Genomic DNA, 56,864 nt, shown 5'->3' on the forward strand with positions numbered 1-56,864 from the left:
GGATACTACCTCTCATACAAAGGACACTACCTTAAGGTTGACGGCAAGTTCCAAAGCTGCACTGAAAGATCCGTCAAGGAGTTCCAGCATGACAAAGGATTGAAAGTGACCGGTAAGGTTGATGAAAAGACTGCCAAAAAACTTGGAATAATTTAAATAAGGATTTTAATTCCTTATATTTATTTTTTTTTAAAACTAGTCTGTTGATTGTTATCTGTTAACCTCTTATTTTTAATTAATTTGATTAATTATTTAAACAATAATTTAATTAAATATTAACATAATAATTTTGGAGTTTTATTTTTATGAAAATCGCTATGGTAGGTCAGTTTCCACCGCATTTCGGAGGAGTGGGGGTTCATATTCACACCCTGTCAAAAAAATTAGTTGAAGAGGGTCATGAAGTCTATGTAATAACATATCCCCACAAGGAACTCAAGGATATTGACGGAATACATGTAATTGGAACCCGAGGGATTAATGTTCCCGGCGTAAGGGGACTGATGTTTAAAAAGAATGCAAAAAAGGCATTGGAAAATCTCCTGGAAAAGGAAGACATTGACATCATTCACGGACATTATCTCTTTCCTGCAGGAGCCGCTGCGGTAGAGGTTGGAAATAAGCATAACATAAAAACCTATGTGACCGCCCACGGTTCCGACATGTTTGAGCTATACAAGTCACAGCCTTTGATCCGTTCAACAATCAGGGACGTATTGAAGAATGCTGACGGGGTTTTTGCAGTAAGCAATGCGCTGATGCATGAAATCGTTGCAACAGGTGTTGTGGGTATTGCGGATAAAATCAAGCTTTCATGGAATTCCGTTGACATCGATAAGTTTTCTCCAAAAAATGACAGTTCCTTTAAAGAGGAATATGGCCTGCTGGACAAGCCGATTGTAATGTTTGTCGGCAACCTGATTAAAAGGAAAAATGTGGATTCCCTTTTGGAAGCCAAAAAAGCTACAAAAAGCGATTATTATCTTGTTGTTGTCGGGGACGGACCTTTATACAAGAAACTTACAAAAAAGGTTGAGGAGGAAAACATTCCTGATGTGATATTTACAGGCTCAAGAACCGATGTCGAAAAAATCATTCCGAGCTGTGACGTTCTGGTTCTTCCGTCATTTTCAGAAAGTTTCGGACTGGTTTTGATAGAGGCATTGGCCTGCGGAAAGCCTGTCATCGGAAGTGATGTCGGAGGAATAACAGAAATCATCAATGATGATGTGGGTTTGCTTGTAGATCCGAATAACGTAACTTCCATTGCCAATGCGATTGACAAAATGATTCTTGATGAGAATTTCAGAGTGGTCCTGTCCATGAATGCAAGAAACAGGGCTTTGGACTTTTCAACAGTCGATATTCCATATGATGAGGTTAAACAATGAAAAAAAGTGTAAGGTCACCGGGTTCTGCAACCATAATCAATGCAATCGCAACAGGCTTCGGATCCGCTTTCGGCATAGGTTTGGATATTGAATGTGATGCCAAAACCATTTCTGAAGGCATTGAATGCAGCAATGACGTTGGTGCAGATACCGGATTGATGGAACTGTGTGTTAAGAAGGTTTTCAGCTATTATGATATTAATCAGGATGATTTTGGAGTCAGTTTGAAGACAACATCAAGTCTGCCTATGGCTTCAGGCCTTTCAAGCAGCAGCGCTTCATCCAATGCAATCGTTAAGGTAGTCTCTGAAATGTTTGCCGAGGAATTTGATTTGGAAAGGCTAAGTGATTTGGAAGTTGTGAATTTGGCGATTGATGCATCACTTGAAGCGGGCGTTACAATAACCGGATCATTTGATGATGCAACTGCATCCTATTTCGGAGGGGTTGTCGTAACAGATAACGGGAACCGGGAATTTGTCATAAAGGAAAGGATGGATGATTATGACCTCTTGATTTACATGCCGGATTTCCATTCAAAATCCGGGGATTCGGATGTTGGGCGCATGAAGGTAATGGCGCCCTTGGTTGAAACCGCATATGAGTTTGCATGCAAAAAGGATTATTTCAGGGCAATCAATTTAAACGGTCTTATTTATTCATCAGCTCTGGGCTTCAATACATCCATTGCCATTGATGCTCTCTCCTGTGGGGCATTGGCTTCAGGATTGTCCGGAACAGGCTCCGCATTTTTTGCGGTTGTTGATGAAAATTCAATTGATGAGGTTAAGGACGCCTGGATGAAATATGAAGGTCGTGTAATTAAAACAGAAGTGGATAATGTGGGATGCAGGATACTATAATTCTGGTCTTGTTTCACTCGACATTTTTCAAAGATTATCTTGTTAAAAAATTTTCTAAAAAACCATTCATGTAATTATATCTTGATTAAGCAATAGTTTATATACTATGATTTTAATAAATTATATTATTATCAATTTGGTGATTTTTTGAAAAGTAATGACAAAATAATATCTTTTAATAATAAAGAAGAGGCGGAAATACTTCTCGAAGAATCTAGAAAACGTATTGATGAAATTGATAACGCATTGTTTGATTTGATTTCCGAGAGAACTTCTCTTGCAATGGGCATTGTACTTTCTAAAGATTATCTTGGAAAACCAGTTTATGATAAAAGCAGGGAAGATGCAATCCACGAAAAAATAAGGAGAATGGCTGAGGAAAACAATCTTGACGTTGATATTATTGATCAAATAGTAAGTATGCTGACTATTTTAAGTAAAAATGCGCAAAAAGAAATTTTAAGGAGGAATGATGATGGGCAATATTAGAACTTCATTTGTTAAACGTTTAGCAAAAGAACTTATTGAAACTCACAAAGGTGTTTTCACTACTGATTTTGAAGAAAACAAAAAATTAGTATGTAAGTACTAAACATTTAAGAAATAAAATTGCTGGATATGTTACAAGGCTTGTAAGGTTAGAACAAACCCAAGACTAAGCTTTCTACATATTTTTTTTACTCTTTTTTTATAACTTTTTTTTTTGATTTAATATTTTTTTGAAAATACTATAGATTTTTTAATTAAAGTATATTAATACGGTTAAATAAAAATATATATGAATATTTTGTTTAGTTAATACTTAAAACAAAATTTCAATTAATACTTTATAGAAATAGGTGAACTTAATGGATTTGATAGTAGCAAAATTTGGTGGAACCTCGGTAGGTAATGGTTCCAGGATTAAAAAAGCGGCGCAGGCCGTTGTAAATGAGTATATGAAAGGTAATCAGGTTGTAGTTGTTGTTTCAGCTGTAAACAAGACTACTGATGAACTTATTGGATTATCTGATGAAGCTATTGGCTCTAGTTTAACTGACAAACAGAAGGCAGAGATTATGGCTATGGGTGAGTTAACTAGTGTTAGATTATTCTCAGCAACTATTGAAGCATTAGGTGTTAAGTCTGAATATATCGACCCTTATAATGAATTGTGGCCAATAGTGACCGATTCCCATTCCCTTGAAGCGAACATTGATTTCAACACAACCAAAAAGAAAGTCGATGGAATCAGAAATTTAGTTAACCAGGGCATCATACCTGTTGTTTGCGGATTTTTAGGACAGGGTCCAAGCGGGGAGGTCACCACTCTTGGAAGAGGTGGAAGTGATATCACCGCATTCCTTTTAGGTCATTGTCTCGATGCAAATGAGGTTGTAATAGTTACAGATGTGGAAGGTGTAATGTCAACTGATCCAAATAAAATTGAAGAGGCCGAATTGCTGGAACAGATATCAGTTGAGGAAATGAGGGATTTGGCCACTCATGGAGCACAGGTTCTGCACCCTCATGCATTAAAATATAAAGATCCATCCATTTCTGCAAAGATTATCAATTTCGCTCACGGAGACTTGTCCGTAAATGGTACTCGTATTGTAGGTCCATTTGAGGGAGATATGATGAAATGCGTAACAAAGTATAAGAATCCTATTTCACTTATAGCAATCGTTGGAGAAGCAATGCTTAAAAAAACCGGTTTGATAGCTAACCTGTCCGGAAAACTTGCAGATTCAGATATCAATATCTTCGGTATTTCTGCAGGTCAGAATTCAATCACAGCATTCGTTGAAAAATCCGACTCCAACAAGGCATATCACTTATTGCATCAAGTAGTAATTGAAACTGATGTATTAAGCTCTCTATCCTTAGGTAGAGACACAGCAATGATTACATTTGTAAGCCCTGATATTATTGACACTCCAGGTATAATTTCAGATATTACAGAACCACTCAGAAAAAATGAAATCAATATTGTCGAAATTATTTCATCACAAACAGCAGTTGTATTATTCGTTAACTGGGAAGATGGTGAAAAAGCACGTGAATTAATTAAAGAGGTTTTAGAATGAATTTTGAAGGAACTTACGTTGCAATGGTAACTCCATTCACTAAAGATTTGGAGATTGATGAGGAAGGATTTAGATCAAACATTAATTATTTGATCGACAAAGGCGTTACCGGACTGGTCGGTGCGGGCACAACTGGTGAATCAGCCACCGTTTCCCATGAGGAACACCAAAGAATAATTGATATTTTGGTTGATGAGGTTGACGGCAGGGTTGAAACCGTTGCCGGAACAGGAAGTAACGCTACCTCTGAAGCTTTATCATTAACAAAGTATGCAGATGATGCAGGTGCAGATTCAGCATTATTAATCACTCCTTACTATAATAAACCGCAACAGCATGCGGTAATTGAACATTACAGAACTATTGCAGATGAAACCGACATTCCGCTCATAGCTTATAACGTGCCTTCCCGTACAGGACTCAACATGGATGTTGACACAATTGTGGAATTGGCTAAAATTGACGGTATTGACGCTGTAAAAGAAGCCAGCGGTAGTGTTGATAAAGTATCAGACATCTACAGAGCATTGACTCATGAAGGACTTGAAGATGATTTCAATATCCTTTCCGGTGAAGATTCCCTTACTTTACCTCTCATGGCAGTCGGTGCGACAGGTGTTATTTCAGCTTCAGCTAATGTTGACGCCAAAAGAATGGTTTTAATGGTTGACAGTATTTTGAATGATGATTATACAAGGGCAATGGAACTTCACTATGAAATGGTTGAATTGATCAGAGCATTATTCATTGAAACCAATCCGGTCCCTGTTAAAACTGCAATGAGATTAATGGGACTGCCTTCAGGACCATTCAGACAACCTTTGGCTGACATGAAAGAGGAAAATTTGGAAGTGCTTAAAAAAGCTTTAAAAGATTCAGGATTAATTTAAAGTTGGTATTATAATGATTAGAGTAGCAGTAACCGGAGCTGCAGGAAGAATGGGCTCCGGCATTATTAGAAAAGTCACAGAACAAGAGGACATGGAAGTTGTTGCAGCTATTGAAATGCCAAACACTCCATTGGCAGGTAAAGATGCAGGACTTCAAGCAGGTATTGATGAATTGGGTGTTGAAATCACCGGTTCTGAAAAACTGGAAGAAACCCTCAAGGCTTCCAAACCTGATGTGCTGGTTGATTTTACCATTGCACATGCTGCAGTTGAAACTATTAAAACAGCTACCTCCTGTGGTGTTGGAGTTGTAGTTGGAACTACAGGATTCAGTGAAGAACAAATGGAATCCAACATTCAGAATGTTAAGGAAAATAACGTTCCGGCAGTCATCTCTTCAAACATGGCTATTGGGGTAAACGTTTTCTTCAACACATTGAAGAAATTGGCTCCATTATTATATGATTTTGACATTGAAATTATTGAAGCTCACCACAATCAGAAAAAGGACGCTCCATCCGGAACAGCAATGACCGCTTTTGAAGTTATTGCCAAAGAATTGGAACGTGACCCTGAAGAAGTTGGAGTCTATGGAAGACAAGGTCTTGTTGGAAAAAGAACTCCTGAAGAAATAGGTATTCATGCAATTCGTGGTGGAGACATTGTTGGAGACCACACCGTAATGTTTGTGGGTGACGGTGAAAGAATAGAGCTTAAACACCAGGCTCATACTAGAGAAGTATTTATTGCAGGTGTAATTAGAGCTATCAGATACATTCCAAATGCTGAAAAAGGAATCGTCAGCAGTATGAATGATGTTTTAGGATTAGAATAGGTGTTTAATATGGTAAATGTAGGTGTATTGGGCGCAACCGGAATGGTTGGTCAGAGATTTATTCAATTGCTTGAAAATCATCCGGATTTCGAGGTTACTGCTTTAGCGGCTTCTTCAAGATCTGCAGGAAAAAGATATGAGGATGCAACAACCTGGTATATGGATACTGACATGCCTGAATCAGTTAAGGACATTGAAGTTATTGAAACCAATCCTGAAGCAATGGACAATGATGTTGATATTGTATTTTCATCTCTTCCGGCTGATTTTGCATTGACTGTTGAAAAGGAATTTGCAAAGGATTATGTTGTTGCAAGTAATGCCAGTGCACACAGGATGAAGAAAAATATTCCATTAGTCATTCCGGAAGTCAATCCAGAATGTTTAGACATGATTGATGCCCAGCAAAAGGAAAATGACTGGGACGGATTCATTGTAACCAATCCTAACTGTTCAACTATCGCATTGGCTTTAACATTAAAGCCTGTTGTTGATAACTTTGATGTAAAATCCGTTAGGGTGTCAACCATGCAGGCAGTGTCCGGTGCAGGTTATAATGGGGTTCCATCAATGGCTATTGTCGATAATCTTGTTCCTTACATTGGTGGGGAAGAGGAAAAAATGGAAAGTGAATCATTATATCTGCTGGGTAAATTCGATGGAACCGATGTGGTAAATGCAGATTTCAAATTGAGTGCATCATGTCATAGGGTAGCTGTTATTGATGGTCATACCGAAGCCGTATTTATTGAGTTGGCGGATAATTTTGACATTGCTGATGTAAGTGAAAAAATGTCAAACTTTAAGGGTTTGCCACAAAAATTAAATTTATTCTCCGCTCCTGAAAATCCGGTAATCGTCAAAGAGGAATCCGACAGGCCACAACCTAGAATGGACAGAAATGCCGGTAATGGTATGGCAGTTTCTGTTGGAAGACTTAGGAAAGATGCAGTATTTGATAATAGTTTTAAATATGTATTAGTTGGACATAACACTATTCGTGGTGCAGCTGGTGCTTCTATATTGAATGCTGAATTGATTAATGATAAAATACTCTAATTTTATCCTTTTATTTTTTCTATTTTTTTTAATTTTTTCTAATTTTTCTTATTGTTTTCTGTATGTTTTTAGTTTTATTTTTTGGTTAGTTTAAGGGTTTAATTTAAATAGTATAAAATTAATATTTTATATCAAGGAATTATATTGTACAATATATCGGAGTTTCCAAATTCATAAAAATTTAAGAATTTGAATTCGATATTGGGATAAAATGTTAACTAAGGGATAAAATGGAAATAGGAATTGATGCTGAAAAAGATACACTACAATCTTTAATTCGGTCTTGCCTATTAGAGCTCAATCAGTTAAAATTTGAACTAACTGAGCTTGAAGTTGCACGTGCTAATGATACCACTCCTCAACGGATTAAAGAGCTCGAGCAAGACATTATTGACAAGGAAAAAGAAGTTTCTGTTATTAAATTCAAAGCTGAAGACGAAATTAATCTTTTGAAAAAACAGATGGAAGAAAAGGATATTTTAATCAAGAATCAGGAAGATAGGATCTATGAACTTGATTATGTAAACAACTCTCTCGATGAAATTAAGGAATATTTCGCTGAACAATTGAGGGATTATAAGAAAAAAGAACTTTCTGAAGTTAATGAAAGATTAAACGAATCTTATAAAAGCATTGCAGAAAAAGAAGCTCAAATTAATACTCTTTCTAGAACAATCGACGATTATAAAATCAAAGTTATCAAGCTGGAGAACAATGTTGAATCTCAGGCTCAAATTTTGGAACTTGAAAAACAAATCGAGCTTAAGGACAATGAAATCCGCATTAAAGAAAGTGAAATCGAGCAGATTAAAAGTGAGTTAAACATTTTAAAACAGCAAACAATTCCTAAAGATGAATATATATCCCTTCAAACTCAATTCGAATCTGAAATTAATGCAATGAATAATGAGATTTCCACATTAAAACAAGACACTATCCCAAAACAAGATTATGATGACCTTCAATCAAGATTTGATTCTGAAATCAAGACTTTGGATGGTCAAATTGCAAATCTTCAGCAAAGTACTGTTCCTAAAGATGATTATGTTTCCCTTAAAACTCGTTTCGACACTGAACTTGATGCAAGGGACAGTGAAATTAAATATCTAAAAGAAAGGACAATTCCTAAAGAGGATTATGTAAACCTCGAAAACCAATTGCAAAATGAAATCAATGCCCGTGAAAATGAACTTCGCTATATCAAGGAGCAAACAGTTTCACGTGAGGATTATTTAAGACTTCAAAGTGAGCTTCAAAGAAAAGAGGATAAAATCAAAAGATTGGAAGAAATCAATGCATTCTTCAATGAATTGCAGGAAGAACAGGAAGCTTACGAAACTCAAGAGGTCACTCCTCCTTTCAGGCTTGAGAAAAAACAGGGTAGATAGATTCTACCTCAACTTCTTATTTTTTTTACAGCACAATCTATCTGTCAGTTTAGTTATGCTATTTTTTCAAGACACTTTTTCATTTAATTAGTTTTAGAATTAATAATATTGGTAGTTGATAGGATACTATTAAAATTATTCATCGCTCCTTCAATATTTATGCATGGAATTTTCAGGTGAATTGTTGCTTTTTTCTTTTTCTTACTTTTATTTACTTTATACCATAAAGTATTTATATAACCTTAAACTCATTAATTATGTAGAAAGGTTTTGTCAACACTATAACTTATTTTCTCATGTTGATTATTAAACTGATCTAAATTATTTAAAAATTAAAAAAAGGTGATTATTAATGGCACAAGGACAACCAATTTTTATTTTACCTGAAGGTACTAACAGGTCTGTCGGCAGAGATGCTCAAAGAAATAACATTTTAGCTGGTAAAGTATTAGCTGAAACTGTAAGAACCACATTAGGTCCAAAAGGAATGGACAAAATGTTAGTTGACGGACTTGGTGATATTGTAGTTACCAATGATGGTGTAACTATCTTAAAAGAAATGGATATTGAACATCCAGCAGCAAAAATGCTCGTAGAAGTAGCAAAAACCCAAGAAGATGAAGTTGGAGACGGAACTACTACTGCAGTTATCATTGCTGGTGAATTACTCAAAAAATCCGAAAACTTACTTGACTCTGACATTCACCCAACTATCATAGCTATGGGATACAGAAAAGCAGCTGAAAAAGCACAAGAAATCTTAGATGAAATCGCAATTGAAGATGTTGATTCTGAAACCTTAATGAAAGTAGCTATGACTGCTATGACTGGTAAAGGAACCGAAGCAGCACGTGAACCATTAGCAAAATTAATCGTAGAAGCTGTAGAAGCTGTTGCAGAAGACGGTAATGTTGACATTGACAATATTAAAATCGAGAAAAAAGATGGTGCTGTTGTCGAAGAATCCAACTTAGTTGAAGGTGTAATTGTAGACAAAGAAAGAGTACACCCAGGTATGCCATCTGAAATCAAAGATGCAAAAATCGCATTAGTAAACACTCCATTAGAAGTTAAAGAAACTGAAATGGACGCTGAAATCAAAATCACTGACCCTGCTCAAATGCAAGCTTTCATCGAACAAGAAGAAAAAATGGTTAAAGACATGGTTGATAAAGTTGTTGCAGCAGGAGCTAATGTATTATTCGCACAAAAAGGTATCGATGACTTAGCACAACACTACTTATCCAAAGCTGGTGTATTAGCTGTAAGAAGGGTTAAAAAATCCGACATCGAAAAATTATCCAGAGCAACCGGTGCAAGCGTCATCACCAACTTAGATGACTTAACCGAAGACGACTTAGGTATTGCTGGAACCGTAGAAGAAAGAAAAATCTCCGGTGACGACATGATCTTCGTAGAAGAATGCTCAGGTGCAAAATCCGTAACCTTATTCGTAAGAGGATCCACCAAACACATCGTAGATGAAATCGTAAGAGCAATCGAAGACGCAATCGGTGTAGTAGCAGCAACCGTAGAAGACGACAAAGTAGTTGCTGGTGGAGGAGCTCCAGAAATCGCAATGGCTAAAAAGCTCAAAGACTATGCTGAATCCATTTCCGGAAGAGAACAATTAGCTGTAAACGCATTTGCTGAAGCTTTAGAAATCGTACCAAAAACCTTAGCTGAAAACGCAGGTTTAGACAGCATCGACTCCTTAGTAGACTTAAGAGCAGCACAAGAAGACTCCTACTACATGGGATTAGATGTATTCACTGGTGAAGTAGCAGACATGAAAGAAGCTGGCGTAATCGAACCTAAACGTGTTAAAAAACAAGCTATTCAATCTGCATCCGAAGCAGCTGAAATGATTTTAAGAATCGACGATGTAATTGCATCAACAAAAGGCCCTGAAGATATGGGTATGGATCCTTCCGCAATGGGCGGAATGCCTCCAATGATGTAAATTCTTACATCTTCTTTTTTTTCTTTTTTTATGTATTCAAACAGACTTATTTTTAAAACATCACTTGATGATGAAATATTTTACCTTAAAGATACCATTCTAATTAATTTTACCCTAAACCGTAATGGGGTTTCCACTTCACAATTGAACAGCGGAACAAACGGCCTGTACAAATCAGTTTTTAACCAGCATCTTTCACAGGAAAAGATTGATTATCTTGTCGACCATGATGTATGCGAATATCTAATCAATGAATGTAACAATCTAGACATTGATTCTGAATTTGCCACCGGCCTGGTCACTTTGGCGGAGATGAAAAATGTAAGCATTGTCACAAAAGCTTTCAAGGGTACTGAAGTCACTGCCGTTGTCACAGCAGGTGTCAGGACAAATGCCACAAGGGCAGGCGATCCCTCATCCTACTGGGAGGAAAACGGCGAGTTTCATTTCGGTACAATAAACATCATTTTACTCACTAATGTCTGTCTTGACAAATCAACATTGCTTGAGGCATTCATGACCGCTACCGAAGCCAAAACCGTTGCATTGAATAACTTAAGAATTCCTTCTCAGTATTCCAATGGATTTGCTACAGGCACCGGAACTGACGGATTGGCCATTTTTTCAAATACTGATTCTGAAAATAAGCTTACAAATGCCGGAAAACACTCAAAGTTGGGTGAGCTGATTGCCGCCACAATCATTGAAGCGATACCGAAAGCTATTTCAAAACAGGTTTGGATTACAAAAAAATCACAATCAAATGCTTTAGTCCGATTAAATAGGTTTAAATTAGATATTAATGAGTTTTATAAAGAGTTGGATTGTGACAAGTTTGAATTTATTAAGCAGTTAAGGATTGATGCACGCAAACAGGATAATGTCGCAATAACAACATCCATCCTGAATTTAATAGATGAATATGAAAACGGTTTGATTCAAAAGCATGAAGCTTATGAATTGGCCTTAAAAATAAAAGAAGAGAGTAATAGCAATCCAATAAAGAAAATATTGGAATATTGGATTAACTATTTCATTCGTTAGTGTTGAATTCGATGAGTTCTCCATTGTCTTGGACAATTTTGGCAATTGCCTCTTCGGCGGAATTCAATTTTTCATTGCAGACTTTCACCAAATCCATTGCATTTTTGAATTCTTCAATTGCATCGTCCAATGGCACTTCACCGGTTTCTAATTTTTTCACGATTTCCTCTAATTTTTCAAGACTTTCTTCAAAACTTAAATCCTGCATTATATCACCTTTGTATTAATTGTTCCATCATCTAGTTCAATATCAACTTTATCTCCAACTTTCACATCTTTAACGGAAGATATTACTTTTCCTTCACTTTTTGCTATTGAATATCCTCTTTTCAATGTTAAAAGTGGATTTAAAACTTCAAGTTTATTTAAATTTTTATTGTATTTTTCCTTTTTACTTTTCAACATTTCACTAGGATTTTTTAAAATAGGGGCATTTTCCACTCTGAATAGCTTATTTCTGTTTTCCGCAATCAGACTGTTTGATGCATAGTTTAGTTTGTTTATCAGATTGTCCAATTGCATGGCTTTTATTTCATAAACCTCTTCAGGATTTTTCAGCACCTGCTTTTCTGAAATGTTGTTTAATATGCTTCTGTTTTCTTCTATCTTATTTCGAATGTTTTTATGTAATTTTTCTTCAAGAGTATTTACCCTGAATTTCACTTCACTTAATTGGGGAACTGCCAGTTCCGCTGCGGCTGTTGGAGTGGGGGCCCGTTTATCGGCAACAAAGTCGGATATTGTGAAATCTATTTCATGGCCCACTGCACTGATTACAGGTATTTTACAGTCAAATATTTCACGTGCAACAATCTCTTCATTGAATGGCCATAAATCCTCAATGCTTCCTCCACCACGACCAACAATCAATGTGTCGATATCATAGTTTTGAGCAGTTTTAATCTGTCTTACAATCTGTTCTTTTGCATGGTTTCCCTGAACAAGTGTTGGAAAAACCAGTATCTTACATACGGGATATCTTCTTTTGACTGTTGTGATGATGTCTTTTACTGCCGCTCCTGTTGAAGCTGTAACAACACCAATGCGTTTGGGATATACAGGGATTTGCTTTTTATGTTTATCGTCAAACAATCCTTCTTTTTCAAGTTTCTTTTTGAGCTGTTCAAAGGCTATATATAAATTTCCGATTCCGTCTTCAGTCATTTTGTTGGCAACCAATTGATATTTTCCATGAGGGGCATAAACATCAATTTTGCCCTTAACAATTACTTGCATACCGTCTTTCGGTTCGAATTTCAGGAATCTGTCTTTCATGCCCTTAAACATCACTGCATCAATTTGAGACCCGTCGTCCTTCAGTGTAAAGTAGCTGTGTCCACTAAATCGGTTTGTTGAAAAGTTGGAGATTTCACCCTTTACAAGAATGTTTTTCAGTTTCGGATCCATCTTCAATTTCTTTTCGATTAATCCATTAATCTCTGAAACAGTGAAAGTTTTCTTTTCCATACATTCACCTTGATTTAATTGTTACTATGTTGTTTATATTTAATGTTATAGTATTTAAAATCTACAAAACTGTCAATTTAAAAAATTAGTTGGGAGTTTTATATTTAATATTGTCTTGAACTATCTGACCTTGAAGAAGTCGATGTATTCTTGCACCATTTAGATAAAAAAATATTTAACTTAACACAAAAAAACATATTAAAAAAGAATAATTAAAAATTAAAACTTATTTAAACGGTGTTTTTTATGAGAGTAAAAGATGAATTATTTGGTAAGGAAGTCCTTGATGCTGATGTTCAAATTGTCGGAAGAGTTTCTGATGTTGTTATGGATAAGGACACCTATGAAATCACTGATTTGGTACTTAAGAAAACTGGATTTTCAGAACAGATCAAAGCTAGTGAAAACATGGTTCCAATGGAACTTGTAAAGGTTATCGGGGATAAAATTCTACTTAAAGGCGAAGATGATTTATAATGGCTTCAAAAGAATATTTGATTGAGTTATTAAAGGAAAACGAAGTTTTTCTTGAAGGGGATTTCACCCTATCTTCCGGTAAAAAGAGTAATTATTACATCAACATGAAAAAGGCAATAACCGAACCTAAGATATTGTCAACAATCTCAAAGCTGATCACTGAAAAGATTGGGGATGATGATGTCGATAAGGTTGCGGGCCCTGCTTTAGGCGCTGTTCCTATTGCCACAGCCGTTTCTCTGGAATCAGGATTGCCGTTGTTGATGATCCGTAAGGAAAAGAAAGGTTACGGTACTTCAAAACTCATTGAAGGGGAACTCAACGATGATGATAATGTTATTGTGGTTGAGGATGTTTCCACTACAGGAGGCTCACTTCTAAAGGCTATTAAAGCTATTCAGGACAACGGGGGTAATGTTGTAAGGGCATTTGTTGTTGTGGATAGACAGGAAGGTGCCATCGAAGAGTTTGAAAAAGAAGGTATAATTCTGGAACCTCTAATTACAGTCAATGAATTTTTCGATTAAAAAAATAAAAAAAGAAAAAAAATAATTTTATCTTTTAACGTGATGGACGAAATGCGGAAGTTCATCAATTATTAAATTGAGAGCTGTTTTTACAGCATTTGGAGATCCGGGCATGGAAAATATAATTGTTTTTTTATATATTCCGGCGGTTGCTCTTGAAAGAAGGGCTGCAGAACCAATTTCCTCATAGGATTTGGCTCTGAAAAGTTCTCCAAATCCATCAATTCTTTTTTCAAAAAGTGATTCAACCGCTTCAACAGTGATGTCACGGGTATCAAGACCGGTTCCACCATTTGTTAATATAACATCAATGTCATCGTCAATCATGTTTTCAATTGCATTGAACAAATCTTCTTTTTCATCAGGGATTAAAACCTTTGATTTTAATTCATATCTTGATTTAATTTCATCAGCAATATATTTTCCAGATAAATCTAGTTTTTCAGACTTTCTACTGTCACTTAAGGTGATTAAACCACAGGTTATGTCAGTAGATGACTCTTTTTGATGTTTTTTTGCAGTTTCACTTTTCATGTTTATTCATTCCTTTCTGTGTTCATGATTTTGCACATTTCTTTAGTTATTTTATATTCTTTTAAAGCATTAAATAATTTTTGAGTTGGAAATATATAGGTGACATTTTCGAATCTTTCTGACTTGGTGTATTTATGGACTTCTAATAGATTGATGTGATATTGAACGGTTTTGTAATCAAGATTTAATGTTTTTGCAATCTGATTTTTGTTCAGAGGCTTTTGCAGTATTAAATCTATAATTCTAGATGTTGTTATTCCGCCACTTCTTCCCAATATAAGGCTTACAAGTTCCTTGTCTTGTATATTCCACAAATTCCAGTTTTCCAATGTTCCTTGAAATGTACTCATATAATCCTCCTCTTTTTTAATAGTATTTTTTTAAATTTTTTGCCCATTTCAGGGCGTTTTGATCTTTTGCAATCAAAATTTGAGAATCGTCGTAATGACCATCCTTAAAAAACAGCGTCAGTGACATAAATTCTTCACTTTGTGTCAAAAAGATTTTCAGTCTTCCTTTCACGCTGTGAATTTTGACCTTTTTGTTGTTTAGCAGTTCCCTGTTAAACAGTTCATTTTCAGCCATTGAATTTATGATTTCTTCACTAACTATTAACTCCAAACTTTTCAGTTTATCGCCATTTAAAAGTTTTATCAGATGCTTAAAATGGTTTTCTGAATAGATAGGGAGTATAATCTTTAATCTTTTCGCTTTTGAAATTAATCGGATATATGTATTGAATGCGTTTGACAAATCGCTGGTTGTTGAAGTGATGTATTCGGCATTTTTCAAAAGATAAATGTCTTTTAATATCTCATCGGGGATTCCGGATAAGTCATGGCTGTTCCAGAATAGCTTGCCACGGTTAATTGAATACCAGTTTTCAATCAATTTGACCATATTTGTGGTTAACAGAAATCCGTTTGATGTAAGTTCATAATATTTCTGGACCTTTTTTATCAGATTGATTGTTTCAAGTTCTTTCAGCCCATGCAATATTGTTGCTGAAGGTTTTTTCAGTTCTGTTCGCAACTCATCAAGGTTTTTTGGGTTTTCATACATTGCCAGAAGCAGTTTTGATCTCATGCCTGAAGTTAGGATGTACTTCACTCCGCCGAATTCTTTGGCTATGTCCTTTTTTGTTTCGACGCCAGTCATTCTTTCACCTGCTTTTTAACATGTTCAAACAATTCTTCAGCCCAGGTGTGGGATTTCAAATCATCTGAAATCAGGATCCTATTTTGATCAAAACTTCCGTCATTTTTAAACAGTCCCAAACTCATTGTTTCATCACAGATTGACAGATACAGGTTCAGGTCTTTTTTAAATGAGTAGATTTTTAGCTTGCCATTTTTAATGGCTTTCTTTCTGACTTTCTCATTTATGCGAAATACAAGTTCTTTAAATATGCTTTTTGGAAGAATCAGTTCCACAGTTCCTTCATTGCTTAAAATTTTTCCAATCAATTCAGGATATTCCGGGTGCAGGTAAGGGAATATTGCTTTGACATTTATAGAGTTTAACATATGCCTTTTGATGGTGTTGTGTGTTTTGAAAATGTCGACAGGTGTTGTCTCAACCAGTCTTGAATTTTTCAAATCGGTAATCCTTTTGATTGATGTGAGGCTTAACTGGTTTAGGTTGTGCTTGTACCAGAATGCCTCATACTCATTTACCAAATCAACACTCACCTTAAAGTCCATCAGTGTTTTGAAGTAAACTTCGGTCATTGGATTTACATGGTATTTGTTTTCAACCTTGGAAATGTAGTTGTTCTTCTCTAACTTGCCTATATTATTTGATATGGAACTATAAGCCATATTGGTTTTTTTAACAAGCCCACGCACGTTATTTGGTTCGTCATTCAGCTCACTTAGAATTTTCAATCTTATTTCGGATTTAGCAAGAAATTGTATATCATTGTTGATGTCATTGTTGATATTCATTTTTAATCCTCCATATTATGCAAAGATTTATTAAAATCTTCACGAATTGTTGTATAATTTAAGTTTGCTTAATTGAATTTAAATATATTTTCACAAAACCGTCCCAAATCTCTCCCATACCTATTCCAAAGGTTTCCCAAAGTTATCCCAAATCTTTCCCAAACTTATCCCAAATCTATCCCAAATGTTTTTGGTTAAGTTTAATAAATTTGTAAATCTAAATATTATAACATGGAAATTTCTTATGTTTTAGATGCATCAGCATTCATAAATGGATTTAAACTTAATTCAGATAAAAATTTCACAGTTCCTGAAATTTCTGCTGAAATCAAGGATTTCAAATCCAAATTGACATTTGATATGGCTATTGAAGAAGGCAAGTTGCATATACAAGATGTGCCTTCAGAGTATTTATCAAGTATCAATGATATTATATCTGTTTCAGGGGATATTTTAAGGTTATCATTTGCTGATAAAAAATTAATCTCACTTGCGTATATGTTGCATGAAAACGGGCATAATGTAAAGGTGATTACCGATGACTATACTATTCAGAACACTTTGAAAATTATTGACATTCCCTATGAGAGTGTAATGACCGAGGGAATAAAAGGAGTATACAATTGGAAAAAGGTTTGTGAAGGCTGTAAAAAGGAATATGATGAGGATTATCCTTTTGAGGATTGTGAAATATGCGGATCTAGAATATTTAAAAAAAGAATTAAGGTGGATAAATGAGAATTGGGGTTGTTGTTCATGGTCCGAACATAATAGATTCAGGCTATGCTTTAAAGTTGATTGAACTGCTTGAAAATTATGGTGATGTTTCAGCAAGACTTGGAGGAACTATGGGAAGAACTGCAGTCATCGATGCGAGTTTGGAGCGGATAATTGACATTTCCCGTAAATTGGTACCAAGTGATTCCCTGAAGATATTTCATGACGATAATGTTGATGTGATATTCTTGCTTAACTATGGAAAATCGGATGTGACTGGTCAGGTTTTCGGATATAAAGTGTATAACCATTATGCAGATAAGATTTCTGAAAACAATATTCCTGTTGTTCAGATAGAACGTCCAGGTGAGGCTGACGGCAGCATTATTGCCTGGAATAATGATTTGGATATTGTCGAGGAGTTGTCTGAGAAACTGGAACTGGATATTGTAACTCCCGAGCAGGTTTATGAAAGCCATATTAGACAGGATGATGCAGGATTTAATCAGAGAATAGTTCACGGTGTCAGTCCCGGTGAAAACATTATGGTCAACAGTGTTGTAATCGGAAGGACAAACTCCGATAAGCTGACACTGATTGCAAAGGACAATCATATTGTCGATATAATCGGAGGGGAACTCAAAAGCCATGGCCTTGAAAAGTTAGGCGAGGTGGATTTGGATTCGGCCATTATCAAAACCGGACTTTTAAGACATGCCAAGGTTACTCCAAGAATCATTTCAAATGACAAGCCTGATGAGTTTATCGTAACATTTCTGGATCATGCAGGTGAGGATGTCTATAAGTTTAGGGATTCAAGCCTTGTTATAACTGTTGGTGACGATACAACTTTGATATCTTCAGACATTCTGTACAGATTTGATATACCTGTAATCGGAATAACTGATGGGGATTTGGATAAGGTTGTGGAAGATGGATTCAAGGTTAAAAATTCTATAATCTTTGAGGTTGAAAGTGGTTTTGATGACATCATTGGTCAAGATATTCAAAGCAAAATCTTTTGCGGTAAACAGAAATCACATGATTTTACAGATATCGAAGAAGTTAAGCTAAAAATTGAAGAAATAATAAAAGATATTAACTGTAAATATAAAATTAATTATATAAATTAAACTGGATGTGAAATTTTGGATTTTAAAAATCTTGTAAGGGAAATTCAGGAATTCAAGGGAGTGTCACGTAAAAGCTCAATAGATAATGTAATATCTCTTTTAAAGGAATCATATAATGTTTCCGGAGATGTTGTAATAGACATTGGTGATGATGCTTCAGCTATTGACATTGGAAACGGTCAGGTGATGCTTATTGCGGCCGATGGAATATGGGGCGACATAATGAACGTTAACCCATATTGGGCAGGATACTGCTCTGTACTTGTAAATGTTAATGACATTGCGGCAATGGGTGGAAAACCTCTTGCAATGGTTAACATAATGTCAATAAGCAATGATGAAATCTATGAGGATTTATTGAATGGAATAAAGGACGGATGTTTAAAATTCAAAGTTCCTATGGTTGGAGGACACCTCCATCCTGACGGGGAGGTTGACTCCCTTGGAGTTGCCATTGTGGGAATCGCCCAAAAGGATAAGATTATCACAAGTTTCGGTGCAGAGGCAGGAGATAAGGTAATTGTTGCAATCGACCTTGACGGAAAGCCTCATGAAATGTTTAGTCTGAACTGGGACACCACATACGATAAGGATGCGCAGCTCGTTCAGGACCAGATTACCGCAGTTCAGTACCTTGCTGAACATGACTATATCAAGTCCGGAAAGGACATTTCCAATCCGGGAATTTTGGGAACCCTGGAAATGCTTTTGGAAACTTCCAAAAAGGGTGCAACAGTTAATCTTGAAGACATTCCTAGAAATGAAAGTGTCGAATGGGTTGATTGGCTCAGGTCGTATCCCGGTTCCGGTTTTGTATTCACAGCCACTGAGGACAAGTGCGATTATATCAAGGAGTATCTGGCTAAATATTCAATTGAAGCCAATGTTGTTGGTGAGGTCAATGATTCAAACTCCCTTATATTGCATTACGGCAATGAGGAAGCGGAAGTTTTCAATCAGGAAAAAAATCCGGTTTTCATATTTAGATGAGGTAGAGTATGGATCTATCAAAAATTGTTGTTAATTCGGTTAAGTATCCCTTCAAAAATCTTATCAAATTGCCGATTATTTTCATTCTTTTCATTTTAATCGCTATTGTTCCTTTCGGATGGATATTTAACAACCGATATGTTGTAGCGATTGGAGTAATCTCATTCTTTTTGTTTATTCTGATTGTTCCGGGGTACATGCTGGGAATAGTTAGAAAGGGTTCGATAGAGTCTTCTGTTTTTCCATCGTTTAATGTGGTGAATACGATTTATGATGCTATAAGAGTCCTTGTTTTAAGGATTGTGTATATGATTGTGCCTGCAGTAATGTTTTTCATTGCTTTGTCCACTTTGGGCGTTTCAGGCATTGATTCATTGTCTCATTTTCAGGTTTCCGGTTTAGCATCTATAGGTTTGGCTTTAATTCTGATTTTGGTTACTTATCTCATATTTGAGTTTTTATTCGTCTTTGCAAAGGCCAGATTGGCATACCTGAACAGTTTGTCTGAATCATTAAAGGTTCATAAGGTGATTGTTGACATTAAAAACATCGGTTTTGTGAATATAGTTAAATGGCTTGTTGTCATGGTGCTATTGATGATTGCCGCTTCAGTAATTTCTTCAATCGTGACATTGATTCCTTATGTTGGCTTTTTAATATATGTATGTATCATAATTCCAATTCTTGAAAGTATAGGCAATTATTCACTGGGACTGCTGTATTCAAATATTATAAAAAATGATGATGATTTGGGTAAGCTTCAAAGGGAAATAGAATTGATAAAATATTCCAATTAGGGATTGCATATCTTGCAGGGCACATATCCCTGACTTACGGCATCGTCCCTGCTTGAGAAGAATATCTTGTTTCCCTCAGCCATCTTGCTGACGCTGTTGCATGAGGCAACATGGAATTTTCCGGTGTTTGCATTGCCGACATAATTCGCTGAATCAGAGGAACTTGTTGACTCGGCACTTGTCGGTTGGGAGTTAGAGGAAGATGAACTGTGTGAACTTGCAACATGTGTGTCTCCATCTGCCCAATCATAGGGATAAAATTCGCTTGGAGGCATATACATGATTTCTGCAAGACCTTCCTTTAAAAGCATTTCATTGACATTTTTTCCATCAACAATGACGACTCCCAGTGTTCTGCCGTACCTGTCGGAGTGTTTTGAATCGTCAACGTCAATTCCCACTTTTTTGTTCAGGCATAATTTCTGGACAAAGTTTTTGGAAGTGATGTATCCCTCAACACCACGTTCGGGAGTATTGACTCCTACAAAACGGATCTTTTCGCCATTGTCAAGATATATTGTATCTCCGTCAACCACCTGTGTACAGACTCCGCTTTCCTCAACATGGCAGTCTGTTTTTGAATACTTGCTTAAGATATCTGATGCGGACATATCATGATATTTTGAGGTAGGAACGTTATGTGAAAATCCTGTTCCGGTATATGCGCTTGCAACGGATATCGCTCCGGCAAAAATGATTAAGATTATCAGTAAAGAAATTATGTGTTTTCTAGTGACGTTCATAAATTTCCCTCCATAATATACTTGTTATAATTTTGTGTTATTATAATTTTCCAATATCAAATAAATAATTATTTTATACTATAACATCAAATATATATAATATTAAAAATTCTTATTGGAGATTGTATGTTAATTAAAATTAATGGAGAAGAGGTAAATGTTGATGATGGCTCAACTATTCAAGATGTCATCTCTCAAACAAATGCACCTTATACTCCGGGAAGTATTATTTGCTTAATAAAAGGTAAAAAAGAACTGGAAAAGAATATTAGCAAGTATAAAATTAAAACAAACAAGGGTTCAATAATTATTCAATTAGACGAGTCAGACGAAGCAAAGCCTCTCGTTGACTTGTGGAAAGACCAATACGATGACTTTGTTGATTTGAACATTCGCTGGTCAACATCAACAGAAGTGGCTATTGGTCCGATTGTTACTGATTTGGAACCTACTCACGATGAATTCAAGTATTTTGAGGGAGATGTTGTTTTAAGTTTATCTGGTTTTAGTAATGAGTCCACTCATTTAATCATGCTTAAGGAAAATACTACAAATGTATATGGTGTGCCTAATCACAATAAAGGTATCTTTGCCCGTGTCATTGGTGGTAAAAAGACTTTGGAAAGTCTCACAGATGATGATGTTGTAACCGGAATAGAACCTATTGTTGAAAGGAGTACCACAACTGATACTGCATCAGTATCAGATTTAAGCACTGTATTGGAAGAGGGAAATGAATTATTCACATATATTTCATTCGACATTGATGAGGATTCCCCAATATGTGTTGAACACTTGTTTTCACTTATTAAGGATGGCAGAATCAAGGTTTCATATGACAGCGAATCATTCATTGGATTTTATGATTTGGCAGGCATTATCAAACCTAAAGAAGACACTACTCTGAGAAACAGGGGAACAATCACCGTTAGGAATAATGGTGTAGGTGTTGGAAAGTTATACATCTATCGTGAAAACAGGGTATTGACTCCAAACCACACCACAGTAGGTCATATCGTCAATGGTATGGAAATCATCGACATTGCAAAGGAAAACGATTTCATTACAGTCAAATCTGAAAAACAAAGGTTGATGCTATTGAATAAGACACAAAGTGAGGCTACAGAGATATTGTCTGAAGCCGGTGTTGAACATATGATCGACGGTTTGATTGATGATGATGCAATAATTGTCGAGCAAACTCCAAAGCATACAATCGATATATTGAAAGAGGGTAGGGTAATAACCAAAGCGATTAATAAGGAAGATTTATGTTCAATTAAATTTGTTGACAATGCACCAAGATCTGTCAAATACTTCAAGTTCCTCTCCGGACTTTTAGAAAACCCTATAGGTAAGATTAAGGTTCATTTTGCAGTTCCTGGAATGCACATTGTCATGTTTGAAGGAGATAAAAAACTTGCAAAAGGATTGGTTCCTGAAAACACTCCTGTCGATAAGGTAATCAGGGGTCAAATCGGTATAACAAACATGGCATCAAAAAGTGCCGGTTTGATAGGTATCAGATTTGAGGATAACGTTGAGTTCGGTCCTACTGCTGAAAGTTTTGAAGCAACAAATATAATTGGAGATATCACCTCTGATTATGATCAACTTGAAAAATTAAAAGAAGGAGTTGAAGTTTATGTCACAGAATCTAACCATGAGTCCTGATTTGGGAACAGAAGATTGGGATCCTGATGTAATTACTCGTATGATTTTTATCGGGCCAGGAGCTCACGTGAGTGAACAGGAAATAGTTACAGCATTTCACATGCTTGATTTGCCGCTCACTATTAAAAATACCTGTTATGGGTCTATGATTAGTGGAAAAAGTGAAGATGTGTATGAGGCTATTAAAGAGATAAGAAAACTTGATCCAAATCATATTTTCACAAAGGAAAGAGGATTTGCTCCAGGTGACCCTAGACGTTGCAGAGGTCATAGATTCGGTCCTAGGGAAGGTTTCCACCAAATGGAAAAAGAGTACAGAATACTTGGTTTTGTTGCCAATGCTTTAGAAGAGCGTAAAGATGTTAAAATTGAGCCTAAAAAACCAGTTGATGTTGATGAATTTGAAAAAATCATGAATGAATGTTTAGATAAAAAAGAATAGGTGAAAATATGGTTAAAGTAGCTATTTATCCTCCAAACTCATTAATCTTAGCAGATTTAATTGAAAGGAAAGGTCACACTCCTTTAGTTTTACAAAAACAAATTAGACAAAAAATTAAAGATCCGGAGATTGATTCTCCGCCAATGAATATTACAGAAGAAGATCCAATTCAAGGACTTAAATACGCAGCTATTGAAGTTCCTTCAGGTGTTCGTGGAAGAATGTCAATTATAGGACCTCTTATAGATGAGGCTGAAGCTGCAATTATTGTTGACAATGCCCCATATGGATTCGGTTGTATAGGCTGTGCCAGAACCAATGAACTGTCCATATTTTTACTTAGAAACAAGGACATTCCTGTTTTGGAAGTAACTTATCCTACAGACCAGGATGAAACATATGTCATGGTAAACGACATTAACGACTTTATTGACTCACTTGAAGAAAATGTTAAGGAGGAAGAATAATGGTTAAAATTGCATTAGTTTCATGCGGAACAGAATACAGTGGAATTCAAAAAGAAATTGAAAAGGCAGCAAACAAGTTTGGTGCTGAAATAATTCTTCCTGAAATTGATTTGGATTATATTGATGAATCTTATGAAAAATTCGGATTTTCCGCTCAAAGTTCAAGTTTAAAATTAATGATTGCAAGAGCAATGGCTATTGTTGAAGGCAGATGCAGGCCTGATGCTGTATTTATTGCAACATGTTTCAGATGTGCTGAAGCGGCCTTGGTGAGAAACGAAGTAAGAAGATTTATACAGAACAATACCCGTATCCCTGTAGTTACCTACTCATTCACTGAAAGGACAAAAGCGGATGAACTCTTTATCCGTATGGAAGCATTGGCCACTACCGTAACACGCAGAAACATTCTTGCTCGTGAAAAGCAAGAAGGACTTACCCTTGGTCTTGACTCCGGTTCAACAACTACAAAAGCAGTATTGATGGAAAACAACAAGGTTATCGGAACCGGTTGGACATCCACAAAGGACATTATTGAATCAGCTAAAACCGCTGCTGCAGAAGCATTCGGCGAAACTGATTACGGATGGGATGACCTTGACGGTATCGGAACCACAGGTTATGGTAGGTTTACAATGGGTCAGGAATTTGGAGCTGAACTTATCCAGGAAGAACTTTCAGTTAATGCAAAAGGTGCAGTATACCTTGCAGATTGTCAGAAAGGTGAAGCTACCGTACTGGATATCGGTGGTATGGACAACAAGGTTATTACCGTAAACAACGGTATTCCTGACAACTTCACTATGGGTGGTATCTGTGCAGGTGCATCCGGAAGATTTTTGGATATGACTTCCCGTAGGTTGGATGTGGACATCACCGAACTCGGTCCATTGGCTGTACAGGGAGACTGGAGAAAAGCAATGTTGAACTCTTACTGTATCGTATTCGGTATTCAGGACCTTGTTACTACACTTGCTGCAGGCGGTTCAAAGGCTGATGTTGCAGCCGCTGCATGTCACTCTGTTTCCGAACAAGTTTACGAACAGCAACTTCAGGAAATTGATATTCGTGAACCTTTAATTCAGGTAGGTGGAACCAGTTTGATTTCAGGTCTTGTTGAAGCAGTAAGTGAAACATTAGGTGGAATCAATGTTATCGTTCCTGAATATTCACAACATATCGGTGCTGTAGGAGCAGCTCTATTGGTTTCTGGAATGGGACACAGACAAGATAATAAATAATATTTAAAGGGTTGATTCGATGTTAGTTGAATGCTATGATGAACGTGGTGCAGAAGTTTATGATATCATCATTAAACAGGTCTTCCAGGATTTGGTTTTGGGAGCATCTGTTGATGATTTAAAGGCTTATGTCAATCCTGATGATCCGGTATTTGTTTTAGCTATCAAAATGAGAAAAACTTCAAATGTTATTTTATTTGAGGATGTCGCTAACTTAACTTATGATAAACCGAATGATATCACTAGAATACTAATCGACAATGAAAACTATCTTCCGCATATTTTAAAACAGCTTTGGAAGCAGTTTTCCAGAGATGAGATTTATCAGCCAAACAGGTATCAGCTGGAAATTGAAGGTGATTACACAGAATTGAAATCTATTGTTGTTGACGACCCTCATTCCAATTTACAAAGACGTATTTACGATGCAATCTTTAGGATATTGCCTGAAGGTTTTAAAAACATTAAAGATTTGTCTTCTGGAGATATTGTTGCAGTTGTAGCTACTGATGAGTTAATTAAGGATGCATGGATTGAAAAATGTCATGAATATATTGATGAATTAAACAAAGGCATGTAGAAAGCTTTATATATTTGTTCGTATTAATACAAATTAACAGTAGTTATATGAGGAGGGAGTAGTATATGAACGAACATAACGGTTCAAGATTTGCACACATAACAAAAGCACATCCATGCTTTAATGAAAAAATGCATGATAAAGTCGGAAGAGCACATGTACCCGTGGCACCAAAATGTAATATATTCTGTAACTTCTGTACAAGGGACATTAACAATGAAGAAGACAGGCCTGGTGTTGCAGGATGCATTATGAAACCAGATGATGCGATTACTCACATTAATGATGTAACTTCAGAAGGCCCAATATCAGTGGTTGGTGTTGCTGGACCTGGGGATTCACTTGCAAATGAAGAGACATTTGAATTCTTTGAGAAATTGGCAACTGAACAGTCTGACTTGATTAAATGTATGAGTACTAATGGGCTTTTGCTTCCAAAATATGCTGATAAATTGGCAGAACTTGGAGTAAACTCCGTTACAGTCACAATTAATGCAATCGATCCTGACATTGCAGTGGACATTTATTCATTCATCAAATACGAAGGAAAAATCTATAAAGGATATGAGGCTGTTGAAATCCTGATTAAAAATCAGTTGGATGGTGTCGAAAAGGCGGCAGCCAACGGTTTGGTTGTTAAAGTCAATTCAGTATTGATTCCTGGTTTGAATGATGAACACATTGTTGAAATTGCAAAAGAGGTTAAAAAACGTGGTGCTGCATTGATGAATGTTTTACCATTAATACCACTTGCAAAAATGAAACATTATTCACGTCCGGACTGTTCAATGATGGAAAGTGTCAGGGAACAAGTGGAAGAAGTAATACCTGTATTCAGGGCATGTACCCAATGTAGGGCGGATGCATACGGAATACCTGGTAAGAAAAGCGAAGACCATCATTTAGGAATGACTCCACAAAGTCATTACTAAATTCTTTTTTTTAATTTTTTCAATCTTTTTTGTACAAGTTTAATAATTATAAAAAAGATATATTAATATGTTATTTTTATTGACTTTTTAGGATAGATAATATGGTTAAAACTTATGTTTTTGGACATAAAAGTCCGGATAGTGATACAATCACTTCAAGTATTGTAATGGCAAATTTAGAAAACGAATTAGGAAACAGCGAAGCTAAAGCTTACAGATTAGGAAATGTAAACAAGGAAACCGAATTTATTTTAAACTATTTGGATATGGACGCTCCTGAACTTTTAGAAAATGTTGAAGATGGGGCAAATGTTATTTTGGTTGACCACAACTCTCCTGCTGAATCCGTTGACAATCTGGAAAATGCGAATATCTTAAAAGTTGTTGACCACCATAAATTGGCTTTGGAAACTTCCTATCCGTTATTCTTAAGATTTGAACCTGTTGGATGTACTGAAACTATTTTATGCAAGTTATATGAGGAAAACGGTGTTGAAATTACAAAAGAAATAGCAACACTGATGCTTTCTGCAATCATTTCAGACACTCTTCTTTTAAAATCTCCAACTACAACCGAAGACGATAAGCTGGCTGTTGAAAAGCTTGCAAAAATTGCTGAAGTTGATGCTGAAGAGTATGGTCTTGAAATGCTTAAGGCAGGAACTGACCTGAGCAGTTTCACCATCGATGAAATTTTGGCACTGGATGCTAAACAGATTGATTTCAAAGACGTTAAATCAATTGTAAATCAGGTCAATACCGCAGACATTTCAGATGTGATGGCTATGAAAGATGATTTGGAAGCTGGAATCAACAAGATTATTGAAGCTGAAGACCTTGACTTGTTCATGCTTTTAATCACCGATATCGTTAACAGCAATTCCCAGGTCATTGCATTGGGTAAGGATGCTGCTTTGGTTGAAAAGGCATATGGTGTTAAACTTGAGGACAATACAGTTTTACTCGAAGGTGTTGTCTCACGTAAAAAACAAGTCGTGCCTATCATGACAGAAAATGCATAATTATTTTTTGGTTACCCTAAAATTTTGTATTTTTCAATCTTTTTCATAAAAATTTATAAATGATAATTGAAAAATTATTATTTAGATGTATTTTAGATACATCTCTAATCAATCCATTTTTGGATATTAAATTAGACGGGAAGCATAATTATAAATACTCTATGCATTTTTGCATAACAAAAATTAGGAACTAACATTTAATTATGCTTTCAATTTTTTAAACTTTTTTTTTAAAAACTGGGTGTTAAAATGAAAACACTTGAATGGGAAGATAATAAATTAAAACTTATTGATCAAAGAAAACTTCCTGATGAGTTAACTTATGTCTACTGTGATAATTATCAGGATGTTATTGTTGCAATTAAAAATATGACTGTACGTGGAGCTCCGGCCATTGGAGTTTCAGCCGCTTTTGGAATGGCACTGGCTGATATTCAGGGTGTTGATTTGGATAAGGCTGCAGATGAAATTAAGGCTGCAAGACCTACTGCAGTAAATCTGTTTTGGGCAGTTGATAGGGTTTTAAACAGTGATAATCCACTCGCAGAAGCACTTAAGATGTATGAGGAGGATATGGCTACAAACAGGGCCATAGGTAAATTCGGTGCAGAAGTCATTGATGACGGTGATACCGTATTGACCCATTGTAATGCCGGCGCCCTTGCATGTGTTGACTATGGAACCGCATTGGGGGTATTTAGGGCTGCACGTGATGCCGGAAAAAACATCAATGTCATATGTGATGAAACAAGACCTCGCGGACAGGGTGCAAGCCTAAGCGTCTGGGAAATGCAGCAGGAAAACATTCCAGTCAAACTGATCCCTGATGTGGCATCAGGATATCTCATGTCTCAAGGAAGGATTGACAAGGTAGTAATCGGTGCAGACAGGATTGCAAAAGGCGGTGTGGTTAACAAGGTAGGTTCATTCATGGTGGCACTGGCCGCAAAGCATCACAACATTCCGTTTTATGTTGCAGCACCATATTCCACTTTTGACAATGAAATAAATATCTACGACACTGTCATCGAAGAAAGAGACGGTGATGAGGTAAGGTATTATGGTGGAGCAAGAATCTGTCCTGAGGGAACCGAGGTGATAAACCCGGCATTTGACATAACTCCAAAGGAACTTATAACCGGAATAATAACCGAAAAGGGCATTATTGACCCAATTTAGAAAATGTTGTTTTGAAGTATAAAATATTTAAACAATAAAATTTAAAAATAAAAATAACATTTGAGATAATTTCTACACAAATCAATCAAATACTGTTATTTTGGTTAAGATTTACAAATTCTGTAATACTTAGAAATTTGCAAATTGTTAAAAAGAGTGTAGGTAGATACTATGGAAATAAAAAGTAATAAAAGTGCAGATTATCCTCTTTTAATTAAAGATTTGGTTAAAGAATTATTAAAAGATGATTTTGTCCATTTTAAGATATTATGTGGAAATGAAGTTCATCATTTCAATAAGGAAGAAGACACCGTCATTGAGTTTGAAGAAACTTACATGAAGGAGACTAGGGATAATGGAGATATGCTGTATATTCCTTATCCGGACATTTTTAGAGTAAAACTATACCGTGACATGGATCAGTATCTTGAAGATGAAAAGAAATACAATGCATTCAATGATGATGATTTGTGGACAGGTAACAGAATCCAATTCTAAATAAGATTATTTTAATCTTATTTTAACTTTTTTTTTTAATTTATAAATTGTATAATATTTTCCCGTCAATTGCCACATGCCATTCTCCGGGGGAGGTTGATTTGACTTTACGGCAGTTGATTATTTCCACTTTTTTTCCAGCCTGCAAACATGCGTCAGTCAAGCGTTTTATTCCCTGTTCATATGAGTCTGAAAACTCATAATAATTGATTGTTCCACCATCTTCAATCAAATCGACCGCAACATCAAGGAATGTATAGGCAAGACCTGGAAGGTTCATTATTATTCTATCAAATTTTGTTTTAAAGCCTTTGCTGACTTCACGAACATCGCCGCAGTAGGTTGTGATGGAACCTTTCAGTTTATTTAAGCTAATGTTCTCATCCAAATATCTTATTGCTGATTCATTGATATCCACTGCGGTTATATCTACATTTTTATTTCTAGCAATGACGATTGGAAATGGACCAATTCCGCAGAACATATCCAAAATCCTTTCACCCTCCTTGACGCTTTCCATAACACGTTTTCTTTCGGTTGCAAGTCTTGGTGAAAAGTAAACTTCCCTAACGTCCAGCTTCAGACGTGCACCATGTTCCTTGTGGATTGTCACTGAATCATCAATTCCTGAAAGAAATTCCAAATCCCTCACTCGGGTTGTTCCTTTGATGGCACTTTTTTTCATGTAAATTGATCTTCTTTTGGTGAATTTGTGTGCTGCATCCCCGATTATCTGTTTTTTGTCTTCCAGATTTTCGGGAATTTCCAGAATGACAATGTCTCCTATAGTGTCAAATGAGGTTCTTAATGTGTCGATTTCATCATGGCTCAATTCATCTTCAAGCAGTTCTGAAAAGTTGTGCGGAACTTTTTTCATAGGCTCCAGTTCCATGTTTGCTATCTCATAGCCTGTGACGTCTTCATTTATGGGAATATATCCGAATCCCTCTTCGGTTTTTATTCTATATTCCATATTCATTTGACCGTTTTCCATTAATTTTATACGGGTATCATTTAATTGTTTTAATGGAACTTTTACACATTTCATAAAGTTTTTTATGTTTAAATTATTATAAATAGTATTATGTTTTATTTAGTTGGATTAGGATTATTTGATGAGAAGGATATTTCCCTTAAGGGTTTGGAATGTCTAAAAAATGTAGATAAGATTTATGCTGAATTTTTCACATCACGTTTATTTGGGTCAAGCTTTGAAGCTATTGAAGAGTTGGTTGGCCAGAAAATTGAAGTATTGGTCAGGGGTGAGGTTGAAGAGGAACACAAGTTCATTGATGAGGCTGAAACTTCCGATGTTGCTTTGATTACTGGAGGGGATCCTCTGATTGCAACAACCCACAGCGACTTTCTGGTTCAGTGTTCCAAAAGGGGAATAGATTTTGAGGTCATTCATGGATCATCAATTCTCTCATCAGCACCAGCCATTTCAGGTCTTCAGGGCTACAAGTTTGGTAAGGTCACTACCATTCCATTTCCGGATTATAACTTCTATCCTAAATCCCCTTATGAGGCCATTGAAGAGAATCTCAAAAGTGACTTGCATACCCTGGTTCTTTTGGATATTCAGGCTCACAAGGACCGTTATATGACTGTCAATCAGGGTTTGGAATATCTGATGAACATTAAAAATGATTTGGACCGTGAGGGTCTGATTGATGAGGACACATTGGCAATGGGCATTGCACGCGTCGGTTCAAAGGATGTTGTTGTCCGTGCGGGCAAAATCAGTGAACTTATCGATTTTGATTTTGGAGGTCCTCTCCATTGCATTGTAATTCCTTCAAAGCTCCATATTGTTGAAGCCGAATATCTGGTTGAAATTGCCGGAGCGGATTCAAAAATACTTGATGATGTTTAATTTTTTTAAAAAGTAAGGGGGAGCGGAAGTAGTGGTTGACCTACTTCCTGTAAACATATTATAAGATTTTGGAGATTATAAAATGTTTGACTGATGTTCACTTTAGATATGAAATTTAGTTCACATCGTATATTACTTATATTTTTATAATATATAAATCTTTTTGTTTGATTTTTTAATTTTTTTTGATTATTGGTGTTTAATTGTTCAGTTCTTTTTTTTCAAAAAAATTCTATCTGATAATAAAAACGAGTCTGTTGGTTATTTTTTAAAGGATTTTTCGCTAAAATTAAACTATTGTGCAAAAAAGTAATAAAAAAAGAAAAAAAGGGATTTATGAATAATCATAAAATCCTTTGCCTGCATTAATACCGGTTTCACCTTTATCAATTTTATCCTTAAGCATTTTTGCGATTTTACCCGGTGTTGTTTCAGGGTCTTGCGCTTCAGGATTCATGATAACGATATTGTATGCGGTGGTGAGACCAACAATGTCTAAAATGTGGAATGGTCCTGCAGGTGCTCCTGTGGCCAGCATCCATGTTTTATCGATTGTTTCATGGTCTGCAACATCATTTGCAAGCAATGCCTGACCGGCGTTAAGGAACGGAACCAAAAGTGAGTTCAGGATGTAACCCGGCTGTTCCTTTTTGAGCTTTAACGGAATCATGTTGATGTCTTCTGCAAATTGAACGACAGTGTCATAATATTCCTGTTCGGTTCCAGGGTGTCCCATTACCTCTGCGGTATTGTTCGCCCAAATTGTGTTTGCAAAGTGAAGGGAAAGGTATTTTTCAGGTCTTCCTGTGTGTTCTGCAAACATTGATGGAAGTAATGTTGAGGAGTTAGTGACTAAAATGGTTTTCTCTTCCATATATTTGGCGAGTTCTGTATAAAATGCAATTTTCTGTTCTGGATTTTCTGCAATTGCTTCAATGATTAAGTCAGCATCTGCAGCTGCTTCTTCATAGCTTGTAGTTAATGTCAAACTGTCGTATGCATCCTGTGCTTGTTGTTTTAGTTTGTCGAGCTCTTCGGCAGGTGTTTCAGGTGACTTTGCCAAACCTCTGCAGTAGGCACTTTTGTCGGTTTTCATTGCCTCTAAAGTGTCAACATATATGTTTTTGAATCTTTCAAGTTTTGGTTTGGCTCTTTCAATGGATCCTTCACTTCTAAGCCATATTGTAACATCGAATCCGCAGTATGCAGATTGAAGTGCAATTTGACTTCCCAGCACGCCTCCTCCGGCGACAACAACTTTTTTGATACTCATTTTAATACACCTCTGTAAACGCTATGTTTACTGTATGTAAAATTAAGATTTTTATTATTTAAATAATTGTTAGATTTATATGCTCCAAAATCTAAAATACTTTTGATGAACGGTCGAAATGCACTAAATAGTTTACAAATTAGGAATAATTCTTTAAAATCTAAATTGTTTCATGAACAGTTGAAATTAGGTCAATATTCATTTGAATTTCAAAGAAAGTATATGGGTTTAATTTTAAATGAATATAAAAAGACCGGTTCACTTGTCAAATCCTCTGAGATTGTAGGAATTGATTATGAGATTGTTTTTAAATGGTATTTTCAGGGTTTGTCTGAAAATCCCAATTATAGGAATTTTTATCTGACGGTTAGGGGTATTGGTGATTTATCAACTGAAAGTTCTCCTATCGAGACTAATGTTGAAACCCTTGAAAGTTCTCCAATCAGTAATGCACTTGAGGATGGGGAATATGTCATCTCAAAGTACGGTGACGGATGGAGCTATAAGACATATGTCGATGGCGAAAAGATTTTCATCATCTCGAATGAACTTGAAACATTAGAAAAGAAAGTTAAAGACAAACGCTTGCCGATTGATTGATATGGAATGGAAACTGAAGAAATTTGATGAACTGACAACAGAGGAACTCTATGAAATCTTGAAGTTGAGGGTTGAGATCTTTGTTGTCGAACAGGACTGTGCCTATCAGGACCTTGATGATAAGGACCAGTGTGCATATCATCTGTTTTTGGAGGATGGGGATGAAATTATTGCGGTTTTAAGGATTCTTCCGGAAAATGTTGCATTTGAGGATATGGCTATCGGCAGGATTGTGGTCAGGAAGTCCCATAGGGGTCAGGGAATAGCAAGGGCCATGATGAAAAGGGCAATGGAGTTCATTGTCAAAGATTTGGGAAAAAGAAGCATTAGACTTTCAGGTCAGGCTTATCTGGTTGATTTTTATGAGGGCTTGGGTTTCGAAAGAGTATCTGATGAATATCTGGAAGATGGAATACCACATTTCGAGTTCCTTTTTGAATGTTAGTTATTTTTTACAGCATGATGATTATTTATTATTTATTTAATGGATTTTCTTTTTTTTAATTTATTTTTACAATATTATAATAGTTTATTATTAATTTATTTAATTTTATCGTTTTTTTTAAACATTGTTTATTATTTATACATGTGGTCATGATATCTGTTTTTTTATTTGATTATATTGCATATCCAAACGATTATTAACATGTTTATATATATGTCCGGAAATTAATTTTGGAAAATTGATTTTACATCTTTTGAGGTGTAAAATGGATTTGATGATAAAAATAAGAATTTCAAAAAATATGAAGCGAAGCTTAAGCTGAAAAGCGGAATTAAATAAAAGGTCAAAGAATAACTTGGGTGATAATATGAAAAAGAGATACATTGCGTTAATTTTGATAATTTTCATGTTTAGCATTTCCAGTGCAAGTGCTGGAATATTCAACAGTCTGCTTGGGGACAACTCCCCTGTGGATGAAGAAAACGATATCGTGTTGGATAACGTGACATTCATGACATATTCCATAGGTGCTTTTGATACTGATGAATACCTGTCATCCTTCAAGTCAGAGCCTGAAACCTACAACAATAACGATACCATTAACTGGATGGAGAATTTGGATGGTTATGTCATGTTACCTTCAAAAGAGGGGGATTTCCTCGTAATGAATGCAAGCTATGCGTCAGACCTTCCTATTTCTTTGGATGATGTGGAGGGAATCACATTCAATAAGATTTCCTGCAAGGTGACAGAGGCACATTCCCTTGGAAACGGTTTAGTCGATTTGCTTTTGGTTGAGGATGTTAAGTTTCTCGGCACTGAAACCACATATTATCAGAGCTGATTAAAAAAATTTTCAATTATGGCAAATTAAAATTTAATTGGATTAATAAGTTGCCTGTATTCAAGATAGTTCTGTATATCTTTTTAAATATTGGTAGAAAATCCTCAATGGATAAAAAATCATGCTGTTCATTTCATGCAATTTTTTCCTTTAACTTGTTGCAATAACTATTAATGTTTTTATAAAAGAACAATAGTGCTTTTATTGCGTTAAAATGACTTTATAGAATACTAATACATTTATTAACTAGTAAGAACAATCTATATCTATGACTCAAAACAGACGTGTTACAATTAGCATCAATAATGACATTGACTTGAATTTTCGTAAAATTGCTTCGAATAAGATGTTATTTAAAACAGGCTGGTACTCAAAAGCAATTGAAGAGGCAATGTTATTGTGGATTGAAAAAGAAGACAGGTAAACTTTTTTTCTTCTTTTTTTCTTTTTTTTACATTAACTATTTAAATCAAGACTTTTTAACTTATTAATATAGAGTGGTGTAAATAATGGAAAGTGACGAATTTAGAACAGTGCGGGTGTATACAAAAAAGTACACCAGTAAGGATAAGGATGGCAATTCCGTTGAAAAGGAATCCAAACAAAAGCAAGTTAGTCTTAAAAAAGAAGATCCATTTGAAGATGATGAATTGGTAAAAGTATTGTCTCAGGAGGACTATCAGAAATTAATTGACAATCAGTTTTCCGATGAGCGATTGGATGAGTTTTATCATACAATTGAGGCTAAGGATGCTGAAATTGAAGAGCTGCAAAAACAGATTCAGACATTGAAGTCTTCCTTTTTCGAGGATGTCGATTCCCTTAAGGATGAGGTTAACTATAAGGATGAGCTTCTCAAGGCCAAAGATGAGATTCATGAGCTGAACAAGGAAAACAAACAGATCAACGATGAAAGGGTTGCAATTTTCAAGGAATTGGATTACAAGAATAGGATGATTCTTGCATATAATGTGGAATTGAACAAGTCCATCTTAAATGCAATCAACGTTGTCATTGACGAGGCAAGGGAAAACATCAACAGGAGAAATGCTTTGCTTGTGGCCGATTTAAACAAGTCTGTTGAAAAGGCTAAACATGATGTAAATGAGAAGAATAAAGCTATAGCATATGATATAAAAAGCACTGTTGAAGATATGAATGAGCAGATTAGAAATACAAGCACTCTTAAAATGATACTTAACAAAAAGAAAATTAATTTAAGGGTACCTACTGATGATTTGCTTAAACCTTTTGATTTTGACTTTGATGTCAATCAGTTGCTTTCAGGCCAGGCCCTTGAATTGGATGCCGCTGAAATCCTAAAAGAGGTAATGCCTAAACTTCCTGAACCATTCTCAAAATACATTGACACTCTTGAAGAAGGCCCAGAAACCATTGATGTTTCTCACAAGGAAGAGGATGAATGATGAGAACATTCAACACTGGAAAAATCACATTCCAATATCCTGATAGCTGGGAAGCTGAAAAGGCAGATATACTTTCCAATCCAGACTGCATAGCCACTCTCTCAAAAGGTAATGATAATTTGATCAATGCAGTCATGTTTCCAACCGCCACCGACCTGGACAGCTATAAGATTTTCATGGAGGATGCATTAAGTGATGATGGTGGGGTAATTCTCGCGTCTGATTTTGTTAGAATTGCCGATTTCGATGCAATCAAGCTTCATGCCAATATGGACACCCCCGAAATCAACTTTGATATTCACACATATGTTTTCATTGAAGATGGAAATATCTATATCTTCGAGATGAGAACACTTGATGTCTCCGGAGAGTCAGAAAGTGAATTTAAGGAAATGATTGAATCATTTGAAATCTTAAAATAATTGTGTGTATTCAAGAAGATAGTCCATGCAGGTTCTGTCGAGAATCTTTAATGTGGAAATGTTTTGAGGGGTTGTTCCGGATCTTTCCTCAACAAGATTTCTCAATGACTTGTTTTTCATGTGTGCATGGATTTCACGGATAACAAATTCCATATTTTCAATATTTTTATTTTCTAAATCATTTTGGGAAATGTCTTCATAAATGGGATATGCATTTAAATCATATGCCTTGGTTGGTGTTTGAAGCACATTCAGGTGACTGTAGTAATTTGCCGCATCAGCTAAAAATCCGTCAATCCCCATATATGTCAGAATAGGCATGAATGATAGTTCTGCAAATGGGAAAATGAAATAACTGCTTTTTTGTGCTTGTCTTTTCAGGGATACGATAACTTCCACAAGCTCCTTTGGATTTGTCAAAAGTGCATCCCCATTTGCAATAATAAAACCGTTGTAACCAATTTCCTCAAGTTTTTTCATACAGTCAATTCTTAAATCAATATATTTTGATCCCTGAATGACTGCTATGTCACATTCTTCAACATTTTCCTTTGCAAGACGTAATGTTTCATTTACATTGAACTCGGCTATTTCTCGGTCTACATTATGTGCAGAGCCCTGATAGGGTGCAATTTTCAAATCATTTTTGTAAAATAATTTTGGAGTCAACTCATCTTCGATTTTTCCGATTCTTCCTGGTCCGTCATGGGATTTGATTTCAAATTTCTTTTTCATTTCAATCTTGCCTATTTGTTCTTATTTAATTATAGGATTTTTAGGTTTATATAAATTTTTCATTTAGTGTAATCATTTAGGTTACACTGCTCAAATTTTTAGTAAGCTTTATATATGGTCTTTTAAAGAATATTATTTAAGGATTTGAGGATATAATCCGATGATTATCCGAGGTGTGTTTTCAATGTCTATAATAAATCGTCTTAAAACCTTATTTAAAGGTGACAAAGAAGAAAGTGGCATCAATAATGATGTATCAAACACATCTGATGATGTCCAAGTTACATCTTCAAAAAAAGAAACAGTAACTGTTGTTTCTGAGCCTGAACCAGTTGTTGAGGCAGAAAAAGCAGCTGTTGAAGAATCAGAAAACAGTGCTGAGGATTTAACTTCCGCTGACGTCGATCCTATAGATGAAAAAGTTGAAGCTTTCAAGGAAGAAATTCACGAGAAAGTTGAAGCTAAAAAACAAGAAATTCATGAAAAAGTAGAAGCTATAGAAGATGCAGAAGAAGTTGAAGATTCTAAAAATAAAACTACAGAGAGAGATAAAATGACTTTATTGACTGATAAAGAATTATTAAATGATAGTAACCGTGACCCAGATTTCACTGCTGAATTTATTGACGCAGGTATCGAAACTGTTAAACACTGTTTCCAATGTGGTACCTGTAGTGGTAGCTGTCCATCTGGAAGAAGAACTCCTTACAAAGTAAGACAAATCGTCAGAAAATGTTTACTTGGTTTAAAAGAAGAAGTTATCACTGATGATGCTTTATGGATGTGTACTACCTGTTACACTTGCCAAGAAAGATGTCTCAGAAGTGTTAAAATTGTAGAAATTATCAAAAAAGCACGTAACATCGCTGCACACGCAGGTTACATGGCAAAACCTCACAAAATGACTGGTGTATTCGTAATCAATACTGGTCACGCTGTACCTATCAACGATGCTGCAAAAGCTTTAAGAGCTAAAATTGGACTTTCTGAATTGCCACCAACAACTCACAGTTATCCAGATGCATTAGAAGAAGTTCAAAAATTATGTAAACTTACCGGATTTGACGAATTAATCGGTTACGATGAAGCAACCGGCGGATTAAAAGAATAAATGAATTGAGGAGAGTTATAATATGGAAATCGCATACTTCTTAGGTTGTATCATGAACAACCGTTATCCTGGTGTAGAAAAAGCTACCAGAAAATTATTCGAAGCATTAGATATTAAATTAACTGACATGGAAGGAGCATCTTGTTGTCCTGCACCTGGTGTATTCGGATCTTTCGACGAAGAAACCTGGGCTACTATCGCAGCACGTAACTTAACCATTGCTGAAGACATGGGCGCAGACATCATGACCGAATGTAACGGATGTTTCGGTTCATTATTCGAATGTAACCACATGTTAAAAGAAAACGATGAAAAAAGAGAAAAAATTAATGCTAACTTAGCTGAAATCGGTAGAGAATTCAAAGGAACTACTAACGTTAAACACTTTGCTCAAATCTTAAGAGACGATGTAGGATTTGAAAAATTAGCTTCCTTAATCGAAAAACCTTTAGACTTAAATGTAGCTGTACACTACGGTTGCCACTTCTTAAAACCTACTGATGAAATCGGTATCGAAGATCAAGCTGAAAACCCATCTATCTTAGATGACCTTGTAGAAATTACCGGTGCTAAATCTGTAGACTACAAAGACAAAATGATGTGCTGTGGTGCAGGTGGAGGTTTAAGAGCAAGAGATTTAGATGTTACTACCAGTTTCACTAAAGAAAAACTCGACCACATGACTGAAGCAGGCGTAGATGCAATTGTTAACGTATGTCCTTTCTGTCACATGCAATTTGACCAAGGTCAAACTGAAGTAAACGAAAGATACGGAACTGACTTCGCATTACCAGTATTCCACTTAGCTCAATTATACGGATTAGCTATGGGATTATCTGCTGAAGAATTAACTTTCGATGCTCAAAAAATCGACGCAACTCCAGCTATTAAAAAAGCTTTAGGAGAAAACGCTAAATAAGTTTAAGGATTTTTATCCTTATCTTTTTTATTTTTTAGGCACTGAAAACACATTTCGGTAGTTATCTTTTAGGATAACTATTTTTTTTTATTTAAAATTTTTTTTGTTTGTATAAATACGAATAATTCGTAATCATGTTTATATACTATTAATTAAATAAGAATAACTAATAGTAAATAATGAGGTGTAATTATGTTTGTAGCAACATTAGATGGTATATTTAAATACTCAGACCTTCCAGAAGAATATGAACCTTATGTTCAATTTAAAGCGGCTATTGATAAAAGAGAACTTAAACCTAGCGATGAAATGGCAATTCTAAACATTACCGGAACTTCCACTCATCACGTATTATTCTTAGATTCATATAATAATGTTAGTGAAATTGAACAAGAACTAAAAGAAGCTGATGCTAAAATCAATCATACAACTTTAAAAATTATAGGTGGACATTTATGAGCTTACCTTCCGAACAGAATTGGTTAGTTCTCAACAATCTTATTAAGGATTTGACAAAAAAAGGATATAAAATCCCTGATGGAATTAACCCGGAGATGGGGCTGATAAGGTCTTCAATCAGTTCATACAAAAGAGACCCTTCCCATCCAGATTTGATCAACGGTTTGGCAAAAGCTGAAATGTCTTTAAATAATATTCAAGCAAGTCTCATAACTTTGGCTGAAGAAGAGGGAGAAGAATACGTTGACCACTGGCTTGATTTATTAAAACAAGCTATGCAGGGCAAAGAAGTATTCAAATTTGCAGACTCTAGGTCTAAATTTTTAGTTAACACTCCTCCGGGAATGACAACCGGAAGAATCAATTTAAGGGTTCCTTTGGCTGAAGAAAGAGTTCAGGAAATTGCAGAATGGAATGGACTTATCATTGAATATGATGATGATGTAACTATTCAACTGCATGGAGATAAAAAAGATCTTCAATTTGGTTTAAAAGAAATGGGATCTTTCTTTTTAGAAGATTAATGGTGATTTTATGGTTAAAATATTGGCTATTAGTGATGTTCATGGCGAAGAAAATGAAAATTTGTACACTTATTTAAATAATAATGAAATAGATTTGGTTTTAATTTTAGGGGATATCACTGACTTTGGACCACTTGACTTTGTTGAAACTTTTATTAACAAGGTTGCCGATTGTGGAGTGGATGTTATAGCGATTCCGGGAAACTGTGACCCTAATGGAATCTGTAACGCTATTAATGATGTTTCATTCTGCCTTCACAACAATATCATTGCTTATGGTGATGCTATTTTATTCGGTTTCGGTGGATCTAATCCTACTCCTTTCGACACTCCTGGAGAAATGGATGATGATAAAATCTACAGGCAAGTCTATGATTTATTAGCTAATTATGATTATGTTTACAATTCAGAAGTTCCAAAAGTTAAGATTTTGGCTACTCATGCTCCACCTTTCAATACTGAAGCGGACAGGGTTGCAGACGGTGAACATGTAGGCAGTCCAGGTATCTTAAAATCCATTCATGAATTTGAACCTCAAATTAACATATGTGGACACATTCACGAAGCAAAATCTCTTAGTAAAATTGGAACTACCACTGATGTAGCAAATCCTGGTATGCTTAAGGATAATGGTGCTGTTTTAATTGATGTTAAAGACGGCTCCAATTATGACATAAGCATTATTTCATTAGAAGAATAGTTTCCTATTCTTTTCTTTTTTCTATTTTTTTTAATCTTTTCTTCAAAAATCAAATAACAAATTTTATTTAACATTAATTTTAGATAATTATTTAGATATTTAGGTGATATTATGATTTGGGTAACCGGTGATGTTGATGGGAAAAAATATAAAGAACCCTTCTCCAAAGGCATTATGTCTCGTTCTCTTAATGTAGCTGATATTGGTATAGAAAGAGCTCATAAAATGGCGAGTGACATTGAATCATATCTGATTCAGAACAATATAACTGAAATTTCCAGTTTGGAGTTGGCCGGTGTTGTTTTCGAACATTTAAACTCAGTCAATCCTAAAATTGCCGTTAAATATGAGCAGTGGAGATCTTTGAGAACTTCACAGAAACCTCTGATTATATTGATTGGGGGAGCATCAGGTGTCGGAACCTCATCCATGGCATTTGAACTTGCAAACAGGCTACGTTTGAAAAACCTTATCAGTACTGATATGATTCGTGAGGTTATGCGTAAAATTGTCTCTAAGGAGTTAAGTCCTGTTATTCACAAATCCAGTTTTGATGCTTATGAAGCTATTAGAACTCCGTCCATCAGAATAGATTCTGTTATTGAGGGATTCATTAGCCATGTCGATGTTGTTAACGTTGGTATTGAGGCAATTATTGAAAGATCTGTTAAAGAAGGTATAAGTACCATTATTGAAGGAGTTCATATAGTTCCAGGTTTCATTAATAAAGATTTAATTGAGAAAAACAATATAATCTGCTTTACTTTAACAGTGGATGATGAGGAAGCTCATAAACAAAGGTTTTATTCAAGATGTAGGCAGCCTTGGGTTAAAAGATCACTTGAAAGATATATGGAAAATTTTGAGACAATAAGGAAAACCCAAAGGTTTTTGGTTGAACAGGCAAAAATTCATGATACACGTATAATTAATAATGTGGATATTAACGAAACTATTGAAATTATGGTGGATGATATTCTCGAAAAATTTGGTGGTGTAAATAATGTTGGACAAAAAGGTTAAAGAGGTCATGACTACGGATGTAATAACAACAACCTCTGATATTGATGTCGTATATGCATTCGAAAAGTTAATGGAACATAAAATCAGTTCTCTTCCGGTAGTGGAAGATGAAAAGTTAATTGGGTTTATATCTGCAACTGATGTTGGACATAACCTGATTTTAGATAAGTATGAACTTGGTACCAGTGTTGGAGAAATAATGATTACTTCAATTGTTACAATTTCTCCGGAGGATACTCTTGAAACAGCTGTCAAAATCATGACAGAGGGTACACAGGCATCTGGTATATTGAATCAGCTTCCAGTAGTTGAAGGGGATAAATTAGTCGGAATTATTTCTGATGGAGATATCATTCAGGAAATATTTTAAAAATTCCCTTAATTTTTTATTTTTTCTTATTTTTACCAATTTTAAATCAGTTACTGGAAATATTTATTTTTTCTAGAATTAGATTTTTTTCTTTTTTCTAGTAATTTTTTCATTTCTATTGAGGTATTTTTTGCTAACATTTATATAATATTAGTATCATATATAATGTTGGCTAGACTGGAGGGTTAGGGGTCCTCTGTAAGCACATACCCCCTTTGGTGCAGTTGAAGTTCAAAAGGCGGCTTTTTAAGAGAATATGAGCCTAGAAAAAACAACATAGAAACCTCGTCCTGCAGGATTGGTGGTGGTGAAGTTTTTACTGGAGGGTAAAAATTAGTCATCTCTAATATGGGAACGGGTCAGGCCCGGAAGGGAGCAGCTCTACTGTTAACATTCAATGCTTGTAGAATCCCGGGGTGGAGTTGGATTTTTTAGATCACTTATATTTTTGAGATTAGTCCACTTTTGAACATGCCATTTATATAATAAGGATTAACTTTATTAATGAGTTTTCACATATAACTTATTATACTGTTTTTAATATGTCGAGATGGCCCAGCCTGGTACGGCGTTGGACTGCTAATCCAATGTTCTTATGAACTCGGGGGTTCAAATCCCCCTCTCGGCGCTTTACTTATCTATTTGTTGTTCATGATTATATTCTAGTCCTATTGGACATGTGTGTACTGTTGCTGATTTTACTATAGGTACTTTTTCAACAATTGCTTCCTGAACAGTATGGGCCAATTCATGAGATTCAGTCAAACTCATGTCTCCATCAAGTTCGATGTGCAATGTTACTGTGGCATATGATCCCAAATAATCAACTTTTATGTTATGTGCAGTGTTTATATTGATTGATTCATTTGCAATGTCTCTGATTTCATTAATCAATTCTTCAGATGGTACCTTTCCCATGATGTTGTTGATATTGTCTTTGGCTATTTCAAATGCAGTCTTGATAATCAGTCCACCGATTATCAGTCCGACAATCGGATCCAATATTGGAAATCCCATATTTGAAACGATTACTCCAACAAGCACCGCAACTGATGAGAAAATATCTGTTTTTTGATGCTGTCCGTCTGCAACGATTGCTGGACTGTTGATTTGCTTTCCAATGGAAATGATATATTCACTAATTCTTAAATTGACAATTATCCCAACAACCGCCATTATTGCAGCTAATGTGCTTGGTATGACTATCAATTCAGGATGCAGTATTTTTTCGATTGCACCGGTTATAATCTCATAGCTGACCACGGCCAAAAATATTACAATTACAAGTCCGCTTATTGCTTCCGCACGCCCATGGCCAATTGGATGTTCCTTGTCGGCAGGTTTTTGTCCGATTTCAAATCCGATATACGCAATTATTGATGTGGCAACATCGGATAATGTATGTGCCCCTTCTGAAACCAATGCGTAACTTCCAGACAATAAACCTACAGCAATGTTTAAGATGGTTAAAATAATGTTTCCTATTATGGCCACTTTTGCAGCCTTTTTTCCACCTTTGCTTCTGAATTCATCCATTAACTACACGCTCTTCTAAGATATCCATTGCCTTTTCGATGTTTTCGTAGGAATTTGCATATGACATTCTTACATGGCCCTGGCCGTTTGATCCAAATGCTGCACCATTGACTGTAACTACGCCTGCATCTGCAGCCTTTTTAACGAAATCTTCATCCTCAATTTTAGGGAATACGTAAAATGCTCCTTCGGTATTAACGGTTTCGTATCCCATTTCATTCAATCTTTTAACAATTAAATCCCGTCTGTTTTTAAACTCGGCAACCATGTTGTTAACTTCATCCTGTGGTCCGGTCAAAGCTTCATACGCTCCCCTTTGTGCGGTGGAATTTGCACATGCGATGCTGTTTTGATGTATCTTGAATATCTCTTCTGTATGTTCGTCATTTGCTGTTAGATATCCGACTCTCAATCCTGTCATTGCATATGTTTTTGAAAATCCGTTGATTGTAATTACATTATCACTGTATTTTGCGGCGGAGTAGTGTTTTTTATCATAAATGATCTTTTCATAGATTTCGTCTGAAATTATTAGGAAATTCTTGTCCATTGATAAATCAGCAATTGCTTTTATATCTTCCTTATCCATTACCGCTCCGGTTGGATTTGATGGGGAATTCAATATTATGGCTTTTGTTTTATCAGTTATTTTTTCTGCAACGTCATCCGCTTTTAGTTTAAATTCGTTTTCCATTTTGCAGTCAACAGGCACAATTTTTCCACCTGATAAATTAATCACTGCTTCATATAATAAAAAGCTAGGATTTGGAAGGAGAACTTCATCACCAGGTTCAACAAATGCCTGAGTACTTGCAAATAATGCTTCACTGGCTCCTACGGTAACGATAACATTCTCAGGATTTGTTTTGATGCCATTGTCATTCTTGAATTTTTTGACGATTTCTTCCCTTAAATCCAAATCACCCTTATTTGGAGTGTAATGGGTTTCATTGTTATCAATGGATTTTTTCATTGCTTCCTTAATGTTTTGCGGAACATCAAAATCAGGTTCGCCTATTCCAAGGTTTATTGCGCCTGGTTTTGTTGCTTCAAACATTTTTCTTATTTGTGATAATTCAATTAGTTTTGTTCTGCTTGCGGGATTTATCATATTTTTTACCTCACTTATTATAATATATATTATTATAGTAAATTTAATTTTTTCCAGTAATTATTTTTCACATGCACCACAGTTGTAGCAAGGTGATGTCTGACACCATGGAGTTTGCTTTAGGTTTCTCAGTCTTCTGTGTTCAATTTTCAGAAATCTTTCATTAACTCCCACATCAATATTGTTCCATGGCAGCCGATCATCAATATCATATTCGGGAGTCATTTCCCTCCACTCTTTAAGTGTGGGCTGTTTTGTCAATGATTTCTCAATAAGTTCTCCAATGCCCCTATTTCCACAGGATAATATATACTGAATCAATCCTTTTTTAGGACTTTCGCATTTTATATTGTAATTTTTCATTTCTTTTTTAATGTATCTGGTTTTCTTTTTTATATCCTTAAAATCATAACCTTCCCATTGAAGTGGTGTGTGGGGTTTTGGGATGACTGGATTTACACTGAATTTTACTCTTTTAGGATTTTTATGAATATTTGCGATTTTTTTCATGTACTCGCATAGCTCTTCAATGTCATCCATACTTTCTCCAGGTATTCCAATCAGGAAATATAATTTTATGTTGAAGTCCAGTTCAACGGCATTTTCTATTACTGTAAAAATTTTGTTTTCCAGTATGTCCTTGTTTATCACTTTTCTAAGTTTTGGAATTGATTCGGGTGCAAGAGTTATTGTTTTAAGTCCGCTCTTTTTTAAGGTTTTCAGAGTCTCTTGTGTAATTGACTCTATTCTGAGTGATGGGGTTGATATCTGAAATCCTTCACTTTCAAGACCTGAAATGAGTTTGTCTAAATTGCTGTAATCAGAAACTGCCGCTCCTATTAAGGTTATCTTGTTCAATCCTGTGTTTTTCCTGTTTTCCAATGCGATGTCAATCAGCTTTTTCCAGTCTGTTTCACGTGTGGGTCTGTAGATATAGCCCGCCATACAAAATCTGCAGCCTCTTGTGCATCCTCTTGAAACATTCAACATTATGGAATTGTTGAACACGCTTTCGAATTCATCATCATCGCTTTTGCTTACAATAGGCTGTGTTATGTGGTAGCTTTCGTCCATATCATGGATTAGGGATATTTTTGTTTCATTGTCAAATTCAGGAATGTAAAGACCATCAATTTCTAGAAATTTTTTCATGTTTTTGGATTTGGAATCTTTATAAACATCAATCAATTCGTTAATTGTCTCTTCTCCTTCTCCTATTATGAATATATCAATATAATCTGCCAGAGGCATCGGATTTGCTGTGGCGCATGGGCCTCCTGCAATAATCAGAGGATCATTTTCACTTCTATTTTCACTTTTTAGTGGAATTCTAGAATCACTTAAAATTTCCAAGACATGAAAATAGTCCTCTTCAAACTGGAGGGAAAAGCTTAAAATGTCATAATGCCTGCTGGGAGTATTTGATTCAAGTGAATTGCTATCAGGATATATTATCCTTTCACACCAGGTGTCCTCACGTTCGTTGATTAAATTATATAAAATATTGTATCCTAGTGAAGACATTGCAGTTCTATAAATGTTTGGATAGCATAACCCAAACCGTATGTCTACTTTCCGGTAGTCTTTTTTGAAAATGTTTTTTTCATATAACATTTAATCAACTTTTTTCTTTTTTATTAAAATCAACTTATTTGATGTTCTTTTTCAATGTAATTTTTTAAATTCATGTTAATTTTACTCATTGACACAATTTTTCTGTTAATTTTTATGTACTTATTGAATTTATTTTAATTTTATTTCTAAAAAATTATCATTTTATAATTTTGCTTTTTGGGAGTTTATAAAAATTTTATTCAAATTTTACGATATTTGATGTTATCCGATTTTATATTACTAGTTTTTTTCCCAAATTCTTAAATTATACTTACTTTTATCCTTTTTTAGTTAATTTGAGCAATTAAACTTGGATTTTTCCATATTGGAGTTTTAAAAACATTTATATAAGATAAACTTATAAAGTTTTATCCACTCATTATGAACTACTATAAATTAGTATAATCATATTTTACTATAAAATTTTCGTAATGAGAACCAAGAGGTGGAAAAATTTCGATAAAAAATAGAGCATTAATTATATCTATTGCATTAATGATTTTCCTTGTTATGGGAGCAGTTAGTGCAGCGGAATCAATTAATGGTTCATATACAGAAGATTCAAATAATATTATTGGAGATAATGATGATTCATTGTCTGCAAATAATAAATTAGAAATTTCTAACGAGGATTCTATCTCAGAAACTAATATAGTTAATTCTCATGATGATAATTTGGGAGGTTACCCTGATGATGAGGTATTGAACAGTATCGATTTATATTATGAGGGTAATGATCAAAAACAATCTTTCATTGATCTAGGAGCAGACGGGGAAAATACTTTATGCGCAACTGATTCAAGTTCTGATAGTGTCATTGCTGATATTTCAAGTAGTGATATCGTTGGTGCTGACAGTTCAGCTCAGTCAGGTATTATTGCTGCTAGTCCTGTATCTACAAAAATAAATGTTGTTGATACTCACTACACCAAATCATCAACATATTTTGATGTTACTTTAACTGATGTAAACGGTAAAGCCATAGCCAATCAGAAGGTTTCATTGGTTATCAATAAAAAGACATTTTCAGCTATTACTGATTCCAAGGGTAAAGCTGTAATCAAAACTAATTGTTTGGCAGTCGGAACATACACCGTTTCTTTAAGCTATGGGGGTAATGAAAATTATTCCTCAAGTTCCGCTTCAAAGAAAGTTAAAGTATTGTCATCTGTAGTTGGAAAAGATTTAACAAAATATTGTGGTGATACATCAAAGTATAAGGTTACACTTTGGAATGGAAATTCCGTATTGAAAAATACAAAAGTCACATTCAAGTATGATGGAAAATCTTATACTGGTAAAACTAACAATAAAGGTCAAGTTAGTTTAAATAAATTTTTAGCTGCTGGAAAGTATACTGTTAGTGTAACTAATCCGGTAACTGGTGAGAAAGTTTCACATAATATTGTGGTCAAAAAGGATCAATCCAAATTTGAAGCAAAATCCAAAATATATGTGCACCCTAACAAAAAAGGTTCACTTACTGTAGTTTTAAAAACCAAACATGATGTTGAACTCAAGAATAAGAAAATCACCTTTACTTACAATGGTAAAAAAGTAACCAATAGGACTAATGTGAATGGGAAAGCAACTTTGACTATTCCTGTTCTTGCTAAAGGTACTTATAATGTCAACTTTAAGTATGGTGGTAATGACGATTTCTATTCAACATCAGGCAGTGCAAAAGTTGTGGTTGCAGAACCTACTACAAAACTGTCTTCTCAAATAGTGGTACAGTACTATGGGGAAAGTTCTAAATTCAAAGTCAAGTTAACCAATTCAACTGGTCATGCACTTGCAAATAAAAATGTTAAAATTAAACTTGATGGTAAAACTACTGTTTGTAAAACCAATAAAAATGGTGTGGCACAAATTTCTTTAAAAAATATTAATCCTGGAACTTATTCCGCTAAATATTCATTTTCAACCAAAGGATTGAAAGATTACAGTTACGGTTCTAAAAATGTAATCATTTTGAAATTGGTTGGTGTGATTACAGCTAAAGATTTGACCATGAAAGTAAACGATAATTCAAATTATCAGGTAACCGTTAAGGACAAATCTGGAAAGGTTCTTAAGAATGTTAAAGTTAAATCCACTATCGGTAATAAAAATTATTATTATATAACCGATTCAAATGGAAAAGCTAAATTCGAAGTAACCCAAACCACTGGAAAGTATAATATCAAGACTATTCTCGCAGATCCATACTATAAATCTGCTCCAGTAACTAAACAGATTATAATTAAGGGGACCAAATTCGTTGCAAGTAATACTAATGTTCCTGAAGGGGCTAAGGCTACCTATTCTGTAAAAGTGGTTAATGAAAACAATAAAGTTGTTAAAAACAGGAATGTTAAATTTACTATAAACGGTAAAGAATATAGCGATAAATCCGATTCAAACGGTATAGCTAAAGTTAGTTTAGGTGTATTACCTAAAGGAAATCATGTAATCAAATTTAATGACGGATCTGCATACGGCTCCGCAAAGATTACTGTTATGAGCAAGGTAACTGTTAAGAATTTAGTGGCCGCTTCAAAAAGCGTCAATAGCTATATTTCAAAACATTCAAAGTTACCTTCATCTGTTAAAATAGGTGGTGTCTCTTTTAAGACTGCTGATTATTTATATTTAATTTCAAAAGCTATTGTAAATTTGAAAAATGGTAAAAAAAGCGATATCCCTATTAAAGTTATAAAAAATCCAAGTAACCCTAAAAAAGCAACATCTTTGGGTTATTTGAAAGATTATCTTAGTGTAGCACAGAAAATTGTTAAGACTGCAGAATCCAAAGGCAAAATGCCTAATTCTGTTAGTTCTAAAGTAGGAGCAATAGGTTACGATGGTGTTGTTGCAATATTGGCCAAAGTAATGGTTTCATATGGTAAGAATAACAAGATGCCATCATCTTACATACATGTAACAGCTTTTTCAGATTCTTCCTCTACTAAGGCTGGAGGGATAAACATGAAGAATACTATAAGTAATTTGGCAGCATATCTTGCGGCTTCTACTAACTGTCAAGTTAATGATGCTAAAATCAAGAAGTTAGTCTCCAAACTTATTAAGGATTGTAAGACCGAAAAGGAAAAAGCCACTAAACTTTTCAATTATGTAAGGGATACAATATCCTATAGTTTTTACTATAACACAAGATTCGGAGCTGTCGGAACATTGAACGCAGGAACAGGTAACTGTGTTGATCATGCACATTTAGTTGTTGCAATGTGTAGGGCAGCCGGTTTGGCAACTAGATATGTTCACGCTACATGTCATTTCAGTAGTGGAAATACATATGGACACGTATTTGCTCAAGTATTGATTGGTAATACTTGGACTGTTGCCGATGCTACAAGTTCTAGGAACTCGTTAGGTAATGTAGCTAATTGGAATACAAATAGTTATAGTCTTCATGCTATAACTTCAAGTATCTCATTCTAATTAGCTATTTTTTATTTTTTTTTTAAAATTTTTTTATTTCTCTTTTTTAATAGCTATGATTTTATACCAGTTTTAATAAATGTTATAATTAACAAGCTAATTAGGACAATATTATGAATTCTAAACGGTATAATAAAGTGGCTGTTGGGGGAACCTTTGACAAATTTCATGACGGACATAAGAAATTGCTGTCCACTGCCTTTGAAATTGGCGATGAAATTGAAATTGGAGTAACATCTGATGCTTTTGGAGGTTTAAAAGGAGATATAGATTCTTGTAAGGAGAGAATGAGTAATCTTAAATCTTTTTTTTCTGATAAATATAATTTTGTAGTTGTTCCATTGGAAGATCCTTACGGCACTACAATTTATGATGCTGATTTTGAAGCTATCGTTGTAACTGAGGAGACCGAACCCACTGCCGTTGAAATTAATGAGATTAGAGTTTCTAAAGGTATGAAACCTTTGGATATTGTTGTTGTTAGTTTTGTTTTGGCCTATGATGGAAATCCCATATCTTCCACACGTATTCGAAGTGGTGAGATTAATCAAAAGGGGAATTTCATTCAATAATCAAAAATATTATCGATATGTTTATATGTGCAGTTCGATAAAAATATAATTGACATAAAATTAATTTTTTATGTAAAGAGAGGTGGTTATATGGCAGTAAAAATTAACTCAGATGTATGTGGACACATCGAAAACTGTCCTGTACAAGGGTTATGTATTAAACTTTGTGAACAAGGAGCAATCATAGAGGAAAACGGGGATGTAAAAATCGTTCCTGAAAATTGTGATGATTGTGATCTTTGTATACAAAATTGTCCAAATCAAGCTATCTCCAAAGCGTGAGGGATAATATGTTTAATATAGAAAGAAGTGGTGAAGAACACCGTAAATTGACTTATAAAGATGAAAATTGTGTTGGTTGTGGCATATGTACTGATGTATGTCCGACTGAATCTTTAAGGTTAGGTCCGATTGTGCCGATAGCAAGAGGGCTGATTGAAATGGATTTGATATCCGTCAATAAGGATTCATGTGTATTTTGTGGTTTATGTTCTGTTGCATGTCCATTTGATGCGTTGACATTGGCAATTGATGGAATCGATGTTAAACAAACAGAATCTTATCCTAAATGGGATGTCAATTCTGAAATAGATGAGGAAGAATGTATTTATTGCGGCAGATGTGATGCTGTTTGTCCGCAGGATTCTATTATTTTTAAAAGAAATCTCCCGAAACCTGTTGATTTGGTGAGGGGTGAAATAGATATTGATAAGGAACAATGTATTTACTGTTCTTTTTGTGCGGAGTTATGTCCTGCCCAAGCTATTACAATTAAGAACATTCCTACATCCAGTGCTGATTTGGTTTATAACTCAATTGATGTTGATTTGTCAAAATGTATTTTCTGTGGCGTTTGTAAGAGAGTTTGTCCTGAAGATGCAATAAAACAAATCTGCTCATCATGTATGTATCATGATGAAATTCCTGAAGTTGAAATTACCGGTGAGGCATTTATTTTGGAGTCTTCATGTGTAAACTGTTCATGGTGTTCTGAGATTTGTCCTGTTGATGCAATTTCAATAACAAAACCGTTTGAAGGTGCTTTGGAATTGGTTGAAACCGATGAAAAAGTATGTAAAGGAACTTCCTGTCATGCTTGTCAGGATGTCTGTCCATGTAATGCGGTTGAAATTGTTGATGGAAAATCACAAACTAATCTGGACTTCTGTAATCTTTGTGGGGCCTGTATAACAGCATGTCCGCAGGATATTAGGGTTCTTTCTAGAACCGCTATGAAATTGAATAATATTAATTCAGAATCTTGGAATGAAATATTAAATACTTTATTGGTAGGAAAATAGAGAGTAAAACTCTCCATTTTCATATTTTATTTATTAAAAAATCTCTTTCTTCATTTAACAAATTTTTGATATTTGTTTGCATTTGGTCAGTTATATGGGACATATAACCGCCGACAAGGAGTACGATTATTATTAATCCTCCGACAAGCAAGATTAATTCAGCGCTTCCCTGTCCTTTGTTGTCAAGTTTTCGTCTATACATGGGTGCGGTTGTCAAGTATGGTGTTTCTCACATCTATGATGTCGTCTTTTGCTTTTAGACTGACATCACTGGTGTTCATATATGATCTGTATATTGTTAAAGCGAGTAGGGCAATAACAATAACTCCTCCAAACAGTAGAATGTATTCTGCTGCGCCTTGACCAGAATTTTCTTTGAAGAATTTTTTCATTTTTCTCATTTTTTCTCACCAATATAGTAGTAGTTTCTTTTACTATATTAATATTACTATTTTATAAAAAAGTATTACTTAAAACTTTTTTTTCAGGCTATTTTTCTTTTTTTATCCATTAACTTTATAAATGGTTTTTAATATATTAAATAATAGTTAAATAATAGAGTGATATTAACTGATACGGGTGAAAACGTGGGAAATACAATAAAATTAGTTTCAGGATTTATTTTATTTGTCATTGGTGTCCTCATAGCATATGAGACAACTGTCTATAATTTACTAGATATCCTGTTAATAGTTGGTTTAATTATTTCAATTGTTGGAATAATAATTTTAATCAGCTATTTTGTTGATTCAAATGCGGATAGGACTACTAATAAGATTAAAGAATTTATAGAGTCTCGTGAAGGCCAACCTTCCTTTAGAGGACTTGAAAGAAAATCTGAAAAAGAGACTTCCAATGGTCCTTTAAAAGTTAGAAGAGAATTTAATGATGAATATAACAGAGAATTCAATGAAGAAATGGTTACTGGGGATTATCCAAATTCCGATGGTAGCTATTTCAATGATGATTATGAATATGATGATTCAAAAGCGGTTTTGAATGTTGTTCCACAAGATGAAACTGAAGTTACTTTTGACAATCAATTGGAGTTTACTCCTTATTATGGAAAACCGTTAAAGGTCACACGTGCTCCAAAAAGAAGGGATGCAGATTATTTTGCTGAAGACCCATCTGATTTCATAGTGGAGACTGCCAATAATTCCAATGATATTCAACGTGCATTGGCAGAAGAGGAACCTGTTGTTGAACCGGTTAGGGAGATTCCATCATTGGCTCCTGAAAATCCTGCAAGGGATATAAAAATCGATGTTAACAATCCGGAAAGTTTGCCGATTCCAAAATCTCTGAACAGTTATGTACTTTCAGATGATGGGGTTTTAACATCAAAAGAAGCATTCGATAATCTTGCTGTTAATGTTAACAAGGAAATCATGCTTGAAATTCCTTCACTCAACGATTTGTCAGACAGATTCCTTTCACATGTTCCTACAATATATTCCAGAGTAATCATTGATGAGTTTGACGTTTCAGACATGTCCTACATGTTCTTGATTTCTTCTCTCTTAAAACAGGGAGTACATATCAAAACAGTTCCTAAGGTTCATTCAATTAACTTAATTACCGATGATTCATATGCAATGATTATTTCAGAAGGTAAAAATGATATGGAATACGGTGCCATATACAATGACAGAAATTCCATTTCAAACATTCGTGCCGATTTTGAAAGAACATGGAACATCGCATCCAATCTCGATGAAAACATATTGATGAATGCGGCTAACAGTGGTGTTGCATAATGGAGATTCGTTGGCTTGGACATTCAGCATTTGAAATCATTAGTGATGACGATGTCAGAATTTTGATTGATCCTTTTATCAGCAATAATCCAGCTTGTGAAGTACCTGTTGAAGAATTAAACCCAGATATTATTTTAATTACTCATGGACATTCAGACCATTTGGGTGATGCATTGGAAATTTCAAACAGAACCAATGCTCCAATTGCTTGTGTCCATGAAATTTCACTCTTTTTAGCAAAACAAGGTATTAGAAACATCAGTGTCAATATCGGCGGTTCATTTATATTTAGAAACATTAAATTTACCATGCTCGATGCAAAACACTCTTCAGACATTGACATTGTTGAGGAAATAGTGCCTGGAGGTACTGCAGGAAGCTTTTTAATTACCTTTGAAGACGGCACTAAAATATTCCATACCGGCGATACTGGACTGTTTGGTGATATGAAAGATGTTATTGGTGCAATTTACAAGCCTGATGTGGTAATGGTTCCTATTGGTGACAAGTTTACTATGGGTCCGTTTGAAGCTGCTTTGGCTACCATGTGGATGAATCCTAAGGTGGTTATTCCAATGCATTACAATACATTCCCGCCTATAGAACAAGATCCGGCAATTTTTGCTAACTTCGTAAGTCAGTTCAACCCTAACATTGATGTTGTGGTTATGAACCCTGACGAATATTTTGAATTTAATCCTGAAGACTATCAGGATTAATAATTTTCATATTTTTTTTGCAAGTGATATTCCTCGTCGATGTCACATTTTCCGGATGGCAGTACTCTGATTATATCATCCAGTGTCAACAGGTCATCCTCGTTTATTTTATGTATTATTTTTTTGGCTATTGCCTCTTTTTTCATAAATCCAGGTTTCACTACAACAAAATTGTCGCAGTGTGCTTCGAGTGCATCTATAGGACCTGCCATAATTCGTTTTCCCTCATAGTCAACAATACCGATTGCCAGTTTTACCCTTGCACCTCTTATATAATTTCTGTGGCCCCTTATCACAAATGATCCTTTTGCCAAAAATTCCCCCGCTTCAGGTGTTTTTGAAACTTGGTCCGGGTGAACCCAAAATACGTCTTGAGATGTGTAACCAAGTGACCAAGCAGATGAAAATGATGCGGCAAACTCCCCGGATTCTTTAAGGAGATTATCATTTACTTTATCTCCATTTAATTTTATGGCAGTTGATGATGCACCATGTATATCCGCATGAAGGTAAATGTCATTTGGGTCCAGATATTTTTTGACAACGCTCTCATTGCTGTTGGCGTCACGTCCTCCGATGACCAAGTGGTTATCGGAACTTATGAACCATCTCAATTTTTCATACCACTTGAGATTCTTTTTCACCCTCTTTTTTGGAACCGCAATGTTTTCCATCGCTATGTCCTTTTTGGCCTTGATGTCTTCAAGCTGTTTTTTGGTATTTTCAATAGCTATTTCAGCACCTTTTGTTTTTCTTTTTGCCTTTTTAGCCTTTTCATAATAATTTTCAGCATTTTCAGGTATGGTAAGTTTTGGGTCAATGGTTAAACTGGTATCGTCTATTCTCAGGGTCAATACTCCGAGCTTATCGATTGACTCATAAATCTGGGCTTCTGCCATGCCTTCCTTTTTGGCGTTTTTCAAAGTTTTGCCAATATCCTTGAAAGAGTAGTCCTTACTCCTTGCTTGGTTGACAACATTAACTATGTTTTCGATGGCAGGGTAATTAGAATAGATAACCTCTCCTTTATGTTGACTGTCTTCGATTGTTTTATGAAAATTATTGAGTGTCTCTTGTTGTAAACGTAACCTTTTTTCGAACTTGTTTACTTTCTTGTTCCATGCTGATTCCTTGACACTTACTATGTCAACATTTACCTTTTTGGAGTAGAACTCATCGCATGCCTCATTGAATGAGTCGAAGTATGTCTTTTCAAAGTCATCGTAATTAACCAGATCCAGTGCAACAACATCCTCTTTTGAATCGCTTTTGACAATCTGTGGCTTGATGTTTTCATCGTTGAGGCTGTCAAAGAGATTCTTGAATCCCTGGTATAGTCCTTCCAGTTGATTGTCTGTTAATTCGTTGTTTGGGGTGTTTTTATCAATTTCAGTTATGTCATTTGCCCTTTTGATGATCTCTTCAGCGTACAGGCTTCCAAGGCCGTTTCTTGCAAGGGTCCTTACCGCATCACTTTCCTCATCATCAAATATGCTTTTGAATTCGTCCTCTGTGGTGCTTATAGGGTTAATTCCACGTTCTTCCGGAAAGACGTATTGCTGTTTTGAGCTGATGTCCCTGGTGCTCCAATGTTTTCTTTTAAGTGGGAGAATGATATTGTCCTCGTCATCAAGAAGGATGATGTTTCCCTTGTCGAAGAGTTCCACAATGATTGTGTAGTACTTGTCCTTTTTCACCCTTATTTCAACTACACGGTCAAAATTGTGCTGCTTGATGCTTTCGACATGGGCGCCCTTGATTTTTTTTCTCAAAAGCATAGGAAATCTTGGTGGTGTGGTAGGATTTTCAAGCGGATATTGGCTTGTATGTATTCTTGAGCCACATTGCATGACCAAATCCACTCTTCCGGTTCCAGGAACGTGAAATCTCATGACTACGATATCCTTGGTTGGCTGGAATGATTTATCTACTCTGGCACCACTTAACAGGTTATTCAATTCATTACTTATTGTGAAAATATCAACATTGGACATTGATTTCATTATAAAACACCTTTAATTTAAACAATACTTTAATATATTATAATCACTAAAATTATATTAATATATTTAATTTAATGGAGGATATAAATGGACGCTACTGTAAAAGTTACTAGTATTCACATAGTCGCAGGTCTTATTGCAGCGTTACTTTCCGCAGGTCTGACTGCAGGCTGGTTCGGATTTAAAAATGATGTATTTGCATTCTTTGTTGCTGTAATAATATTATATTTTGTCGGTCAATTTTCTCAAAAAATTGCTGGAGATGAAATCTCCGGATTCAGCCAATGGCTTTGGGATGGAATTTCACCATTCTTCTTTACCTGGGTTATTTCATACACATTATTTGTAATGTACTTATAATCCCCCAAAGAAAATCCATATTAAAACAATTAATAATGCTGTGATGAGTAAAACTGGAGCTATAATCTTACTGACGGCCACTACTGAACTTATTGTTGAAATCAACTCTGTTGAATTTTTAGGTCCGAATGTATTAAGATTTGTTATTTTTTCGGTTCCAGTTCCAACTTCTACTTTTTCCAAATCTTCAATAGCTTCTTTTATACTGATTTTTACATATTCAATAATTTCGGCTCTTTTTGCAATGCCTATCGGATTGTATCCCCTTGAGAGGGTGTTGACTGTATGGGTATCGGTTGTCATGACTTCGATTTCATCGATGTCCATATCACTGACAGCATCGATTATCTCCTGCCTGAATCCGATTTCCATATTGTTGGAGTCAAACAGAACATAAGCTGTTCTCTGGCCTGCAACCTCAACAATCATTGTCTTAATTCCGCTTTCTCCGATTCCTTCATTCTTGTCAAGGTCATCCATGTTGTTTTCAAAGCATCCTACTTTTATATCGAATTTTTCCTGATTTGGATCTATTTTGTCAATAACGTCTATCAATTGGAAAACTTCAGGATTTCCCGGAAGAACCTCCCCGCTTTCAGCGGTAAATGAGTTGTGACAATCCACAATGATGGAGTCTTTAACTTTACAGTGGCTTCTGCTTTGTGCCATCATTGTAAGGCCCACTCCGAATTCTATATCGTCAACCGCTTCGGGAGCAAATGTGGAAAGTATTACCATACCCTCATTGAAGAACTGCACTCCGATATTTGCCTTTTCGCTGACGTATCTTATGAATCTGCTCGCATTTTGGGAATATTTCACTTTGTTCAATCCTCTTTTCACTGATT

64 protein-coding genes, 1 tRNA gene, 1 other RNA gene and 1 pseudogene (1 of these 67 running past the window's edge) are annotated in these 56,864 nt (G+C 35.3%); 50 read left to right on the plus strand and 17 right to left on the minus strand.

Annotated elements, in window-relative coordinates; genetic code table 11:
• The 12 genes and pseudogenes from QZV03_RS11270 to QZV03_RS03530 all read left to right on the plus strand — a co-directional run.
• Positions 1–156, plus strand: a 156-nt coding sequence (locus tag QZV03_RS11270; RefSeq protein WP_394350675.1) for a peptidoglycan-binding domain-containing protein, incomplete at its 5' end; no start/stop codon positions are given.
• A 149-nt stretch (positions 157–305) separates the two neighbouring features.
• On the plus strand, positions 306–1,391 hold the full coding sequence (locus QZV03_RS03480) for a glycosyltransferase family 4 protein (protein WP_296874319.1): 1,086 nt from the start codon (positions 306–308) through the stop codon (positions 1,389–1,391).
• The gene (locus tag QZV03_RS03485) at positions 1,388–2,254 is read left to right on the plus strand and encodes a shikimate kinase (RefSeq protein ID WP_296874320.1); all 867 of its coding nucleotides are present in this window, start codon (positions 1,388–1,390) and stop codon (positions 2,252–2,254) included. The genes QZV03_RS03480 and QZV03_RS03485 overlap by 4 nt, the downstream gene beginning before the upstream one ends.
• A 147-nt stretch (positions 2,255–2,401) precedes the next feature.
• Positions 2,402–2,743, plus strand: coding sequence for a chorismate mutase (locus tag QZV03_RS03490; protein WP_296874321.1), 342 nt, complete (start codon positions 2,402–2,404; stop codon positions 2,741–2,743).
• Positions 2,730–2,913, plus strand: a pseudogene (locus QZV03_RS03495) (30S ribosomal protein S17e). The gene QZV03_RS03490 and the pseudogene QZV03_RS03495 overlap by 14 nt, the downstream one beginning before the upstream one ends.
• Before the next feature lie 189 nt (positions 2,914–3,102).
• Complete coding sequence (locus tag QZV03_RS03500; protein WP_296874322.1) at positions 3,103–4,323, plus strand: aspartate kinase; 1,221 nt, start codon at positions 3,103–3,105, stop codon at positions 4,321–4,323.
• Complete coding sequence (dapA, locus tag QZV03_RS03505) at positions 4,320–5,213, plus strand: 4-hydroxy-tetrahydrodipicolinate synthase (RefSeq protein ID WP_296874323.1); 894 nt, start codon at positions 4,320–4,322, stop codon at positions 5,211–5,213. Before QZV03_RS03500 ends, dapA begins: the two co-directional genes overlap by 4 nt.
• Positions 5,214–5,226: 13 nt before the next feature.
• Positions 5,227–6,048, plus strand: coding sequence for a 4-hydroxy-tetrahydrodipicolinate reductase (dapB, locus tag QZV03_RS03510; RefSeq protein WP_296874324.1), 822 nt, complete (start codon positions 5,227–5,229; stop codon positions 6,046–6,048).
• Between the two features lie 9 nt (positions 6,049–6,057).
• Positions 6,058–7,107 (plus strand): aspartate-semialdehyde dehydrogenase, encoded by a 1,050-nt coding sequence (gene asd / locus QZV03_RS03515; RefSeq protein ID WP_296874325.1) that lies wholly within the window; start codon positions 6,058–6,060, stop codon positions 7,105–7,107.
• Between the two features lie 230 nt (positions 7,108–7,337).
• The gene (locus tag QZV03_RS03520; RefSeq protein WP_296874326.1) at positions 7,338–8,495 is read left to right on the plus strand and encodes a glycosyl transferase; all 1,158 of its coding nucleotides are present in this window, start codon (positions 7,338–7,340) and stop codon (positions 8,493–8,495) included.
• A 352-nt stretch (positions 8,496–8,847) separates the two neighbouring features.
• A complete protein-coding gene (thsA, locus tag QZV03_RS03525) occupies positions 8,848–10,458 on the plus strand; it encodes a thermosome subunit alpha (protein ID WP_296874327.1) in 1,611 nt (536 codons plus the stop codon).
• Between the two features lie 30 nt (positions 10,459–10,488).
• Positions 10,489–11,502 carry an adenosylcobinamide amidohydrolase gene (locus QZV03_RS03530; RefSeq protein WP_296874328.1) on the plus strand — a complete coding sequence of 338 codons (1,014 nt, stop codon included), beginning with the start codon at positions 10,489–10,491 and terminating at the stop codon, positions 11,500–11,502.
• On the opposite strand, the gene QZV03_RS03535 is transcribed toward QZV03_RS03530, so the two are convergent.
• Positions 11,492–11,710, minus strand: a complete 219-nt coding sequence (locus QZV03_RS03535; RefSeq protein WP_296874329.1) for an exodeoxyribonuclease VII small subunit — start codon at positions 11,708–11,710, stop codon at positions 11,492–11,494. The two genes, QZV03_RS03530 and QZV03_RS03535, sit on opposite strands and share 11 nt — an antisense overlap.
• Positions 11,710–12,969 (minus strand): exodeoxyribonuclease VII large subunit, encoded by a 1,260-nt coding sequence (gene xseA, locus QZV03_RS03540; protein ID WP_296874330.1) that lies wholly within the window; start codon positions 12,967–12,969, stop codon positions 11,710–11,712. The genes QZV03_RS03535 and xseA overlap by 1 nt, the downstream gene beginning before the upstream one ends.
• A 246-nt stretch (positions 12,970–13,215) precedes the next feature.
• Here xseA and QZV03_RS03545 point away from each other — a divergent pair, with 246 nt between their 5' ends.
• The gene (locus QZV03_RS03545) at positions 13,216–13,446 is read left to right on the plus strand and encodes a PRC-barrel domain-containing protein (protein WP_296874331.1); all 231 of its coding nucleotides are present in this window, start codon (positions 13,216–13,218) and stop codon (positions 13,444–13,446) included.
• On the plus strand, positions 13,446–13,973 hold the full coding sequence (gene pyrE, locus QZV03_RS03550; RefSeq protein WP_296874332.1) for an orotate phosphoribosyltransferase: 528 nt from the start codon (positions 13,446–13,448) through the stop codon (positions 13,971–13,973). The genes QZV03_RS03545 and pyrE overlap by 1 nt, the downstream gene beginning before the upstream one ends.
• A gap of 27 nt (positions 13,974–14,000) precedes the next feature.
• Here the strand turns inward: pyrE and QZV03_RS03555 are convergent, their stop codons facing one another.
• From QZV03_RS03555 to QZV03_RS03570, 4 genes are read right to left on the minus strand one after another with little or no spacing between them, the layout of a single operon-like run.
• The gene (locus tag QZV03_RS03555; RefSeq protein WP_296874333.1) at positions 14,001–14,507 is read right to left on the minus strand and encodes a molybdenum cofactor biosynthesis protein B; all 507 of its coding nucleotides are present in this window, start codon (positions 14,505–14,507) and stop codon (positions 14,001–14,003) included.
• Between the two features lie 2 nt (positions 14,508–14,509).
• Positions 14,510–14,857 (minus strand): winged helix-turn-helix domain-containing protein, encoded by a 348-nt coding sequence (locus QZV03_RS03560; RefSeq protein WP_296874334.1) that lies wholly within the window; start codon positions 14,855–14,857, stop codon positions 14,510–14,512.
• Positions 14,858–14,873: 16 nt separating this feature from the next.
• Positions 14,874–15,665 carry a winged helix-turn-helix domain-containing protein gene (locus QZV03_RS03565; protein ID WP_296874335.1) on the minus strand — a complete coding sequence of 264 codons (792 nt, stop codon included), beginning with the start codon at positions 15,663–15,665 and terminating at the stop codon, positions 14,874–14,876.
• Positions 15,662–16,453 (minus strand): winged helix-turn-helix domain-containing protein, encoded by a 792-nt coding sequence (locus QZV03_RS03570; RefSeq protein ID WP_296874336.1) that lies wholly within the window; start codon positions 16,451–16,453, stop codon positions 15,662–15,664. The genes QZV03_RS03565 and QZV03_RS03570 overlap by 4 nt, the downstream gene beginning before the upstream one ends.
• A gap of 231 nt (positions 16,454–16,684) precedes the next feature.
• On the opposite strand from QZV03_RS03570, the gene QZV03_RS03575 reads away from it, so the two are divergent.
• The 4 genes from QZV03_RS03575 to QZV03_RS03590 are packed head-to-tail and all read left to right on the plus strand — an operon-like array spanning position 16,685 to position 20,090.
• Positions 16,685–17,191: a ribonuclease VapC gene (locus QZV03_RS03575; protein WP_296874337.1), complete on the plus strand. Its 507-nt coding sequence runs from the start codon at positions 16,685–16,687 to the stop codon at positions 17,189–17,191.
• Positions 17,188–18,303, plus strand: a complete 1,116-nt coding sequence (locus QZV03_RS03580) for a DUF2117 domain-containing protein (RefSeq protein WP_296874338.1) — start codon at positions 17,188–17,190, stop codon at positions 18,301–18,303. The genes QZV03_RS03575 and QZV03_RS03580 overlap by 4 nt, the downstream gene beginning before the upstream one ends.
• Positions 18,304–18,318: 15 nt before the next feature.
• Positions 18,319–19,293, plus strand: a complete 975-nt coding sequence (locus QZV03_RS03585; protein ID WP_296874339.1) for a methanogenesis marker 2 protein — start codon at positions 18,319–18,321, stop codon at positions 19,291–19,293.
• A gap of 8 nt (positions 19,294–19,301) precedes the next feature.
• Positions 19,302–20,090 (plus strand): DUF4013 domain-containing protein, encoded by a 789-nt coding sequence (locus QZV03_RS03590; protein WP_296874340.1) that lies wholly within the window; start codon positions 19,302–19,304, stop codon positions 20,088–20,090.
• Here the strand turns inward: QZV03_RS03590 and QZV03_RS03595 are convergent.
• Positions 20,087–20,833 (minus strand): thermonuclease family protein, encoded by a 747-nt coding sequence (locus QZV03_RS03595; RefSeq protein WP_296874341.1) that lies wholly within the window; start codon positions 20,831–20,833, stop codon positions 20,087–20,089. The two genes, QZV03_RS03590 and QZV03_RS03595, sit on opposite strands and share 4 nt — an antisense overlap.
• 126 nt (positions 20,834–20,959) lie before the next feature.
• Here QZV03_RS03595 and QZV03_RS03600 point away from each other — a divergent pair, with 126 nt between their 5' ends.
• The 9 genes from QZV03_RS03600 to QZV03_RS03640 all read left to right on the plus strand — a co-directional run bounded on the left by QZV03_RS03600 (position 20,960) and on the right by QZV03_RS03640 (position 28,868).
• Positions 20,960–22,507, plus strand: coding sequence for a methanogenesis marker 3 protein (locus QZV03_RS03600; RefSeq protein ID WP_296874342.1), 1,548 nt, complete (start codon positions 20,960–20,962; stop codon positions 22,505–22,507).
• On the plus strand, positions 22,479–22,949 hold the full coding sequence (locus QZV03_RS03605; protein ID WP_296874343.1) for a methanogenesis marker 6 protein: 471 nt from the start codon (positions 22,479–22,481) through the stop codon (positions 22,947–22,949). The genes QZV03_RS03600 and QZV03_RS03605 overlap by 29 nt, the downstream gene beginning before the upstream one ends.
• A gap of 8 nt (positions 22,950–22,957) precedes the next feature.
• Complete coding sequence (locus QZV03_RS03610) at positions 22,958–23,416, plus strand: methanogenesis marker 5 protein (protein WP_296874344.1); 459 nt, start codon at positions 22,958–22,960, stop codon at positions 23,414–23,416.
• On the plus strand, positions 23,416–24,657 hold the full coding sequence (locus tag QZV03_RS03615; RefSeq protein ID WP_296874345.1) for a methanogenesis marker 15 protein: 1,242 nt from the start codon (positions 23,416–23,418) through the stop codon (positions 24,655–24,657). Before QZV03_RS03610 ends, QZV03_RS03615 begins: the two co-directional genes overlap by 1 nt.
• A 19-nt stretch (positions 24,658–24,676) precedes the next feature.
• The gene (locus QZV03_RS03620) at positions 24,677–25,237 is read left to right on the plus strand and encodes a methanogenesis marker 17 protein (protein ID WP_296874346.1); all 561 of its coding nucleotides are present in this window, start codon (positions 24,677–24,679) and stop codon (positions 25,235–25,237) included.
• Between the two features lie 65 nt (positions 25,238–25,302).
• On the plus strand, positions 25,303–26,169 hold the full coding sequence (locus QZV03_RS03625; RefSeq protein ID WP_296874347.1) for a radical SAM protein: 867 nt from the start codon (positions 25,303–25,305) through the stop codon (positions 26,167–26,169).
• Positions 26,170–26,270: 101 nt separating this feature from the next.
• On the plus strand, positions 26,271–27,191 hold the full coding sequence (locus QZV03_RS03630) for a manganese-dependent inorganic pyrophosphatase (RefSeq protein WP_296874348.1): 921 nt from the start codon (positions 26,271–26,273) through the stop codon (positions 27,189–27,191).
• 249 nt (positions 27,192–27,440) lie between these two features.
• Positions 27,441–28,370: an S-methyl-5-thioribose-1-phosphate isomerase gene (mtnA, locus tag QZV03_RS03635; RefSeq protein WP_296874349.1), complete on the plus strand. Its 930-nt coding sequence runs from the start codon at positions 27,441–27,443 to the stop codon at positions 28,368–28,370.
• 171 nt (positions 28,371–28,541) lie between these two features.
• A complete protein-coding gene (locus tag QZV03_RS03640) occupies positions 28,542–28,868 on the plus strand; it encodes a hypothetical protein (protein ID WP_296874350.1) in 327 nt (108 codons plus the stop codon).
• Positions 28,869–28,908: 40 nt separating this feature from the next.
• Here the strand turns inward: QZV03_RS03640 and QZV03_RS03645 are convergent, their stop codons facing one another.
• On the minus strand, positions 28,909–29,916 hold the full coding sequence (locus QZV03_RS03645) for a class I SAM-dependent methyltransferase family protein (RefSeq protein ID WP_296874351.1): 1,008 nt from the start codon (positions 29,914–29,916) through the stop codon (positions 28,909–28,911).
• Between the two features lie 36 nt (positions 29,917–29,952).
• Between QZV03_RS03645 and dph5 the strand changes: the two genes are divergently transcribed.
• Entirely contained in the window at positions 29,953–30,744 is a 792-nt protein-coding gene (gene dph5, locus QZV03_RS03650) for a diphthine synthase (RefSeq protein ID WP_296874352.1), read from the plus strand.
• Positions 30,745–31,078: 334 nt separating this feature from the next.
• Here dph5 and QZV03_RS03655 read toward each other — a convergent pair whose 3' ends face one another.
• Complete coding sequence (locus QZV03_RS03655) at positions 31,079–32,017, minus strand: 3-hydroxyacyl-CoA dehydrogenase (RefSeq protein WP_296874353.1); 939 nt, start codon at positions 32,015–32,017, stop codon at positions 31,079–31,081.
• A gap of 180 nt (positions 32,018–32,197) precedes the next feature.
• Here QZV03_RS03655 and QZV03_RS03660 point away from each other — a divergent pair, with 180 nt between their 5' ends.
• From QZV03_RS03660 to QZV03_RS03685, 6 genes are all read left to right on the plus strand, one after another.
• Positions 32,198–32,617, plus strand: a complete 420-nt coding sequence (locus QZV03_RS03660; RefSeq protein WP_296874354.1) for a hypothetical protein — start codon at positions 32,198–32,200, stop codon at positions 32,615–32,617.
• Between the two features lies 1 nt (position 32,618).
• Positions 32,619–33,062, plus strand: coding sequence for a GNAT family N-acetyltransferase (locus QZV03_RS03665; RefSeq protein ID WP_296874355.1), 444 nt, complete (start codon positions 32,619–32,621; stop codon positions 33,060–33,062).
• 367 nt (positions 33,063–33,429) lie between these two features.
• On the plus strand, positions 33,430–33,906 hold the full coding sequence (locus QZV03_RS03670; protein WP_296874356.1) for a hypothetical protein: 477 nt from the start codon (positions 33,430–33,432) through the stop codon (positions 33,904–33,906).
• A 268-nt stretch (positions 33,907–34,174) separates the two neighbouring features.
• Entirely contained in the window at positions 34,175–34,330 is a 156-nt protein-coding gene (locus tag QZV03_RS03675; protein ID WP_296874357.1) for a hypothetical protein, read from the plus strand.
• Positions 34,331–34,415: 85 nt separating this feature from the next.
• Positions 34,416–35,333 (plus strand): hypothetical protein, encoded by a 918-nt coding sequence (locus QZV03_RS03680; RefSeq protein ID WP_296874358.1) that lies wholly within the window; start codon positions 34,416–34,418, stop codon positions 35,331–35,333.
• Positions 35,330–35,755 carry a hypothetical protein gene (locus QZV03_RS03685; RefSeq protein WP_296874359.1) on the plus strand — a complete coding sequence of 142 codons (426 nt, stop codon included), beginning with the start codon at positions 35,330–35,332 and terminating at the stop codon, positions 35,753–35,755. Before QZV03_RS03680 ends, QZV03_RS03685 begins: the two co-directional genes overlap by 4 nt.
• Here the strand turns inward: QZV03_RS03685 and QZV03_RS03690 are convergent.
• A complete protein-coding gene (locus QZV03_RS03690) occupies positions 35,747–36,490 on the minus strand; it encodes an archaeosine tRNA-ribosyltransferase (protein WP_296874360.1) in 744 nt (247 codons plus the stop codon). The genes QZV03_RS03685 and QZV03_RS03690 overlap by 9 nt on opposite strands.
• A gap of 184 nt (positions 36,491–36,674) precedes the next feature.
• Here QZV03_RS03690 and hdrC point away from each other — a divergent pair, with 184 nt between their 5' ends.
• From hdrC to QZV03_RS03735, 9 genes are all read left to right on the plus strand, one after another.
• Positions 36,675–37,601 carry a CoB--CoM heterodisulfide reductase subunit C gene (gene hdrC / locus QZV03_RS03695; RefSeq protein WP_296874361.1) on the plus strand — a complete coding sequence of 309 codons (927 nt, stop codon included), beginning with the start codon at positions 36,675–36,677 and terminating at the stop codon, positions 37,599–37,601.
• A 22-nt stretch (positions 37,602–37,623) separates the two neighbouring features.
• On the plus strand, positions 37,624–38,520 hold the full coding sequence (gene hdrB, locus QZV03_RS03700) for a CoB--CoM heterodisulfide reductase subunit B (RefSeq protein WP_296874362.1): 897 nt from the start codon (positions 37,624–37,626) through the stop codon (positions 38,518–38,520).
• Positions 38,521–38,712: 192 nt separating this feature from the next.
• Positions 38,713–38,979 (plus strand): DUF749 domain-containing protein, encoded by a 267-nt coding sequence (locus QZV03_RS03705; protein WP_296874363.1) that lies wholly within the window; start codon positions 38,713–38,715, stop codon positions 38,977–38,979.
• Positions 38,976–39,503: a DUF2096 domain-containing protein gene (locus QZV03_RS03710; protein ID WP_296874364.1), complete on the plus strand. Its 528-nt coding sequence runs from the start codon at positions 38,976–38,978 to the stop codon at positions 39,501–39,503. The genes QZV03_RS03705 and QZV03_RS03710 overlap by 4 nt, the downstream gene beginning before the upstream one ends.
• A gap of 10 nt (positions 39,504–39,513) precedes the next feature.
• Positions 39,514–40,203 (plus strand): metallophosphoesterase, encoded by a 690-nt coding sequence (locus tag QZV03_RS03715; protein WP_296874365.1) that lies wholly within the window; start codon positions 39,514–39,516, stop codon positions 40,201–40,203.
• Positions 40,204–40,314: 111 nt separating this feature from the next.
• Complete coding sequence (locus tag QZV03_RS03720) at positions 40,315–41,226, plus strand: 2-phosphoglycerate kinase (protein ID WP_296874366.1); 912 nt, start codon at positions 40,315–40,317, stop codon at positions 41,224–41,226.
• A complete protein-coding gene (locus QZV03_RS03725; RefSeq protein ID WP_296874381.1) occupies positions 41,204–41,596 on the plus strand; it encodes a CBS domain-containing protein in 393 nt (130 codons plus the stop codon). Before QZV03_RS03720 ends, QZV03_RS03725 begins: the two co-directional genes overlap by 23 nt.
• A 165-nt stretch (positions 41,597–41,761) precedes the next feature.
• Positions 41,762–42,077: signal recognition particle sRNA (gene ffs, locus QZV03_RS03730), an RNA gene on the plus strand.
• Between the two features lie 63 nt (positions 42,078–42,140).
• Positions 42,141–42,224 (plus strand) — tRNA-Ser (locus tag QZV03_RS03735).
• Positions 42,225–42,226: 2 nt separating this feature from the next.
• Here the strand turns inward: QZV03_RS03735 and QZV03_RS03740 are convergent.
• From QZV03_RS03740 to QZV03_RS03750, 3 genes are read right to left on the minus strand one after another with little or no spacing between them, the layout of a single operon-like run.
• Positions 42,227–43,132, minus strand: a complete 906-nt coding sequence (locus tag QZV03_RS03740; RefSeq protein WP_296874367.1) for a cation diffusion facilitator family transporter — start codon at positions 43,130–43,132, stop codon at positions 42,227–42,229.
• Positions 43,125–44,243: a pyridoxal phosphate-dependent aminotransferase gene (locus QZV03_RS03745; protein ID WP_296874368.1), complete on the minus strand. Its 1,119-nt coding sequence runs from the start codon at positions 44,241–44,243 to the stop codon at positions 43,125–43,127. Before QZV03_RS03745 ends, QZV03_RS03740 begins: the two co-directional genes overlap by 8 nt.
• Before the next feature lie 60 nt (positions 44,244–44,303).
• A complete protein-coding gene (locus QZV03_RS03750) occupies positions 44,304–45,857 on the minus strand; it encodes a radical SAM protein (protein WP_296874369.1) in 1,554 nt (517 codons plus the stop codon).
• A gap of 495 nt (positions 45,858–46,352) precedes the next feature.
• Between QZV03_RS03750 and QZV03_RS03755 the strand changes: the two genes are divergently transcribed.
• From QZV03_RS03755 to fwdF, 4 genes are all read left to right on the plus strand, one after another.
• Positions 46,353–49,301, plus strand: coding sequence for a transglutaminase domain-containing protein (locus QZV03_RS03755; RefSeq protein ID WP_296874370.1), 2,949 nt, complete (start codon positions 46,353–46,355; stop codon positions 49,299–49,301).
• A 113-nt stretch (positions 49,302–49,414) separates the two neighbouring features.
• Positions 49,415–49,873 (plus strand): phosphopantetheine adenylyltransferase, encoded by a 459-nt coding sequence (locus QZV03_RS03760; protein ID WP_296874371.1) that lies wholly within the window; start codon positions 49,415–49,417, stop codon positions 49,871–49,873.
• A 90-nt stretch (positions 49,874–49,963) separates the two neighbouring features.
• A complete protein-coding gene (locus QZV03_RS03765; protein ID WP_296874372.1) occupies positions 49,964–50,155 on the plus strand; it encodes a 4Fe-4S binding protein in 192 nt (63 codons plus the stop codon).
• An 8-nt stretch (positions 50,156–50,163) separates the two neighbouring features.
• A complete protein-coding gene (fwdF, locus tag QZV03_RS03770; protein WP_296874373.1) occupies positions 50,164–51,174 on the plus strand; it encodes a tungsten-dependent formylmethanofuran dehydrogenase subunit FwdF in 1,011 nt (336 codons plus the stop codon).
• Positions 51,175–51,193: 19 nt separating this feature from the next.
• Here the strand turns inward: fwdF and QZV03_RS03775 are convergent, their stop codons facing one another.
• Positions 51,194–51,376, minus strand: a complete 183-nt coding sequence (locus QZV03_RS03775) for a class III signal peptide-containing protein (RefSeq protein ID WP_296874374.1) — start codon at positions 51,374–51,376, stop codon at positions 51,194–51,196.
• Positions 51,369–51,575: a class III signal peptide-containing protein gene (locus QZV03_RS03780; protein WP_292805659.1), complete on the minus strand. Its 207-nt coding sequence runs from the start codon at positions 51,573–51,575 to the stop codon at positions 51,369–51,371. Before QZV03_RS03780 ends, QZV03_RS03775 begins: the two co-directional genes overlap by 8 nt.
• Positions 51,576–51,761: 186 nt before the next feature.
• On the opposite strand from QZV03_RS03780, the gene QZV03_RS03785 reads away from it, so the two are divergent.
• Complete coding sequence (locus QZV03_RS03785) at positions 51,762–52,934, plus strand: hypothetical protein (RefSeq protein WP_296874375.1); 1,173 nt, start codon at positions 51,762–51,764, stop codon at positions 52,932–52,934.
• A complete protein-coding gene (locus QZV03_RS03790; RefSeq protein WP_296874376.1) occupies positions 52,934–53,653 on the plus strand; it encodes a metal-dependent hydrolase in 720 nt (239 codons plus the stop codon). The genes QZV03_RS03785 and QZV03_RS03790 overlap by 1 nt, the downstream gene beginning before the upstream one ends.
• Here the strand turns inward: QZV03_RS03790 and rqcH are convergent.
• Positions 53,650–55,656: a ribosome rescue protein RqcH gene (gene rqcH, locus QZV03_RS03795; RefSeq protein WP_296874377.1), complete on the minus strand. Its 2,007-nt coding sequence runs from the start codon at positions 55,654–55,656 to the stop codon at positions 53,650–53,652. The two genes, QZV03_RS03790 and rqcH, sit on opposite strands and share 4 nt — an antisense overlap.
• Before the next feature lie 87 nt (positions 55,657–55,743).
• On the opposite strand from rqcH, the gene QZV03_RS03800 reads away from it, so the two are divergent.
• A complete protein-coding gene (locus tag QZV03_RS03800; RefSeq protein ID WP_296874378.1) occupies positions 55,744–56,016 on the plus strand; it encodes a hypothetical protein in 273 nt (90 codons plus the stop codon).
• Here QZV03_RS03800 and QZV03_RS03805 read toward each other — a convergent pair.
• On the minus strand, positions 56,011–56,864 hold the final stretch of the coding sequence (locus QZV03_RS03805; RefSeq protein WP_296874379.1) for a DUF2070 family protein. 967 nt of this gene lie beyond the right edge of the window; 854 of the gene's 1,821 nt are visible here — the last part of the coding sequence; the start codon falls outside the window, past its right edge — the gene reads right to left on this strand; the stop codon is at positions 56,011–56,013. The two genes, QZV03_RS03800 and QZV03_RS03805, sit on opposite strands and share 6 nt — an antisense overlap.

This window comes from uncultured Methanobrevibacter sp. (genome assembly GCF_902788255.1).
GTDB lineage: Archaea > Methanobacteriota > Methanobacteria > Methanobacteriales > Methanobacteriaceae > Methanocatella.

Bases quoted from the DNA above. Each gene is read 5' to 3' on its own strand.
- QZV03_RS03480 (WP_296874319.1), top strand. From the start codon at position 306: ATGAAAATCGCTATGGTAGGTCAGTTTCCACCGCATTTCGGAGGAGTG.
- QZV03_RS03485 (WP_296874320.1), top strand. From the start codon at position 1,388: ATGAAAAAAAGTGTAAGGTCACCGGGTTCTGCAACCATAATCAATGCA.
- QZV03_RS03500 (WP_296874322.1), top strand. From the start codon at position 3,103: ATGGATTTGATAGTAGCAAAATTTGGTGGAACCTCGGTAGGTAATGGT.
- dapA (WP_296874323.1), top strand. From the start codon at position 4,320: ATGAATTTTGAAGGAACTTACGTTGCAATGGTAACTCCATTCACTAAA.
- dapB (WP_296874324.1), top strand. From the start codon at position 5,227: ATGATTAGAGTAGCAGTAACCGGAGCTGCAGGAAGAATGGGCTCCGGC.
- asd (WP_296874325.1), top strand. From the start codon at position 6,058: ATGGTAAATGTAGGTGTATTGGGCGCAACCGGAATGGTTGGTCAGAGA.
- QZV03_RS03520 (WP_296874326.1), top strand. From the start codon at position 7,338: ATGGAAATAGGAATTGATGCTGAAAAAGATACACTACAATCTTTAATT.
- thsA (WP_296874327.1), top strand. From the start codon at position 8,848: ATGGCACAAGGACAACCAATTTTTATTTTACCTGAAGGTACTAACAGG.
- QZV03_RS03530 (WP_296874328.1), top strand. From the start codon at position 10,489: ATGTATTCAAACAGACTTATTTTTAAAACATCACTTGATGATGAAATA.
- QZV03_RS03535 (WP_296874329.1), bottom strand. From the start codon at position 11,710: ATGCAGGATTTAAGTTTTGAAGAAAGTCTTGAAAAATTAGAGGAAATC.
- xseA (WP_296874330.1), bottom strand. From the start codon at position 12,969: ATGGAAAAGAAAACTTTCACTGTTTCAGAGATTAATGGATTAATCGAA.
- QZV03_RS03545 (WP_296874331.1), top strand. From the start codon at position 13,216: ATGAGAGTAAAAGATGAATTATTTGGTAAGGAAGTCCTTGATGCTGAT.
- pyrE (WP_296874332.1), top strand. From the start codon at position 13,446: ATGGCTTCAAAAGAATATTTGATTGAGTTATTAAAGGAAAACGAAGTT.
- QZV03_RS03555 (WP_296874333.1), bottom strand. From the start codon at position 14,507: ATGAAAAGTGAAACTGCAAAAAAACATCAAAAAGAGTCATCTACTGAC.
- QZV03_RS03560 (WP_296874334.1), bottom strand. From the start codon at position 14,857: ATGAGTACATTTCAAGGAACATTGGAAAACTGGAATTTGTGGAATATA.
- QZV03_RS03565 (WP_296874335.1), bottom strand. From the start codon at position 15,665: ATGACTGGCGTCGAAACAAAAAAGGACATAGCCAAAGAATTCGGCGGA.
- QZV03_RS03570 (WP_296874336.1), bottom strand. From the start codon at position 16,453: ATGAATATCAACAATGACATCAACAATGATATACAATTTCTTGCTAAA.
- QZV03_RS03575 (WP_296874337.1), top strand. From the start codon at position 16,685: ATGGAAATTTCTTATGTTTTAGATGCATCAGCATTCATAAATGGATTT.
- QZV03_RS03580 (WP_296874338.1), top strand. From the start codon at position 17,188: ATGAGAATTGGGGTTGTTGTTCATGGTCCGAACATAATAGATTCAGGC.
- QZV03_RS03590 (WP_296874340.1), top strand. From the start codon at position 19,302: ATGGATCTATCAAAAATTGTTGTTAATTCGGTTAAGTATCCCTTCAAA.
- QZV03_RS03595 (WP_296874341.1), bottom strand. From the start codon at position 20,833: ATGAACGTCACTAGAAAACACATAATTTCTTTACTGATAATCTTAATC.
- QZV03_RS03600 (WP_296874342.1), top strand. From the start codon at position 20,960: ATGTTAATTAAAATTAATGGAGAAGAGGTAAATGTTGATGATGGCTCA.
- QZV03_RS03605 (WP_296874343.1), top strand. From the start codon at position 22,479: ATGTCACAGAATCTAACCATGAGTCCTGATTTGGGAACAGAAGATTGG.
- QZV03_RS03610 (WP_296874344.1), top strand. From the start codon at position 22,958: ATGGTTAAAGTAGCTATTTATCCTCCAAACTCATTAATCTTAGCAGAT.
- QZV03_RS03615 (WP_296874345.1), top strand. From the start codon at position 23,416: ATGGTTAAAATTGCATTAGTTTCATGCGGAACAGAATACAGTGGAATT.
- QZV03_RS03620 (WP_296874346.1), top strand. From the start codon at position 24,677: ATGTTAGTTGAATGCTATGATGAACGTGGTGCAGAAGTTTATGATATC.
- QZV03_RS03625 (WP_296874347.1), top strand. From the start codon at position 25,303: ATGAACGAACATAACGGTTCAAGATTTGCACACATAACAAAAGCACAT.
- QZV03_RS03630 (WP_296874348.1), top strand. From the start codon at position 26,271: ATGGTTAAAACTTATGTTTTTGGACATAAAAGTCCGGATAGTGATACA.
- mtnA (WP_296874349.1), top strand. From the start codon at position 27,441: ATGAAAACACTTGAATGGGAAGATAATAAATTAAAACTTATTGATCAA.
- QZV03_RS03640 (WP_296874350.1), top strand. From the start codon at position 28,542: ATGGAAATAAAAAGTAATAAAAGTGCAGATTATCCTCTTTTAATTAAA.
- QZV03_RS03645 (WP_296874351.1), bottom strand. From the start codon at position 29,916: ATGAAATGTGTAAAAGTTCCATTAAAACAATTAAATGATACCCGTATA.
- dph5 (WP_296874352.1), top strand. From the start codon at position 29,953: ATGTTTTATTTAGTTGGATTAGGATTATTTGATGAGAAGGATATTTCC.
- QZV03_RS03655 (WP_296874353.1), bottom strand. From the start codon at position 32,017: ATGAGTATCAAAAAAGTTGTTGTCGCCGGAGGAGGCGTGCTGGGAAGT.
- QZV03_RS03665 (WP_296874355.1), top strand. From the start codon at position 32,619: ATGGAATGGAAACTGAAGAAATTTGATGAACTGACAACAGAGGAACTC.
- QZV03_RS03670 (WP_296874356.1), top strand. From the start codon at position 33,430: ATGAAAAAGAGATACATTGCGTTAATTTTGATAATTTTCATGTTTAGC.
- QZV03_RS03675 (WP_296874357.1), top strand. From the start codon at position 34,175: ATGACTCAAAACAGACGTGTTACAATTAGCATCAATAATGACATTGAC.
- QZV03_RS03680 (WP_296874358.1), top strand. From the start codon at position 34,416: ATGGAAAGTGACGAATTTAGAACAGTGCGGGTGTATACAAAAAAGTAC.
- QZV03_RS03685 (WP_296874359.1), top strand. From the start codon at position 35,330: ATGATGAGAACATTCAACACTGGAAAAATCACATTCCAATATCCTGAT.
- QZV03_RS03690 (WP_296874360.1), bottom strand. From the start codon at position 36,490: ATGAAAAAGAAATTTGAAATCAAATCCCATGACGGACCAGGAAGAATC.
- hdrC (WP_296874361.1), top strand. From the start codon at position 36,675: ATGTCTATAATAAATCGTCTTAAAACCTTATTTAAAGGTGACAAAGAA.
- hdrB (WP_296874362.1), top strand. From the start codon at position 37,624: ATGGAAATCGCATACTTCTTAGGTTGTATCATGAACAACCGTTATCCT.
- QZV03_RS03705 (WP_296874363.1), top strand. From the start codon at position 38,713: ATGTTTGTAGCAACATTAGATGGTATATTTAAATACTCAGACCTTCCA.
- QZV03_RS03710 (WP_296874364.1), top strand. From the start codon at position 38,976: ATGAGCTTACCTTCCGAACAGAATTGGTTAGTTCTCAACAATCTTATT.
- QZV03_RS03715 (WP_296874365.1), top strand. From the start codon at position 39,514: ATGGTTAAAATATTGGCTATTAGTGATGTTCATGGCGAAGAAAATGAA.
- QZV03_RS03720 (WP_296874366.1), top strand. From the start codon at position 40,315: ATGATTTGGGTAACCGGTGATGTTGATGGGAAAAAATATAAAGAACCC.
- QZV03_RS03740 (WP_296874367.1), bottom strand. From the start codon at position 43,132: ATGGATGAATTCAGAAGCAAAGGTGGAAAAAAGGCTGCAAAAGTGGCC.
- QZV03_RS03745 (WP_296874368.1), bottom strand. From the start codon at position 44,243: ATGATAAATCCCGCAAGCAGAACAAAACTAATTGAATTATCACAAATA.
- QZV03_RS03750 (WP_296874369.1), bottom strand. From the start codon at position 45,857: ATGTTATATGAAAAAAACATTTTCAAAAAAGACTACCGGAAAGTAGAC.
- QZV03_RS03755 (WP_296874370.1), top strand. From the start codon at position 46,353: ATGATTTTCCTTGTTATGGGAGCAGTTAGTGCAGCGGAATCAATTAAT.
- QZV03_RS03760 (WP_296874371.1), top strand. From the start codon at position 49,415: ATGAATTCTAAACGGTATAATAAAGTGGCTGTTGGGGGAACCTTTGAC.
- QZV03_RS03765 (WP_296874372.1), top strand. From the start codon at position 49,964: ATGGCAGTAAAAATTAACTCAGATGTATGTGGACACATCGAAAACTGT.
- fwdF (WP_296874373.1), top strand. From the start codon at position 50,164: ATGTTTAATATAGAAAGAAGTGGTGAAGAACACCGTAAATTGACTTAT.
- QZV03_RS03775 (WP_296874374.1), bottom strand. From the start codon at position 51,376: ATGTATAGACGAAAACTTGACAACAAAGGACAGGGAAGCGCTGAATTA.
- QZV03_RS03780 (WP_292805659.1), bottom strand. From the start codon at position 51,575: ATGAGAAAAATGAAAAAATTCTTCAAAGAAAATTCTGGTCAAGGCGCA.
- QZV03_RS03790 (WP_296874376.1), top strand. From the start codon at position 52,934: ATGGAGATTCGTTGGCTTGGACATTCAGCATTTGAAATCATTAGTGAT.
- rqcH (WP_296874377.1), bottom strand. From the start codon at position 55,656: ATGAAATCAATGTCCAATGTTGATATTTTCACAATAAGTAATGAATTG.
- QZV03_RS03800 (WP_296874378.1), top strand. From the start codon at position 55,744: ATGGACGCTACTGTAAAAGTTACTAGTATTCACATAGTCGCAGGTCTT.